The following is a 57169-nucleotide window of genomic DNA, read 5'->3' as shown; positions in this document are numbered from 1 at the left end:
GACAGCATTCGGTGTGACCGAACCAGTGGTCATCGGCCAGATCTATGGCGATATCGCCAACGGCACGGCGCGTATCCTGCAGCAGCCCAACACCACCCATCCGGGCAACCATCTGTCGCCCGAAGCCATTGGCGACGCCATCACCTGGTTCGACCAGACCCTCGAAGGGGCCCAGCCCATTCCGGCCGATAACCAGATCTGGTTCTGGAAGGAAATCGGCACGCTGATCGCTCTGGTCGGTTTCGTCGTCCTCATGGCCGGCACCTTTGACATGCTGCTCAAGACCCAGGCCTTCGCGCATCTGCGTAAGGAGCCTGCCGTCGCGGCCTATGACAAGCGCAATGGCAAGTGGTGGCTGCAGTTCGCTCTGGCGACGCTGATCCCTGTGCTGACCTACTATCCGTTCTTCTACTGGGCGACCCTGGTTTTCCCGGCCTCTGCGATTTTGCCACAAAGCTTCACCAGTCAGATCGTGCTGTGGGCAGTGCTGAACGGTATTATCGTCCTGGCGCTGGGCCTGGTGTTCAAGGGCAACAAGATCGAAGGCCGCGGCGATATCTGGGGCTCTGTCCTCATTGCTCTTGCCACTGTCGGCATCGGCTATCTGGTCGTCGCTGCCACCGACTTCCTCTTCAAGGTGGACTTCCGCTTCTGGGTGGTGGCGCTCAAGCCACTTGACCTTATCCGCACCAAGATCGCCTTGGTCTACCTGATCCCGTTCACCGCCTACTTCATCCTGGCGATGCGCGGTCTGCATACTGGCTTGTCGGTGCGTACCGACAGCCGCGTGGCGCAATATCTGTCCAACATCGCAGTGATGATTGTCGGCTTCATCCTGTTCCTTGGCTTCCAGTACCTAACGCTGCTGTTCACCGGCCACCTGTTCAGCATGAACGAGTCGCTCACCACGGTCATCGGCATGCAGTTCGTGCCGCTGCTGGCGATCGTGGCATTCCTGTCCACCTTCGCCTGGCGTCGGACTGGCAGTTACCTGCCGGGTGCGTTCATCAATGCGCTGTTCGTCACCTGGTATGTGGTGGGCAGCCAGGCGATCCAGTTCGCCATCCGTTGATCCAACCTGAAAGGGCCGGTCCTCGCGGCCGGCCCTTTGTCAATCCACCAGCTCCAGTGCATTCTGCGAGACACTGTAGCGGCTGAGGGTTTCAAGGAAGGTCATGCCCAAAAGGCTGGTGTCCATCGCCCCCGCCTCGGTCACGAACGCCGTGACATTGCGCCTGACAATCCCGCCCACTTCCAGCATTTCGAGCCGCGTGCGCGCCGCCATGCCGCGCCCATTGGCGGTGGACACGGGCACGGTATAGCGCAGGCCCGTCGTATCGATGCCCGCCGCTTGTGCGTCCTCTACCGTCAACACCACGGCGCTGGCGCCGGTGTCGAAGATCATCGGGGTCACGTGGCCGTTGATATTGGCATTGACCTCGAAATGTCCGCCCAGCCCGCGCCTGAACGTGGCGGTGCCAGTATTGCTGTCGACAATGGCCATGCCGGGCCGCAATTCGCCCGTCACCCGGCTGACCACGCCCAGAATGTCGTCGCGATAGGCATAGCCCACCATGACAGCGGCGAAGATGCCCACCCACAGCATCAGCCCGCCCACCAGTTCCGCCGCGCGATGACGTCGGGCGAACAGCCCACCGGCGAAAACAATGAGGATGATGACCAAAGGCACCAGCTGTGCCGTCTGGTTCTGCGTCAGCCCGATCATGCTGCCGGCATCGGCGCTGATCAGGAGAACGATGGCGGCGGCAACGACGAGGGCAAGCCCGATAAACAACATGCGACTTTGGTCCCTTTCGCCTTCGTCTCTATCGATTAAAGGCTTGCTGGCGACGATTTCAAGGCAATGGGGTAAAGATCAGCAGCAAGCTCAGCGCCGCCACCTCCCCAAGTCCGCCGGCTGCGCCGATCAGGTCGCCGGTCTGCCCGCCCACCAGCCTCCGGCACAACGCCGTCCAGCCCACTGCCACCAGCCCGATGGCGACGAGGGCCAGCGACAGCCCGACCAGACTCGTAAACGGAGCGCCGAGCACAAAGGCCAGCATCATTGCCAATGCCGCGCCAACGGCGAAGCGCGAACCCGGCAGCATGCCTGCTGCGGCCGACGCGCCATCGCTGCGCGCCGGGGGCAGGGCGACCGCCACCCACAATCCCCCTGAGCGGCCGGCAATATTGGCGGCGAGCCAAATTCCCGCCGCCGCCAATGGATTTGTCGCGGCGACACTCCCCAGTGCGGTAACCCGCAACAGCAGAAACAGGCAAAGGGCGGCGACACCGAAGGTGCCGTGTCGGCTATCCTTCAAGATTTCCAGTCGCCGCTCGCGCGTGGAACCGCCAAACAGCCCATCGGCTGCATCGGCCAGCGCGTCTTCCATCATGCCGCCACCCACGACCACCACAGCTCCAACCGCTAGCACCGCCGCGAAGTAACTTGGCAGTCCCGCCATGGTGCCACCGATCAGCAATAGCGCTGGAATGATCCCCATCACCAGGCTCGCCAGCGGCAGCGCCATGGCGATGCGGTCGAGATCGGGTGGCAGGTGCGGAGAATCGCCGGTCGGCAGGCGCGAAAAGAAGCGCAACGCCATGACGAAATCGTCTTTGAGCCCCATCGCCTGGGGCGACGAGCGCGGTTTGTCGGCTTCGGTCACCGCCGGATCGATCCCGTCGGGGGCGTCTTCGTGCACCTCTGGCGTCAATTGCAATTCGCTCCGTTATGAGCAACAAGTCCGGCGCCCCTCCTATCATATCGTGCTGGACCTGCCATGCCCGCCCTCAATCCCGCTTTTTCCGATATCGTCGAACTGCTGACCGCCGTGCCCGATGGCGACGATGCCGCCGTAGCGGCCGTACGGGCCCGCGAAATGCAGTTGACCAAGCCGGCCGGCTCGCTCGGCCGCATGGAAGAGCTGGTCGAGTTTCTGGCCCGCTGGCAGCACCGGTCGCGCCCCCGTCTCGACAACCCCATGGTCACCATTTTCGCCGGCAATCACGGCGTCACCGATCAGGGTGTCTCGGCCTTTCCGCGCGAAGTGACGGCTCAGATGGTCGCCAACTTCACCAATGGTGGCGCCGCCATTTCGCAGATATGCGGATTGCATGAAATCAATCTCAGAGTGTTCGAGCTGGCGCTGGAATTGCCCACCGGCGACATCACCCAGGAGGCTGCGCTCGACGACCAGATGTGCGCGGCCACCATCGCCTACGGTATGGAAGCGGTGGCGGGCAAACCTGATCTCATCGGCCTGGGCGAAATGGGGATCGGCAATACGACTATCGCTGCCGCCATCTATGCTGCGCTCTATGGTGGCAGCGGCGCCGACTGGGTCGGTCGTGGCACCGGCGTTGACGATGCCGGCCTCGCCCGCAAGGCCGATGCCGTTGATCGTGCCCTGGCGCGCCACGCCGGTGAACTCGACCATCCTCTCGCCATCCTTGCCCGCCTCGGCGGCCGTGAAATCGCTGCCATGCTCGGCGCTCTGATTGCCGCGCGTCACCAGAAGGTTCCGGTCATCGTCGATGGCTATGTGGCGACTGCGGCGGCCGCCATCGCCCATGCGGTCAATCCTGCATCGATCAACCACTGCCTTTTCGCCCATGTCTCGGCCGAAGGTGCCCATGCGCGTGTGCTCGAGAATATGGGCCAGACCGGCCTGCTCGATTTCGGCATGCGCCTGGGCGAAGGCAGCGGCGCGGCTCTCGCCATCGTCATGGCCAAGACCGCCCTTCACCTGCACAACAACATGGCGACCTTCGAAAGCGCCGCCGTCAGCGGCAAGGGCGACTGAGGTTTTTGGTGGCTCCCGGCACGCCGGCTGCCGCTCGCCTCACCGCGCCTTCGGCGCCAGTCCTTCGGGACCAGGAGCCAGCGCCAGCAGGTCAATCCCCATCTGCTGGCGGAAGCGCGCCACCGACGCGCTCGAAAGTTTGAACAAAGCCTCGATATCCTTGCGCGCCACTGCATCGTTGAGCGCGGCGTGCTCCAGAAGGAAGTTGAGGATATAACCCTCCGCCATTTCCTGCTTTTGCCGATCGTTCATGGTGCGGAAATTGGGGTCATCGGCGAGCGCCTGGCGCACCTGTGCCTGTACCGGGCCATTGTCGACCTTGGTGTCATAGGCCGCGTTGGCGGTAATCCAGTTGAGCACCCAATAGGCGGTCAGTGCGTCGGCAGCGTCACCGGTCTTGAGCCCGTCCGCCGCCACCAGCTCCTGCCAGATTTCACCGGGGCTGCGCTCGGCAAAGGCGGCCGCCAGCTGGTCGCGCGCCGGAATGCCGGCAGACCAGCGCACATTGTCGAGAAATTGCCGCTGCAGCCGGGCCGAAACCACCGCCGAAGGCCGATAGGTCGTCACAATGGCAGGCTGGTTGTCCCCGGGCGGTACGTTGAGGTTCTGCGCCGTGGCGCCCAGCGTCAGCATCAAAAGCGTCGCGACGGCGATGAGCATACGGTTCACGTGAGGTCTCCTGTGCCATGCCCTTTCCATGCCCTGATCCGGGCGAAATTGGGACGCATGTCTGGAATAGGCGACGACGGGATCAGCCGGCTTCCGAGTAGATCTCGAGCCGGTTGCGGCGCTGCACCACCGGAGCCACCGCATCCATGACCCGGGCGCGGGGGAAGGTGGCGATCACCTCGGTGCCGAAACGGAGCTTCGAGAACAGATCGAACCGGCCCTGATGCAGGTCCATGATCTTCTGGACGATCGGCAGGCCCAGGCCGGCACCCTGTTCGGCCGTCTTCTGCGCCAGCGAGCCCTGCCCGAACGAGGAGAGCACCGTCTCGATCTCGTTTTCGGGAATGCCGGGGCCATTGTCCTTGACCGAAATCAGCTGCCCGCCATCGGCGCTGCGCTGCACCACCAGGGTGACGCGGCCATTCTGCGGGGTGAACTTGATGGCGTTGGACAGAAGGTTGAGCAGTACCTGGCGGATCGCGCGTTCATCGCCCCACAGCTTGGGCAAGTTGTCGCCAATGCTGAACACCAGCTCGATCCCCTTGGACTTGGCGCGCAGCTCCATCATGCGGCGGCAGTCCTCGGCGATATCGGCCAGAGACACCACTTCCTCGTTGAGCTCATACTTGCCCGCTTCGATGCGGCTGAGGTCGAGCAGCTCGTTGATCAGGTTCAGCAAATGCTGGCCGCTGGAGTGAATGTCGCCGGCATATTCCTTGTATTGCGGCACCTGGTGCGGTCCCAGCAGTTCCGATTTCAGCACTTCGGAAAAGCCGATAATGGCGTTGAGCGGCGTGCGCAGCTCGTGGCTCATCGTCGCGAGGAATTGGCTCTTGGCGATATTGGCCTGTTCGGCATGGCGCCGGGCCTCGTCGGACATTTCGCGTGCTTCTTCCAGTTCGCCGATCAGCGTGTCCTTTTCCGCCTGATGCGAAATGGTCTCGAGCTCAGAGGCGTGCAACTGACGCGCGAGGAAAAGGAAGAACACCTCGCCACAGATCGCCACGGCGGCCAGAGTGTAATTCAGCGTACCGCCAAAGGCGATCAGCGTTCCTGCAACCGTCACCGTCACCGGCAGGGTGCTGGCAAGGGTCGCCGGGGGCAGGGTGTGTGCGGCCACCGCATTGGCGGCCACGCTGACCAGCACCATGGCGAACATCACAGGCGCGAGGTCTGCCGGATTGCCGACCAGGGTGAACAGGGCCAGCAAGGACAGGGCGATGCCGAATGCCGTCTCGGCCGCGACAAAGCTGGTTTTCCACTTTGTGGCGCTGAATTTGTTGGGGTCGCTGTGCTTGAACCTTCGTGCCGTGAGCACCACGACAAGCAGGCCGGCAATCACCATGCCTGCCCACAACGCCGAAAAAACCAGCGGCACCCAGAAGCTGGACAGCGTCGCCAGAATGCCGACAATCGCCGCCATTGGCAGCGTCGCGCCAAGGCGCGAGTCCGCATAATCATGCATCAGTTGGAAGTCGTAATCCGAGCGCGTACCGGAGCTCGAGGTCAGGCGCTGGCGCGCATCGAGCACGGTCTTGTGGGCTGTGCGCTTACCGTCACGCCCTTCAAATGCGCTGAAATCGGCGTCTCTGGCCAATTGCGACGGCATGGAACTCTTACTCGTTACTCAACACTGCGAACAAAAACGCGCTCGCTACACTATGGCTGGCACACTAGGAGCCTTGTGGTTAATACCCGGTGAAGGGATCCGGCCCCACGCATGCAACTTGCCACCACTTCGCGGTCAGTGCGGTTAACAAAGTCCTACGGGCGAAGTTATTTTTGCCCGCGCAATTTTATTGCTTATGATCGCCGAATGTGGCAGTTGGATAGCCGCAAATTTGGCAGTTTTACGCCGAATTGAAAATCATATTCCTGGGGGTCATGATGGCGCTGGACAAGATTGATCGGAAAATTCTGACGCTGCTTCAGAAGGATGCGACCATGCCGGTGGCCGAAATCGGCCGCAAGGTGGGCCTGTCCACCACCCCGTGCTGGCGCCGCATTCAGAAGATGGAAGAAGACGGTGTCATCCAGCGCCGCGTCGCCATTCTCGATCCGGCCAAGGTCAATGTGGGCGTCACCGTGTTCGTCTCAGTCAAGACCAACGAGCACAATGAAGGCTGGATGCGCAAGTTCTCCGGCGTCATCGACGAGTTTCCCGAAGTGGTCGAGTTCTACCGTATGAGCGGTGACGTCGACTATCTGATGCGCGTCGTCGTGCCCGACATCCAGGCCTATGATGCCTTCTACAAACGGCTGATCAGCAAGATCAACCTGACCGATGTGAGCTCCGCTTTCGCCATGGGCCAGATCAAATACACCACCGCCCTGCCACTCGACTTTGCCATCGTCGTCGACGACGAGAAATAAGTCTGCCGTGTCATCCTAAGACGCGATCCAGGCGGCGTTCTCGCGCCGCTGATAGACGATGGTTCAGCGCAACGCCGAGTGCCAAATGTCGAGTGCGCTGTCGATGAGGCCGGAGACGTCATTCGCCGCGGCTCTCTGATGAGCCGCGTCTTTTCGATACTGCCCGGGCGGCATGCCATAAGCCGAGCGGAAGGCCTTGCTGCAATGGCTTTCGCTGGCAAAGCCAAAGGCAAAGGCCAGCTGGGAAATCGAACGCGTCTCCGTGCTTCTGCGCAATGCACGTGCAAGTCGCTCCAGGCGTCGCCCGAGAATGTATCGAGCCACGCCTCCCGACGACTGGAACAGTTGATAGAGAACGGTACGCGACACACCTAAGCTGTGCGCGACATATGCTGCGTCCAACTGATCGTCGGCAAGGCGAGCGTCGATGAAAAGTTCGGCCCGCTCCCGACGCAGGCTGCCGGCCCCGGTATCACCGTGCTTTATCAGGTGGCCGCCATAATTGGCGAATGCACCCGCCGTGAGTTCGATCAGGGCCTGAGCCGCGCTGTCTGCTATGGCCGCCGGACTGTCCGCGCCTAGGCGCTTGAGCATGAGCATGAATTCGCCAAGCAAATGGGATGTGGAGGCGGGGAGGACGACGCCATGCATGGCAGGCGTTACCCGAAGTGTTGCCTCAATGAGATCTCGAGGCAGATTGATAGTGATCAGTTGAGCCAGGTTTGCCCAGTTCCGTTGCGGACGAGCCATGTCGAGGAGAATGATTTCCCCCGGCGATACGAGCCGCTCTTCTCCCGGTGGGCCACCGGTCCACTGGCCAGAGGTCACCATCTGGACGACGACATGGTCGAACCCGTCCTGTCGCGCGTGGCGTGCTTCCCTGACATGGGACACACCGCTGATCATGCGGTCGACAACGATCATGCGCGAAAGGCGGTGGGCGTGGGCCTCGGCGTGGAAGCCTTGCCCCGTGGCGGTCACGTTTGAGGCTACCGGATAGAGATCGTGGTAGCGGCCGAAACCGTCTTCGGCGTCCAGCGCTTTTGAGGAAAATCGAAAAGGCTGATCAACACTACCCAATGGAGCACTCGACGCTGTGTTTCACCGGCCTGTCCCTGCCATGACGGCAAGTCTTGCCGCGCTGGTGCACATAGACGGGTAGCTTTGCTCAACGTCGAAGTAAAGTGTCCTGCGGATCTTCCTTTGCCTCAAATAGCAGGTGGCCTGCGCCGATCAGCGCAAGCCACAAATGCCAAATAGGTCAGCGATTAGTCGTAACTGGCCTCGGCCCCGTCGAAATAGATCGTGTTCGCATCGCAAATGTCGATCGTAGTTACGTCACCATCGATGTTCGAGCCGTCCTCGGCTTCCCAAGTCACGTAAAACTCGATGTCGCAGGGGCCATCATAATTGAAGGCCATCTGAGCGGTCTCGCCACCCTTGAGTTTGAAGTTCATCCAGTTGGAGCTCCATTCACCGTTCTCCCCGGTATAGAAGCCGGTGATGATGTAGTCCGAGCTGTTCTGGATGTCGAAATTCATGCCGGCCGCATTGGCAGCGGTCGCCGATAGCATGGCAAGAGTGGCAGCAAGCGCGGCTGATTTGAAAGTCATCGTCACGTGACGGTCCTTGTATATGCTTGCCGAACATGACGCTGGCAAACGCTATGAGGTCTGAGTTTCTTGGTGAGCTAAGGGGTTATCGAGAGCGGCAGAGGCCGGTCGTCGTGGTCTCTTTGTCGCCATCGTCATAATTGATGCCAACCTTCTCGCCGGCAAGCGAAGCGATCGTGCCCGGATACCACTCACCGGCCTTTTTGAAATTGCACTCGACGCGGCTGCCGATCATCCAGTCATAAGGGCGCACGTCGCGCAGACTGACCGTCTCGCGCTCGCCGTCGTCATAACGGATTGTTACCTTGCCACCATTGATGGATTCGGCGATGCCAGCGAACCAGTAGCCGGACTTTTGGTAGTTCCCCAGAACCCAGTCGCCCACGGTTTGAGCATACGCACTGCTGCTGCCCAGCGCGATAATAGCGGCAAGCAGAATGAACGCATTCCTGATCAACTCTATGTCTCCCAATGTCGGGCACCGTGCTTGGTGCCCGTCGTGGGACTCTTATCCGCCACCGACCCCGTGCGCATTGTCGCGGTGTCCGGATGAATTGTACCAGCGTCCCGATTTTGGGCGGACCGGCCTAAGTCTCAGCCGCCCGTCACGCTCATATGGCGGGCGACGGCGGGTTCGCGGCCGGAACGGTCGACGACGAAGTCATGCCCCTTGGGCTTGATGCGCATGGCGTGGTCCAGCGCTGCGTCCAGGCCCGCCGCGCCACCCTCTCGCCAGGCGTCGCGCAGATTGACCTGGTCGTCCTGGCCCAGGCACAGAAACAATTGCCCCGTCGCCGTCAGCCGCACCCGATTGCAGCTTTCGCAGAAATTGTGGCTCATCGGGGTGATGAAGCCCAGCGTGCCGCCGGTTTCGGCCACATGCACATAGCGGGCAGGGCCGCCGGTGCGGGTATCGAGCCGGGTCAGCGTATAGCGCCGGGCCAACCGTTCATGCAGTTCGCGCAGCGGCAGATAGGAGTCCGCGCGGTCGATGTCCACCTCGCCCAGCGGCATGCCTTCGATCAGCGTCAGCCCCATGCCGCGTCCATGCGCCCAGGCCATCATCGGCTCGATCTCATCGTCATTGACGCCGCGCATCGCCACCATGTTGATCTTGATGGCGAGGCCCGCCGCCTGCGCGGCCTCTATGCCCGCCATGACATCTTCGATCCGTCCGCGTCTCGTGATGGCGCGAAACCTCTCGGCATCCAGCGTGTCCAGCGATACATTGAGCCGCCGCACCCCAGCCGCTTGCAGTTGCACGGCATATTTGGCGAGCTGGCTGCCATTGGTCGTCAGCGTCAGTTCCTCGAGCCCATTCCCGATCCGCCGCCCCAGCGCCGTGACCAGTTGCATGATGTCGCGTCGGACCAGCGGCTCCCCACCTGTCAGGCGGATCTTGGTGGTGCCGCGCGCGATGAAGGCGCCGGCCAGCGCTTCGATCTCCTCAAAGCTCAATACATCCCGCTTGGGCAGGAAGGTCATATCCTCGGCCATGCAGTAGACGCAGCGGAAATCGCAGCGGTCGGTCACTGAAATCCGAAGATAGGAGACGCGCCGGCCGAAGCCATCGATCAGGGGGCGCGCAACAGGGGAGGTCGTCGTCATGGCCACCACTTTACTGCCGCGGAGCGCAAGTGCAAAGCGCACAAAAAAAGGCCGCCTGTCGGCGGCCTCGTTGGTTCAGTCCGGATCGATCAGTGCTTGACGACAATCTGTGCGCCGACCTGGACGCGATCATAGAGATCCATCACGTCGTCATTGGTGAGGCGGATGCAGCCCGAGGAAACGGCCTGGCCGATGGACCAGGGCTCGGAGGTGCCGTGGACGCGATAAAGCGTCGAACCGATATAGAGCGCGCGGGCGCCGAGCGGATTTTCCGGGCCGCCGGGCATATAGGCCGGCAGGTCGGGAACGCGCTTGCGCATTGCCGGGGGCGGGGTCCAGCCGGGCCATTCGGCCTTGCGGGAAATGCGGTGTGTGCCGGACCAACGGAACCCGTCGCGGCCAACGCCGATGCCATACTTCATAGCCTTACCGCCTTCGAGTACCAGATAGAGGCGACGCTCGCTGGTTTCGATGACAATTGTGCCCGGCTTGTAGCTGGTCTGGTAATCGACGATCTGCTTCTTGATCGGGCTGCCACCACGATTGCGCTGCTGGGCGACAGCGCGCTCTTCGAATGTATTGGTATCGGGATTATACCAGCGCGCCGCAGCGGCCGGCAAAATGACACTGACCGACAAGAATATCGACATCACAAGCGCCATTGCGATTCTGAACTTGCTCATGCGTTCACAGGGCCTCTGCAGTGAGTGAGGTATGATTCGGATACCTCTAATGAATTCGGCTACTTACTTGCTTGCTGGTTAACCGCAAAGGGCCAAACGCCCCATTGCAGCCATAGATTGGTCATCATTGCCACATTGTGTTGCCGGCCGGTTACAGTGGTCGTTCACCAATGCGTGAACGCCGACTTTGGGATGGCTTGACATGGCGACGCTGCGCCTGCCAAACCCGCCGCGACTGTGGAGGAAAATGCCATGAGCGAGGCGCTGAAACGCGAGGCTGCCGCCCAGGCTTTGACCGAGGTGCGCTCGGGCATGCGGCTGGGGTTGGGGACCGGGTCGACGGCCAAGCATTTTGTCGAGCTGTTGGGCGAGAAAGTCGCCTCCGGTCTCGACGTCATCTGCGTGCCGACCTCCGAGGTGACGGCGGCGCAGGCGAAGAGCCTCGACATTCCGCTTTCCGATCTCGAAACTCTGGATCGGCTCGATCTCACTGTGGATGGTGCCGACGAGCTCGATGCAGCGCTTAATCTCATCAAAGGGGGCGGGGGCGCGCTCTTGCGCGAAAAGATCGTTGCCGCTGCGTCCGATGCGATGATCGTCATTGCCGACGGCACCAAGCTGGTCGAGACGCTCGGGCGTTTCCCGCTGCCGATCGAGGTCAATCGTTTCGGCTTGGGGGCAACCCGCCGCACCATCGCAGAAGTGCTGCTGGCCCATGGCGCCGAGGGGGGCCTCAAGCTCCGTGGCGAGGACAAGGGGACGCCTTTCGTGACCGACGGTGGACACCTCATTCTCGATGCTTTTTTTGGCCGCATTTCACGGCCAGAAGCGCTTTCGATGGATTTGCTGAACATTCCTGGTGTCGTCCAGCATGGATTGTTCCTCAATATGTGCAGCAAGGCTTATGTAGCGACGCCGGATGGCGTAAAACGTCTTCTCAAGAACAACTGACCAAGCGTGGATCGGGACAATATGGCTTTCTGGACAAACCCAAACCTGGTGCGCAACGCTCGGGCTCTCGTGGCGGCCGTGCTCACCATCGGCACTCTCGGCCTTTCCGTGCCGGCTATGGCTCAGGAAGTGGCGCCCGAGCACCTGGCTCTTGCCCGTAAATATATCGACCTGACGGATCGCGCCGCGGTGTTCGAGGTGACTGTCGTCGAGACCGGCATCGAGACCATGCAGCAGATCGTGCAGCAGAACCCCGAAATTCTGGACAAGACCAATGATGCCGTCGGCAAGGTCATCCAGGAATATAATGGTCGCAAGGGCGAACTGCTCGACCAGTTTGCGCGCGTCTATGCGGTGCGTTTCTCCATCGAAGAGCTGCAGCAGATTGTTGCCTTCTATGAATCGCCGGTCGGCATGAAGCTGTCCCAGGCCAATTCCGAGCTGAACACCGATCTGCAGCGCGTGCTGCAGGTCTATACCAACAATCTCAAGCGCGAGTTCTTCGCCAAGGTGCGCGCCGAGCTGCGTGCCCAGGGCATCGAGATCTGATCGCCTGCGCCCTGACGCATACCGGCCCCGCCTTGTGCGGGGTCTTTTTTTGTGCGAAGCGGCTTCCCACATTCATCGTTGATTGCCGATAAACTAATCCGGGGGCTTCCATGAGCTATGACTACGATCTTCTGGTGATCGGTGCCGGTTCAGGCGGTGTGCGCGCGGCGCGCATGGCCGCGACCTATGGCGCCAAGGTCGCCGTGATCGAGGAGTTCCGCGTCGGCGGCACCTGCGTCATCCGCGGTTGCGTGCCCAAGAAGCTCTATGTCTATGCTTCCCGCTTCAAGGACCAGTTCGACATTGCCTCCAGCTTCGGCTGGCAGGTCGATGCCAGCTTCGATTGGCCGGCCCTAGTCGCCGCCAAGGAGCGCGAAATCACGCGTCTCGAACATGCCTACACGTCCAATCTCGAAAAGCCCGGCGTCGAGATCATCCGCGACCGCGGCGTGGTCACTGGCACCAACAGCGTGCGCCTCGTCGCTGGCAATCGTGAACTGACCGCCGAGCGCATTCTCATCGCCACCGGCGCCCGTCCCTTCATTCCCGAAATTCCGGGCGCCGAACTGGCCATCACCTCCAACGAGGCCTTCGATCTGCCGGCGCTGCCGCGCTCGATCCTCATCGAAGGCGGCGGCTATGTGGCGGTGGAGTTCGCTACCATCTTTGCCGGGCTGGGCGTCGACACCACGCTCATCTACCGCGGCGACTGCGTCTTACGCGGGTTTGATGAGGACATGCGCCGCGGCCTCGAAGCCGGGCTCATCGACCGCGGCATTCGCCTCATCTACCAGACCAGCATCACTGCGCTTTCCGAAGCCGGCGACGATGTGCGCGCGACCTTCAGCGACGGCGTCTCCGCACCCTATGGTGCGGTCATGTTCGCCACCGGCCGTCGCCCCAATGTCGATGGGCTGGGGCTCGAAAGCGCCGGCGTAAAGGTCAACGATTTTGGCGTCATCGCCGTCGACAAGTTCTCCCAGACTTCGGTGCCCTCCATCTATGCGGTGGGCGATGTCACCGGCCGCGCCCAGCTGACCCCGGTCGCGATCCGTGAGGGCTGGTATTTCGCCGAAACCGTCTACAACAACAACCCGCTCTGGGTGGATCATTCCCTGATCCCCACCGCCGTTTTCGCTGAACCCGAAATCGGCACCGTCGGGCTCACCGAGCATGAAGCGGCCACGCATGGGGATATCGACGTCTATGTCGCGCGCTTCCGCCCGATGCAGAACACTCTCTCGACCCGTACCGAGCGCATGGTGCTCAAGCTGATCACCGAAAAGGATGGCGGCAAGGTACTTGGCGTCCACATCCTGGGCCCCAGCGCCGCGGAGATGATCCAGATTGTGGCCATCGCCGTCGGCATGTCCGCCACCAAGGCCGACTTCGACCGCACCATCGCGCTTCACCCCTCGGCGGCCGAGGAACTCGTGACCTTCAAGTCGCCCAGCTATATCTACCGTAATGGGCATAAGGTCTGATCCATGGGCCCTTGGCAGGCCTCCCGTAGATTGATAGACCGCCCACAAGCCCAGCAGTACCGGCGTAAGCGAGACCGACAATGACCAATTGGACCCCCAGTTCCTGGCGCGAGAAGCCGATCAAGCAGGTTCCGGCCTATCCGGATCCGGCGGCTCTTGTCGAAGCCGAACGCCAACTGGGCTCCTTCCCGCCGCTGGTCTTTGCCGGTGAAGCTCGCGAACTCAAGTCGCGCCTGGCCGCGGTGTCGCGTGGCGAGGCCTTCCTGCTGCAGGGCGGCGACTGCGCAGAGAGCTTTGCCGAACACGGCGCCGATCACATTCGCGACTTCTTCCGCGTCTTCCTGCAGATGGCGGTGGTGCTGACCCATGGCGCCTCCAAGCCGGTGGTCAAGGTCGGCCGCGTTGCCGGTCAGTTCGCCAAGCCGCGCTCCGCCGACACCGAAGTCATCGATGGCGTCGAGCTGCCCAGCTATCGCGGCGATATCATCAATGCCATCGACTTCAACGAAGCCTCCCGGGTGCCCGATCCGGATCGCATGCTGCAGGCCTATCGACAGTCGGCCGCCACGCTCAATCTGCTGCGCGCCTTCTCCATGGGCGGCTATGCCGAGCTGACCCGCATCCATGAATGGACCATGGGCTTCATGAAGGGCTCCAACTGGAGCACCCGCTTCGAGGAAGTTGCCCGTAAGATCGACGACGCCATCACCTTCATGGCGGCGCTTGGCCTCAACCCGGAAAACACGCCGGCGCTCAAGCAAACCAGTTTCTACACCAGCCATGAAGCGCTGCTTCTTGGCTATGAGGAAGCCCTGACCCGCCGCGACTCCATTTCCAACAATTGGTACGCCACCTCCGGCCATATGCTCTGGATCGGCGACCGCACCCGCAATCCCGATGAGGCGCATGTCGAATACTTTGCCGGCATTCACAACCCCATCGGCATCAAGTGCGGGCCCAGCCTCGTCAATGACGACCTTCTGCGCCTGCTCGATCGGCTGAACCCGACCGATGAAGCGGGCCGCATCACGCTGATTTCGCGTTTCGGAGCCGACAAGGTGCATGAACACCTGCCACGCCTGGTGGAAACCGTTCAGCGTGCCGGTCGTACCGTCGTCTGGTGCTGTGATCCGATGCATGGCAACACCATCAAGGCCTCGACGGGCTACAAGACCCGCCCCTTTGATCGCGTACTCTCGGAAGTCCGCAACTTCTTCGAAGTCCACCGCGAAATGGGCACCTATGCCGGTGGCGTGCATATCGAGATGACGGGCGACGACGTGACCGAGTGCGTTGGCGGCGTCTCTGCCGTCACCGAGACCACGCTGGCAGACCGCTACAACACCTATTGCGACCCGCGCCTCAATGCGAGCCAGGCGCTGGAACTGGCATTCCTGGTCGCCGAGGAAGTTCATGCCCAGAAGCCGCCTCGCCAGCAGCGTCTTGCGGGAGAATAATTCTCACCGCGCTGTGAACTGAATCCTGGGGCGGCGCGTTGATGTCTTCGGCGAGCGGCCTTTTTGCGATCGGGCATTGCCACTACGTCTCTACGGACCGCTAGAGTAGGCAATGCCCAAATCTTTGTTTCCCAATGCGTCCGCCGCCCAACGAGAGACGCTCGAACAAGATCCCGCGATAAGACTATTCAATACCCAGGATTGGGCTTCCAACCCGCTCGGCCCGATCCCCGAATGGCCCGATACCCTCAAGGGCGCGGTTCGCCTTATGGTGGCCGCCTCTACTCCTATGGCGATGATGGTCGGCCAGCAGGGCATCCTTCTCTACAACAATGGCTACGCCGACTTTGCCGGCCACAAGCACCCTCATATTTTTGGCATGCCGGCCCTCGAGGCCTGGCCGGAGATTGCCGACTTCAACCGGCTGAACATCGAGCGCGGCCTTCGGGGAGAGTCCTGGACGTTGAACGGCCAAGAATTGCTGCTCAACCGCCATGGCGAACTCGAATCCGTCTGGATGGACCTCCACTACAGCCCGATCATGGGCGATGATGGCCTGTCCATGGGCACCCTCTGCGTCGTGCATGAAACCACCGAGCGCGTACTGGCCGAACAGGCGCTGGCGCGCAGCGAAGAACGCATGGCGATGGCCATCAACGGCACCGATCTGGTCGGTACCTGGGACTGGGATGTGATCAACGACAAGGTCACCGCCGACGATCAGTTCGCCGCTTTGTTCGACCTCGATTCCCTGCGGGCCGGTCTCGGCGTGCCGATCCAGGAATTCCTGCGTGCCATTCACCCAGACGACGTCCAGCGTGTTGGCGAGGAGATAGCCCAGGCCCTGCGCGAAGGCTCGCCCTACAAGTCCGAATATCGCCTCTTGGGCAAAAATGGCGATGTCACCTGGGTGGTCGCCTCCGGCCGCCCCCGTACCGACGCCAATGGCCGGGTCAACCGTTTTCCAGGCGTCGCCATCGACGTTACGGCGCAGCATCGTGCCGTCGAAGCCCTGCGCGAAAGCGAACTGCAGTTCGGCACGCTGGCCGACACCATGCCGCAAATGGTGTGGTCAACCCGTCCCGACGGATTTCACGACTACTATAATGCGCGCTGGTACGAGTTCACCGGCATGAGGGAAGGCACGACAGACGGCGAAGGCTGGAACGGGATGTTTCATCCCGATGATCAGGAGCGTGCCTGGGCGGCCTGGCGCCACTCGCTCGCCACCGGCGAACCCTACCAAATCGAATACCGCCTGCGGCATCACAGCGGCGAATACCGCTGGACGCTCGGCCGGGCACTCCCCATCCGCGGCGAGGACGGGCAAATCCTTCGCTGGATCGGTACCTGTACCGACATCCATGAGTCACGGGTCGCCGCAGAAGAGCGGGAGCTCGTGGCCCAGGAGCTGAGCCACCGCATCAAGAACATCTTTGCCGTCCTCAATGGCATTATCGGTCTTTCCGCACGCAGCTACCCGGCTTCCAAGGATTTCGCCGACCAGCTCCGCCAGCGCATCTATGCGCTCGGTGAAGCCCACGACTTTGTCCGCCCGCATAGTGCTTTGTCGGCACCGACAGACGGGCAGGGCACGCTTGCCGCGCTCATCGCCCGGTTGATGCGCCCCTATAATGATGGTGCCGACCAGGCGCGCGTTGTCTTCCTCGGGGACGACATCCCCATCGATGACGCTGCCGCCACGCCCTTGGCGCTTCTGTTCCATGAATTGGCGACCAACGCCGCCAAATATGGCGGCCTGTCCGCGCCAGGTGGCAAAGTGGAGCTCACCGGTTCGCGTCTGCCCGACATGTACCGCCTGACCTGGCGGGAACTGGGGGGGCCAGAGACTTCCGAGCCTGTTCAATTGTCCGGCTTTGGTTCACGCCTCGTCAGCCTGTCGGTGGAGGGGCAGATGCGCGGGCATCTGGAACGCGAATGGAATGCCGGCGGTCTGGTAGTCGCGGTGCAAATTCCATACGAAGCGCTCAGCCGCTCAGACCGCCTCCGCCAGTGCATTCACGACTGATATCGGGCCGCACCAATGCAGAATTACGAAGCATCATTGCAGCGAAAGCTGCAACTGTGCCTCGGTTCACTCGGCAGAAAAGTATGGTAATTCAGGCGTAGCTGCCGTCGTTCCAGTCGAACAGCCGCATGCGCTGCGGTGGGTTCGCTTTCTTCCTCGTATGCTGGGCAACGGCGAAGTTCACCACATCATGCAGATCGCGATCCGTCGCCGGCTTTGGAAGCACGCCGAGCGTGCCCGGGACACCATCACCGAGCTGCGAGGGATTGGCGGTCATGAAAACCACCGTCACTCCATGCGTCTGCGCCAGGATGCGGCCAATGGTCATGCCCGTAGGGCCATCGCGCAAGTTGAGGTCGACCAGGGCCACGTCCACATTGCCTGCGAGCGCCAGAGCCGATTTCTGATCGGCAGCAATCCCCGCCGGAACGTGACCCATATCGGCGATCACGTCCTCGATTTCGGTTGCTACGATGATTTCGTCTTCGACGATAAGAATGCGGTAACTCATGGATACAAGGCTGGTTGGTTAAACTTTCAACTATCGACAGGAGTGCAACTCGCAATACTGCCCAGGGGTTGCGCAGATGTGATCACCGTTTCGCGCATAACCCGATGATGCGCTGTGCTCGTTACCAAACCACCAACATTCTGGCCACCCGCTTAGTGGAACATTAACCCTAACCGATCATAAACGGTGTGGAAGATGGCCGTTTTGCAGGCGGGGGACATGGAAATGATGCGCAGCGTTTCGACCACTTTGCTGGTACTCTTAACCACGACCGCACCCGCCTGGGCCGCCGATTATCTCACCCCGGGCCCCGATCTACGCCCGTCCTATCCCACGCAGTGGGAGATGGGCGAGGACAGTGGTCTGCATATCGAAGCCGGTGTCCGCTACTGGTACTCGTTTGGGGCGCAAAAACACCAGATCGGGCCGTACACACAGACCATGGATACCAAGACCCATGCCGGGGAAGTGTTCGTGCGCGTCGATGACCGGCCGACCCGTTCCTATCTCGAAGCCTCTGGCGCCTATGGCGTCGCCCATGAAGGCACCTACACCACCAATGGCGGGCCCGCCGTCAATCTGCCGGCCGCGCGCCTTGGCTATGGCGCTGCCGATTTTGGCTGGCTGCCTTTCGGCACTGACCAGGCCAGCTTCGGCTTCGTGACCGGCTATCACTACACTTATGATTCTCCCGACACCGGTCGCGCCAATTACACCACCGCGAAGAGTTCGAGCGACATCGCCTGGTCCAATGCCACCGGGCTCTGGAGTGTTGGTGCTGACAGCAAGACCAACGATTTTCACGTCCATGGCCTCAAGCTCGGTGTCGCCGGTCGTATCGATATGGGCATGTTCGACATCACCGGTGAAGCGGCTGCCACGCCCTATGCTTGGGTGAGCGGCACCGCTGGTTCCGCCCAAGTGGGCCCAAATGGCCCATTTGCTGGTGGGCCGTTCGGTGCCACCTCACTCCAGGCCTCGCCCGCTGCCATCAATGGCTTCGGATACGGCGCAAGCGGCAAACTCATGTTTGGCCTCAAGCCGACTGAGAACCTCGCCGTGCGTTTCGGCGGCCGCGCATCCTACCTCCAAGGTGCCTATGACGTGACCTGGGATCAGGCCACCATCACCCATCCGACCGCCAATCCAAGTGCACCGCCGGCCTTCTCTGCGCCTACACTGGCTAAGCAGGGTATCATCAGCAACAACAACCCGTTCTCCATGCTGCGCTATGGCCTGTTGGTCGAGGTGAGTGGACGGTTCTAGAGCAGGGGTGACCTGCTGGGCGCTTGCCCTTGCCGGGTTCACCCGGTAAGTCTCGCGCGTCTATGGATCGTGTCCATACCCCGTCCCAGCATTAGGCCATCATCGCCGTGACCGACCAGCTTCGTATTGCGCTCGCCCAGCTCAACCCCAAGGTCGGCGATCTGCCGGGAAATCTGGCCCTGGCGCGTCGGGCCCTGGCCGATGCCCAGGCGGCCAAGGCCGATATTCTCATGCTCTCCGAGCTGTTCCTCACCGGTTATTTCCCCGACGACCTGCTGTTCAAGAGCCAATTCGTCGCCGATGCCATGGAAACAGCGCGCAGCCTCATTGCCGATACCGCCGGCACCGATGTGGTGCTCATCCTGCCCACCATCTGGCAGGACAAGGGCAATCTCTACAATGCAGTTCTCGTCGGCGAAAACGGCGCGATCATCGCCACGCGCTACAAGCGCGAGCTGCCCAATACCGACGTCTTCTACGAAAAGCGCTATTTTGCCGCCGGTCCGTTGCCGCAGCCGGTCGATATCAAGGGCGTGCCCGTGGGCATACCGATCTGCGAAGATATCTGGCACCGCCCGGTCTGCGAGCATCTCGCCATGCGCGGTGCCGAGATCATGCTCTGCCCCAATGGCTCTCCCTACTGGACCGACAAGCAGCATGTCCGCAAGGACCTGGTGCGCGCCCGCGTCGGCGAAGACGACGTACCGCTCATCTATCTCAACCAGGTCGGCGGCCAGGACGAACTCGTCTTCGACGGCGCCTCTTTTGCCATGGAGCCCGGCGGCAAGCTGGTCGTGCAGGGCAAGTCCTTCGAGACCGATTTCATCGTCTCCGACTGGTCCCGCGGCGAGAACGGCTGGACCTGCACCAATGGCCGCGTCGAGGACCTGACCTCCGTCGAGGAAGCGCCCTGGCGCGCCGCCGTTCTCGGCCTGCGCGACTATGTCCAGAAAAACGGCTTCCGCGATGTGGTGCTGGGCCTTTCCGGCGGTATCGACAGCGCTGTCGTCGCTGCCATGGCGGTGGATGCCTTCGGCCCCGAAAAAGTCCACTGCATCATGCTGCCCTACCGCTACACCTCCGAGGATAGCCTCCGCGACGCCAAGGATTGTGCCACGCGCTTGGGTGTCCGTTATGACGTCGTCGCCATTGGCGATCCGGTGGACGCCGCCCTGCGTGAACTGCAGCCGATCTTTGGCAATCGCCCGCTCGATACCGCCGAGGAAAATATCCAGTCGCGCATGCGCGGCACCATTCTCATGGCTGTCTCCAACAAGCTCGGCTCCATGCTGCTGACCACCGGCAACAAGAGCGAGATGGGTGTCGGCTACGCCACCATCTATGGCGACATGAATGGCGGCTATAATCCGCTCAAGGACATGTTCAAGATGGAAGTCTATGCGCTGGCCGACTGGCGCAACAAGCATCTGCCCGGCGACTGCCTCGGCCCATCGGGCGAAGTCATTCCGCAGTCGATCATCGACAAGGCCCCCAGCGCCGAACTGCGTCCCGACCAGACCGATCAGGACAGCCTGCCGCCCTATCCGGTGCTCGATGACATCCTGCGGTCCATCGTCGAGGACGAAATGTCCCTCGGTGAGGTGGTGGCGCGCGGCCATGATCCGGCCCTGGTCAAACGCATCGAGCGCCTGCTCAACATCGCAGAATACAAGCGCCGCCAGTCCGCGCCTGGCCCGAAACTGACCCCGCGCGCCTTCGGCCTCGGCCGCAAATATCCCATTACCAATGGCTATAAGGATTTCACTGTCGGATGAGTGTCATCGTACGCTGGGCGCCCTCGCCAACCGGCCGCATTCATCTGGGCAATGCCCGGCCTGCGCTGCTCAACTGGTTCTTCGCCCGTCGTCACGGCGGCAAATATGTGCTGCGCATGGACGATACCGACCTGGCGCGCTCCACCCGCGACTTTGCCGATGGCATCGAAGAGGACCTTGCTTGGCTTGGCGTCACCCCGGACTTCCTGGTCCGCCAGTCTGAGCGCACCGCCCTTTATGACGCTGCCCGCGACCGCCTGATCGCCGCTGGACGCCTCTATCCCTGCTACGAAACCGAGGAAGAGCTCGATCGCAAGCGGGCCCGCGCCCGCCTTCTCGGCAAGCCGCCGATCTATGACCGCGCCGCCCTGGCACTCACCGACGAAGATCGCGCGCGCCTTGAGGCCGAGGGGCGCAAGCCACATTGGCGCTTTAGGCTCGATGGCCGTCCGGTACAGTTCGCCGACCTCATCAAGGGCGCGCAGACCGTCAATACCGGCTCCATGTCCGACCCGGTGCTGATCCGCGCCGACGGTTCGTATCTCTATACGCTCCCCTCCGTCGTCGACGATATCGACCTGGGCATTACCCACGTCATCCGCGGCGAGGATCACGTCTCCAATACCGGCACGCAGATCGAGATCTTTGAGGCGCTGGGCGGAACGGTGCCGACCTTTGCCCACCATAACCTGCTGACTGACGCGCAGGGGCAGGGTTTCTCCAAGCGCCTTGGCTCTCAGTCCATCGCCGACTTCCGCGCCGAGGGCTATGAGCCGCTGGCCATCGCCATCATGGCGACGCTCACCGGCACGAGCCTTCCCATCGAGCCCTATGACGGTCTCGATGCCATTGCCGCAGTGCTCGATTTCTCGATGATTTCCCATGGCGCGGCGCGCTTCGACCCCGCCGAGCTCGACGGCCTCAACGCGCGTCTCCTCCATACCATGCCCTATGCCGCCGCCGCGCCGCGCCTTTCGGCCCTGGGGCTTGAAGGCGAAGCCATGTGGCTGCTGCTGCGCGAAAACCTGGCACGGTTTGCCGATATTGCCGAATGGGCAAAACTGCTCACCGGCCCGATCGAGCCGGTCGTGGCGCCCGAGGATGCTGAGTTTATTGCTCTCGCCAAGGCGCTGCTGCCACCCGAGCCCTGGGACGACACCACCTGGGGCCAATGGACCAATGCGCTCAAAACAGCCACCGGGCGCAAGGGCAAGACCTTGTTCCTGCCGCTGCGCATGGCCCTGACGGGCCGCCATGATGGCCCTGAGCTTAAGTCCCTGCTCGTCCTGCTTGGGCGTAAGGCGTGTCTGGACCGACTACCCTGACCGCCTTGTCGCCGAAATGCACGATGCGCATGCTTGGCTCCACCGGCGCCTGAGCGCTGGTCGGCAGGGCGGCGACTTCGCCCGGTCCGGCCGGGCGGCGACGCGGGAAGGGCACCTCGATCATGGCCACGGTTTCCACCGGCGCGGCCGCAACCGCGGCCTGCACCGGCACCACGCCGCGCGGATCGCGCAGGGGCAGGGGGAAACTGACGCCATTGACCTCGATGATCGAGCGATTGCTGCCATCGGGCGCGGCCGCCAGCGTCACGGCGCCGCTGCTGGTCGGTTTCGCCCGGCAGCTCGCCTCGCGGTCAAAATTGTTGCGATAGGCAAAGGCCGTCGGCAGCGACGTATAGGGCGACCCCGACATATTGCGCATCTGCTCCGGCTCCTGGCCGGGATTGTCGTAATAGTAGAGATCGACCGCCGTGTTCGGACACATGGCCTGGCAGGTCTGTGCGTCCTGGCCGATGAAATCGGAAATGGTCGAATAGCTGATCGGCCAGAAATAGCCGTCCGTCAGCCGCACGCACACTGTGCGGATAGTGTTGTAGCCCTGATAGCCCCAATAGTCGCCGCCATCAATGAAATCGCCATTGGTGAAATCACCCTCGGTGGTGCTGCCGAAGATGCGGTCGAAAATGCCCTGGCGTTCCTGGTTGAAGTTGGCGCTGGAGCCTTGGGTTGCGCAGCCGAAACGGGCCATTTCCTGCAGGATCGCCTCGCGCTGCTGGGCGATGGCACCGGCAGTCTCAACCGATTTGGAGACATTGGCGAACTGGTCGCGCAGGCGCAGCACTTCGCGCGCGATCTGCTGGCACTGGCGCGTCAGCGTCCGCCCGGCCTTGGCATCGTCGTTGCAACCCTCGCGGATATAGCGGCTTTCCGCGTTCTGCACGTCGCGTTGCAACTGCCGCGCCGCCTGGGAATTGCCGTCGAACTGGCGGAAATCCGAATTGCGGTCGAACTGCTGCAGGGCGTTGACGAGACGATTGCACTGGCTCGACTGCGCATGGGCCATTTCCACGTCCAGCGCGAAAAAAATCATCGCCAGAAGCCCGAACACTATGGCGCGCACGCCGTTTCTGCTGATCGTCACCATGTCGTCCCGTTTGCGGCCGTCAACGTATTGCGGCCTGCCGCCCTTAAGACATCGCTAGGGCCATTGGCAACATTATAGCGTTGAGTCGGAGGCGCGATAGCGCGCCAGGGCAACACAACAGCGAGAGAACCGCCGCATGAAACTGGCAACCCTGCGCTCTTCCCGCCCCGATGGGCAATTGGTCGTGGTTTCGTCGGCGACCGATCGCTGCGTTTCGGCCGGCCGCATCGCACCCACACTTCAAGCCGCCCTCGACGACTGGGACATGGCCGCTCCGGCGCTCGAACAGCTCGGTGCTCAGCTCGACGCCGGCGCCATCGCCGGTCAGCCCTTCGATCCTGCCGCCGCCCTGGCCCCGCTGCCGCGCGCCTTTCAGTGGATCGATGGCTCCGGCTATATGAGCCATCTTGAGCGCGTCCGTTCGCTCAAGGGCAGCAAGGATGCGGAGCTGCAATCTGTACGCCCGCTGCTCTATCAGGGCGGCTCCGATTCGCTCTCCGCGCCCACCGCGCCCATTCTGGTCACCGCTGACGATCTGGCGCTCGATTTCGAGGCCGAGGTCGCCGTTATCACCGGGCCGGTGCCCATGGGTGCAACACGCGAACAAGCCAGCGCCGCCATTCGCCTCATCACCATTTGCAACGACGTCTCGCTGCGCAAGCTGGTGGCCGATGACCTGCAGAACGGCTTCGGCTTCTTCCACTCCAAGCCGTCCACATCCTTTGCGCCTATTGTCATCAGCCCTGGCAGCCTCGGCAGCGCCTGGCGCGACAATCGCCTGCACCTGCCGGTGCGTATCGAGGTCAATGGCACGCTTTACGGTCAACCTAATGCCGGTATCGGCGTGCATTTCGACTTCGCCGACCTGATCGTCGAAGCCAGCCGCACAAGGGCGCTTGGCGCCGGCACTATTGTCGGCGGCGGCACGGTGTCCAATGCCCATGATGAAACCCTGCCGATCAAGCGCGACAATATCGGCTTTGCCTGCATCGCCGAGGCGCGCACGGCCGAGAAGGCCAAATATGGCCGCGCCCGCACTCCCTTCCTCAAGTCCGGTGATCGGGTGAAAATCGGTGCCATTGGTGCCGGAGGCGAGGCGGTTTTCGGCTTCATCGATCAGCCGGTCACAGTGCTGCCGCGATGACGGATAACATTCCCGTGTTTGCGTTGGGTGCTGTGTCCCGGCATGCAATGGTGCCTGTATGGGAAAGTGTTTTCCCTATCCTGCCGAGAGGCAGCGACCGCGCCACGCGCTGAGTGGCCAGACAAATTCTCTTTCGCCTCCAAAGCGAATAGGGCGGCCTTCGGGTCGCCCTTTTTTGTTTTCACTTGCTTTCTTGTCCTCGCCCGGTCAATCTCCGGCACCATGAAGACCAAGTGCACCATTACCTGCTGCATTATTAGCTGCTAACCCAAGCGTTGGCGGAGTGGTCTTCTACATCCCGATAGTCAAAAACGGATAGAGGCTCCCCCGCCAGGGCACATTTATGTCTGGCCACAGGAAGCCTTTATGACCACGGCAAAGCCGCAGATCAGCCTCTACAATACGCTCACCCGCTCCAAGGCGCCCTTCGTGCCCATGGATGCGACCAATGTGCGCCTCTATGCCTGCGGCCCCACGGTTTACGACTTCGCCCATATCGGCAATGGCCGCGCTGCCATCGTCTTCGACCTGCTGTTCCGCGTCCTGCGCCACGTCTATGGACCCGAGCACGTTACCTATGTGCGCAACATCACCGACGTGGATGACAAGATCAACGCCCGCGCCCTGCGCGACCATCCCGACCTGCCGCTGAACGAGGCCATCCGCAAGGTTACTGAAACTACGGCTGCCCAATATCAGAAGGACGTCGCCGCGCTCGGCTGCCTCGAGCCCAGCGTGCAGCCGCGCGCCACCGAAAACATCGATGAAATGCAGGCCATGATCGGGGCGCTGATCGCGCGCGGCCACGCCTATGCGGCCGGTGGCGAAGTGCTGTTCCGCACCCGTTCCATGCCCGATTATGGCCAGCTCTCGGGGCGCAACCTCGAAGACAATCTGGCCGGCGCCCGCATCGCCGTCGATGCCCACAAGGAAGACCCGGCCGACTTCGTACTCTGGAAGCTGTCCTCGCCCGAGGAACCCGGCTGGGACAGCCCCTGGGGCCGCGGCCGCCCCGGCTGGCATATCGAGTGCTCTGCCATGTCCGAGCGCTATCTCGGCAAGACCTTCGACATTCACGGCGGCGGGCTCGACCTCATCTTCCCGCACCACGAAAACGAAATCGCCCAGTCCCGTTGCGCTCATGGCTCCCACGCCATGGCCAATGTCTGGATGCACAACGGCTTCCTGATGGTGGAAGGCCAGAAGATGTCCAAATCCCTGGGCAACTTCTTCACCATCCACCAGCTGCTCGAAACCGAAGACTTCGGCGGTCGCAAATGGCCCGGCGAAGTCCTGCGCCTGGCCATGCTGATGACCAGCTACCGCGAGCCGATTGATTTCACGGTGAGGAGGCTGGAAGAGGCATTGACGCTGCTCGAACGCTGGGAACGTGCCGCGGGCGATGCCGCGCCAGCAGCCCAGCTTTCGAGTGATCTCGTCGAGCGCTTGGTCGACGATCTCGACACGCCCGCCGTGATCAACCGCATCCACACCCTGATCCTGGAAGAAGGCCGCGCCGCAGATGGTCTCGCCTTGGCCGCCCTCATGGGCATCACGGTAAAGCGTGATGTTGCTGTGGACGACACCGTCGCCACCCAGATCGCCGCCCGCCTCGCCGCCCTCAACGCCAAGGACTTCGCCGAAGCCGACCGCATCCGCAACGATCTTGCCGAGCAGGGCATCGCCTTGATGGACTACAAGGACGAAGCCGGTCAGCGCCAGACCAAGTGGGAGGTGAAGCGGTAGATGTCTGCGCAAGCGGATAAAACCCCTCACCCGTCTCGGCCCTTGGCTGATCCACCCTCTCCCACAAGGGGAGAGGGGAACACCGCGCATAGACCGGCCACCGCGCGCCCTTCTCCCCTCGTGGGAGAAGGTGCCCAAAGGGCGGATGAGGGGGACCTTGCCAGCCAGTCCACCAGGCTTCGGAATTTCGCCCGTTCCATGCGCCGCAAGCCTACGGAGGCGGAGCAGGCGCTTTGGCTTCTTCTGCGTGATCGTCGTTTCTTGGGCTTCAAGTTCCGACGTCAGGTGCCTATCGGCCCATATGTCGCTGACTTCGTCTGCTATGCATCCAAGCTGGTCATTGAGGCCGATGGGTTGCAACACGCCGAGAGTGCCCGCGATTTGATACGAGATGCTGAGCTGTCTCGCCGTGGCTTTCGGCTGCTTCGCTTGTGGAACCACGACATTCTGGCCCGCCCGCAAGGGGTTGCGGAGCTTATCTGGTCTGAGCTGCAGGGCGGCAAGCCATGACAAACCGGCCTTCCAGAACCGCCGTCTGCCATGTCTGTGAACTGTCAGCAGTCCTCCTGACACCCCCTGTCACGGTTTCGCGATCAACCGATGCCTCCACACCAAAGGAGACATTGCAATGATCGACCATACCGGTATCCTCGTCGCCGACTGGGCCAAGTCCAAGGCCTTTTATGACGCCGCGTTCGCCCCACTCGGCTATACTCTGCTGGCCGAAGTGCCGGTCGAATATACCGGCGGCGTCAAGGTTGGCGGCTATGGCAAGGGCAAGCCTGATTTCTGGCTGACCGAAAGCCAGGATGTCGGTCCCGGCCGCCACTATGCCTTCGTTGCCAAGTCCACGGCCGAAGTCGACGCTTTCTATGCCGCGGCCATGGCTTCCGGCGGCAAGGACAATGGTGGGCCCGGTCCGCGTCCGCATTACCACGAGCACTATTACGGTGCTTTCGTGATCGATCCCGATGGCAACAATGTCGAGGCGGTATTTCATGGTGGATAGAGAAGCCCATACCGGAGGCTGCCAATGCGGCGCCGTGCGATTCAGGGTGACCCGTTTGGGTCGCCCGTCCATCTGCCATTGCCGCATGTGCCAAAAGGCCTTTGGCGGCTTTTTTGGCCCCCTTGTCACCGCCCATAACGCGGTCTGGACCCGCGGCGAGCCCAAATGGTTCCAGTCCTCCAATGCCGCCCGCCGCGCCTTTTGCGGCGATTGCGGCACTCCACTTGCCTATGAGACGCGCTTCGGGCTGGAACTGGCCATCGGTGCCTTCGACGAACCCACCGTCGCCGCCCCGGAAATCCAGGTGAATCTTCACGATCGCCAGCCCTTCTTTGCCGGCCTCAGCACGCTGCCCGAACGCCATGACGTCAGCGACGAGTGGCGCGATTTCATGGCCGGCATCCATTCCAACCAGCATCCCGATCACGACACGGCCGACTGGCCGCCGCGCGGAGAAGACGATGAGTGAAGCCTGGTCCGGCGGCTGCCAGTGTGGCGCGGTGCGCTATGTGTTCAGCCAGAAGCCGCAAGGCGCCCACATCTGCCATTGCCGCATGTGCCAGAAAGCCTTCGGCGCTTTCTATGCCCCGCTGGTCGGCGGCCCAATGCAAACCTTCACGGTGACGCGCGGCGAAATCGCCCTGTTCCGTTCGTCCGATCAGGTCGAGCGCGGTTTTTGCCGCGATTGCGGTACGCCCCTGAGCTTTGCCTATATTGATGGCGACTGGATGAGCGTCTCCATCGGCTCGCTCGACCATCCAGAAGCCTTCCCGCCTAAGGACCAGCACGGTACCGAAAGCCGCCTGAACTGGGCCAATGGCCTTGGCGCGCTTCCCGATGTCGCGCCGACCGAGGAACGGCATCCCGAAACCGCAGCCTTCATCAAGTCCACCAACCACCAGCATCCCGACCACGACACATCTGTCTGGCCACCCAAGTAAGCATCCGAGTTAGGCCCCCGCCCATGTCCCGTGAACGCCTTTATCTCTTCGACACCACTCTGCGCGATGGTGCCCAGACCGCCGGCATCGAGTTCTCGCTCGAGGACAAGATCGCCATTATCGGCCTGCTCGAGGATCTTGGCGTCGACTATATCGAAGGCGGCTATCCCGGTGCCAATCCGGTCGACACCAGCTTTTTCGAGCGTCGCCGCACGAAAAAGGCTGTGTTCACCGCCTTCGGTATGACCAAGCGGGCAGGGCGCTCTGCTGCCAATGATCCGGGCGTCATGGGCCTCACCCAATCGGCCGCCGACGCCACCTGCTTCGTGGCTAAGGCCTGGGATTATCAGGTCGAGCTGGCGCTGGGCTCGACCACAGACGAGCACCTCGAAGGCATTGCCGACACGGTGCGCACCGCGATTGCCGCCGGCAAGGAAGCGCTGATCGACCTCGAACACTTTTTCGATGGCTACAAGGCCAACCCGTCCTATGCTCTGGCGTGCGTACAAACCGCTCTTGACGCCGGTGCCCGCTGGGTGGTGCTCTGCGACACCAATGGCGGCACCATGCCGTCTGAAATCCGCGAAATCGTCGGCGCGGTGCTGAAGATCGCCCCCGGCGATCGTCTCGGCATCCATCCGCATGACGATACCGGCCAGGCCGTTGCCAATGCGCTGGCTGCCGTGGAGGCCGGCGTGCGCCAGGTGCAGGGGACGCTCAATGGCCTCGGCGAACGCTGCGGCAACACCAATCTGGTGACGCTGATCCCGACCCTGGTACTAAAACCCTACTATGCTGAGCGATTCGAAACCGGCATCACGCCCGCGCAGCTGGAGCGTCTGACCCACATTTCCCGTGCCTTCGATGACCGGCTCAATCGTGCGCCCGCTCGACAGGCGCCCTATGTCGGCGCCTCCGCCTTCGCCACCAAGGCCGGCATCCATGCGTCGGCTTTGCTCAAGGATTTTTCCACCTATGAGCATGTGCCGCCCGAAAGCGTCGGCAATGAACGTTCGATCATGGTCAGTCAGCAGGCCGGCAAATCCAATCTGCTCACAGCCCTGGCGCGGCACCACATCACCCTAGAAAAAGACGATCCGCGCCTCGAAAAGCTCCTCGCGACCGTCAAGGAGCGCGAGGCGCGCGGCTATTCCTATGACGGCGCCGACGCGTCCTTTGCGGTGCTGGCGCGGCGGGTGCTCGGCACCTTGCCGAACTTTTTCGATGTCGAGAACTACCGCGCAATGGTCGAGCGGCGCCACAATGCCCAGGGCGAGGAAATCACCGTCACCGAGGCCGTGGTCAAGATCCGCGTGGCCGGCGAACTTCTGATGTCGGTTGCCGAAGGCAATGGTCCGGTCAATGCGCTGGACCTGGCATTGCGCAAGGATCTGGGCATCTATTCGCGCCGCATCGAGGACCTTGAACTGGTCGATTTCAAGGTGCGTATCCTGGACGGCGGCACGGGCGCGGTCACCCGTGTACTGGTCGAAAGCCGCGATGGCAGCGGTGAACGCTGGGTCACCATCGGCGTCTCCCCCAATATCATTGATGCCTCGTTTGAAGCTCTGTATGAATCAATCACCTACAAGCTGTTGAAGACTGACGCGGCACAGGATTCGGCGGACTAGCGCAGTAGAAAAATCCATCGGTCCATACGACCGTCTGTTCATCGCCGGGAGGGTAAACTGGCCGACACTGCTCCGAAACGTCCTCTAGCTCTGACTATCGGAGCGGCAGCTGCAACTCTGTTGGTTGTCCTCGGTGTCCTCACCGGTCCGTCCGTCGTTACCTGCTTCAACAGCCCCGACGGCATGGGTCAGTGCCTGCGTGGCAAGATGGTCGATGCCGGCCTCTTCCCGCCGCCGCCCGCCACCGAGATCGCCGAAACCGAAGCGCCGGCCGAACCCGCCGTCGAGACCCCGGCCGCTGCGCCAGCCGAAGGCGAAGTCACCGAGGCCCCAGCGCTCGACGTCACCGAGCCGACCCAGACCGCAATGGCGCCTGCCGATGTCGTCGCCGCCACCTTTGGCCTGTTGCGGGCCGAGCCCGATGGCTCCGTCGTCATCGCCGGCAGCGGCACGCCCGGCAGCGAGGTTGAAGTCTATCTCAATGGCTCGCTTCTCGGCCGCGCCACCGTCGAAACCTCGGGCGATTGGGTGCTCGTGCCCGATGCACCGCTGCCTCCCGGCGGCGTCGAGATCACGCTCGGCGAAAAGGGCAAGACCGGCCAGTCTCCTGATTCCTTCGTTGTCGTCATTCACGACGACAAGACCACCCAGCCGCTTGTGGTTGCCAGCGCACCCGGCCAGGCCAGTGAAATTCTCCAGGGCCTGATCCGCACGCCCGAGCAACCCATCCAGACCGCCACGGCTCCCGCCACCACGCCGGCAGCGCCTACGACAGCAGCGCCTGCCACAGAAGCCGTGGCTGTGCCGCCTGCTGCGCCGCAGCCGACGCCTCCTGCCTCAGAGCCGGCCGCCCCGGCAGCAACTGAAACTCCTGCTGCTGACACGCCTGCTGCTCCCATGCAGACCGCTTCCAGCGAACCCGCTGCCACGACGCCCGAAGCGCCAGCTTCAGCCGTGGCAGCTGGCGATACAGCGGAGCCCGCGCCTGCTGCCGCATTGCCGGACACCACTGCGCCTGCCATTCCTGCAGAGCAGCCCGCGTCCACGCCGGAGTCCGCGGTTCCGACTGCACCGGCACCGACCCAAACGGCTGCTACCACCCCGCAACCGGCAGGGGACACGGCTGCCGCTGCCGCTGCACCCGAACCGGCCGCGCAAACAGCTGTGGTGAGCCCGCAGCCAGCGACCGATCCTGCACCAGCGTCGCCCACCTTGGCCGACACCGTTACCACCATCGACGCCATCGAAATCGAAGGTGCGCGCACCTTCTTCGCCGGCGGCGGTCCCAATGGCGGCATCATCCGGCTCTATGTCGATGATGTGCATATTGCCGATGCCGTCGTCGACAATGGCCGCTGGCTGGTCGAAGCCGGCTCGGTGCTCGACAAGCCGAGCCAGCGCATCCGCGCCGATCTGCTGCAACCGGGCTCAGCCACCGTGCTGTCGCGCGCCGAAGTCGATTTTGTCGTGCAACTGCCCGAAACCGAGCAATCGTCCATTGCCGTCGCCGACGCCCCTGTGGCGCCTGCTGCGCCCGCGTCCCAACCCGCAGCCACTGCGGCCGCTGCCGCGCCGGCTGAAGCGCCAGCCAGCGGCGAAGCCACTGCCGCGCCGGCCCAATCGGCATCGGCCGTGCCGACGCAGATCGCGCCGTCAGCGCCCGTTGCCCCGGCCTCCAGCCAGCAGGAGCCAGCGGTGCCTCCGCCAGAAGTTCCGGCGACGGCACCGTCTGTACAGCAGGCCCCTGCCGCCGCGCCCGCGGCAGCTACGCCGGCGGCACAGCCCGCGCTAGCAGCGCCGCAGCCTGAAACGGCTCCGGCCGCACCGCCGGCCGAGCCTGCCAGTGCTCCGCCCGCTCCGTCGTCGCCTGCCACCGCATCCGAGCCTGCGCCTGCAACGGCAGCGCCGGTCCCTGCGGCCCAGCCGCAACCGGCTGTGCCCACTCTGGTGGCGGTGTCGGTCGGCGATCCCGACGCCCAGCGCTTCGCCGCCGGCAAGGCGATCATTCGCCGGGGCGACAATCTCTGGACCATTGCCCGCCGCGTCTATGGCGAGGGCATCAAGTACACCACGATCTACGAGGCCAATACCGGCCAGATCCGCGATCCGCATCGCATCTATCCGGGCCAGGTGTTCGATCTGCCCACCGGCCAGTAACCCAGCAAAAAAACGGCGCCGCGAGGCGCCGTTTCTCCATTGGGATTGACCTTGCGGCCAATCCTCCCCATCTTCTATCGTAATTATGCGATCAACTGGCCCCCTAGAGATGCGCGACGACGACATTGCCACCATCATGCGAGCCTTGGGCCACCCGGTCCGGCTCAATATTCTGCGCATCCTGGCGACCCAGCAACAGGGGCAGTGCTGCTGCGCCGACGTGACCGAATCCCTGCCGCTGGCACAATCGACTGTCTCTCAGCACATCAAGGTGCTGCTCGATGCTGGCCTGATCGAGCGCAAGCCGCACGGCACGCGCAATCGCTATTGTATCCGCCATGACCGGCTGTCCGAACTGGGCGCCGCCTTTGGCGGCCTGCTCCAGGGTCTGACGCCGCTCGCGGTCCCCCAGGAAGCGGAACTGGCCTGATGTCTCAGAACAATGCTGAAAAGAAGCCGTCCGTCAGCGCGGACGAGGGCTCGGTATTCGCTACCGTTCGCAATCTCTGGGCCTATATGTGGCCGGCCGACCGGGCCGATCTGAAGCTCCGCGTCATCCTCGCCATTGCGGCGCTGCTGGCCAGCAAGGTGGCCACCACGCTCGTGCCCTTCGCCTATAAGGGCATCATCGATAGCCTCGACGGTTCCGGCGCCAATGGCGCCCTGATCCTGGGTCTGGCTGTGCCGATCGCGCTTGTCATCGCCTATGCGCTGGGCAACGTCATCGATGCCGGCTTCCAGCAATTGCGCGACGTGCTCTTCGCCAGTGTTGGTCAGCATGCGGTGCGCAAGCTGGCGCTCGAAACCTTCCACCACATGCATCGCCTCTCGCTGCGCTTCCATCTGCAGCGGCGTACCGGTGGCCTTTCCCGTGTTATCGAGCGCGGCACCAAGGGCATCGAGACGGTCGTCCGTTTCGCCATGCTCAATATCGCCCCCACCATCGTCGAATTCGTCGTCGTGGCCATCATTTTCGTCTGGCTGTTCGGCGTCAGCTATCTCGGCGTGCTGGTGGTGATGATTTGGGCCTATCTCTATTTCACCATCAAGGCCTCGAACTGGCGCATCGCCATCCGTCGGGACATGAACAATTCCGACACCGATGCCAATGGCAAGGCCATCGACAGCCTGCTCAATTTCGAGACCGTGAAATACTTCGCCAACGAGAAGATGGAGGCGGAGCGCTACGACGCATCCATGGCCGGCTATGAGCGCTCGGCCATCCGCATCTGGACCTCGCTCGGCTTCCTCAATTTCGGCCAGGCCGTCATCTTCTACGGCGGCTTCCTGATCATCTCGATCATGGCCATCGTCGGGGTCATGAACAAGACGCTCACCCTGGGCGACTTCGTGCTTCTCAACACCTTCCTGATGCAGATCTACCGGCCACTCAACTTCATCGGCTTCGTCTATCGCGAACTTCGGCAGGGCCTCACCGATATCGAGGAGATGTTCAAGCTGCTCGATCAGGACCCGGAAATCGTCGACAAGCCCGATGCCAGGCCGCTGGCCGTCTCTGGCCCGGTCATTCGTTTCGAGGACGTCACCTTCCACTATGACCCCGATCGCCCCATCCTCAAGAGCGTCAGCTTCGAGGTCCCGGCCGGCAAAACCGTAGCCATTGTCGGCCCGACCGGGGCCGGCAAGTCCACCATTTCGCGCCTGCTGTTCCGCTTCTATGACGTCACAGGTGGCCGCATCACCATTGACGGTCAGGACCTTCGCGACGTGACGCAGGAGAGCCTGCGCTCGGCCATCGGCATGGTCCCGCAGGACACCGTGCTGTTCAATGACACCATCGGCTACAATATCCAGTACGGCCGCCCCGGCGCCTCCATGGATGAGGTGCGCGAGGCAGCACGCATGGCCCAGGTCGGCGATTTCATCGATGCGCTGCCCAAGGGCTACGATACGCCCGTCGGCGAGCGTGGCCTGAAACTTTCTGGTGGCGAGAAACAGCGCGTGGCGATCGCCCGCACCATCCTCAAGTCGCCCTCCATCCTCATTCTCGACGAGGCCACCTCGGCGCTCGACACCAAGACCGAGCGCGATATCCAACAGGCTCTCGACGAGGTCTCGCGCAATCGCACTACTGTGGTCATCGCCCACCGGCTGTCCACCGTCGTCAATGCCGACGAAATCCTGGTTCTGCGCGAGGGCCTGGTGGCCGAACGCGGCAATCACTATGAGCTTCTGGCGCAGGACGGCCTCTACGCCCAGATGTGGAACCGCCAGCGCGAGGCCACCGAGGCCGAGGAACTCCTGGCCCGCACCCAGAACGACCCCGACGGCTTCGTCCGCCGCGGCACGCCGGCAGCGGAGTGATGTCACTTCACGAACCGCTTATGTGGCCAATCAGCTCGTAAGCGGTTCGGTGTTTTGACGCAGCCACTCTTCCAGCACGTCCTTGCGAAACGTACCGGCTTCGAGATGACGATAAATGAACGTTTCGATCTCGACGTTGTCGGCAGCGATGTCCGTGCCATTGAGCTGCAGGAATAGTTCGAGGCAGGCATAGGCAACGCGTTTATTGCCGTCGACAAAGCCGTGGTTCATGGCCAAGCTTTCCCACAGTGCGGCTGCTTCCTCGATCAGATCGGTATAATAGCCAGTCTGAGGTCTTAGCAATGCTGCCTCGATCAAGCCCAGATCACGTACGCCCCTGGCGCCGCCAAACGCGGTGATCAGTATCTCATGGATGCGCAGAGCTTCGTCCAGAGTTAGATAACTGAACGCCATCGCAGCTTACTTCGCCAATGCCTCATATAGCGACTTGCGGCGCTCCACGCTGCGCTTCATGAGGTCTTCTATGACAGGCCGTACCTTGGGCTGCGTTTGCGACGCTTCCCAAGCAGCAAACTGTTCGCCCGACAGGATCACGGCCACGTCTCGTCCATTTTTCTGGACACGTACGGGTTCCGCTTGGGCCATCTCCAGCAACTGGCCGAACTTGTTTTTCGCTTCCGTTGCAGACATAGAGGCCATATAAAAATCCTTAGCTGAATTAGCTATTTCATAAGTTAGCTATTTTAGCTGAAAATGCAAGAGGCCCACATTGCTGCGGGCCTCTCTCAGGTCAGTGTCGGTTTAGGCTCAGCTACTCCGCCGCGTCCCGTCGGCTGACAACCGTCACGCCATTGGCTTCCTTTTCCACCAGGCCTGCCTCCTTGGAGACGATGTAGCGCCTGGCGCCGTCGGCCTCCTCGGGGACTTCGACGGCCATGCCATCGAAACCAGCAGGGGTAGCCATGGCGGGCTTGCGGCGGAAGGGGTTCGAGATGACGCCGCCCAGGGCCACAAACAGCCCGCCCAGCCATTTCATCTGTTTCCACAACACTGTGGGTGCGGTGATCATCACCGGCACCATGATCAGCGTCAGCGCCGTCGAGAAGAACAGGCCCGATACCAGCGCCGCCGACAGATGGATGAACCACGACCCTGCAAGACCGCCAATGACGATCTCGCGGCGGATGAAGTCGAACTCCACATTCGCCCACATCGGGATCACGCCCAGCGCCGTGAGGAAGGCGGTGAGCAGCACCGGCCGCACGCGCTGGCTCACGGTCAAGAGCATAGCCTTGACCGCCTCCACCTGTTGATGGCGGTGATAGTCGTTATAGGTGTCGATCAACACGATGCCGTTCTTCACCACGATACCCGCCAACGCCACGATGCCGAGACCGGTCATGATGGCCGAGAAGGTCATCCCGGTGATCAGCATGCCCAAAAGCACGCCGGCCACCGACATGATCACCGTCGAGAGCGTCACCATCACCTGGTAGAAGCTGTTGTACTCGAGCAGCAGGATGAAGAAGATCAACGCCATAGCCATGCCGAAGGCCTGGACAATGAATGCGTTGGCATCGCCCATCTGCTCCTCGGCGCCGCCGAAGGTCACCTTCACGCGTTCTGGGAAGCCCTGCTCGCCGATCCAGGTCTGCAGTTCCTTCACCTTGTCGGCGGCATAGACGCCCTCGGGCAGGTTCACGAGGCCCGCAGCCACGTTCATCGTATAGACCTGGTTGCGACGCTGGATGGTCGCCACCTTCGGTACGGCCTTGCGCTCGATGAAGTTGCTGACCGGGATCAGCCCCTGTGCCGTGGCGATACGCATGGAGTCGAGCGCGTCGAAGGTCCGCTCGTCCTTGGGCAGCCGCACCCGGATATCCAGCTCGTCGCCGGTTTCCGCGTCACGATAGGTGCCCAGTTTCACGCCGGAGGTGATCAGCTGCACATAGGGCGCCAGTTCGCGCACGCCGATGCCATATTTGCCGGCCTCAACACGGTCGATGGTGATCTGCCAGTCGATGCCGGGGGAGGGGCGACCGTCTTCGAGGTCGACCACTTCCGGCCAGCTGGCGAGATGGTTGCGGATCGCGGTGACCGCCGGAACCAGGTCGTCATAGCTGGTGCTTTCGACCCGCATATTGATGTCCTTGCCAGCAGGCGGACCGTTCTCCGCCGCCAGCACCTGGATGTCGAGACCGGCAAAGCCGGCCACGCGCTGGCGGATTTCGGCGAAGATCGTCTCGGCCGGCACGCGATGGTTCCAGTTGGTCAGCTGCAGCTGGAAATTGCCGATCGTGTCGGGCGGTGTGGTGCCGAACGCGCCGGTCGAGCCGAACTGCATGATCACGTCCTGCACGCCCGGAACCTGGATCAGCTGATCTTCGATCTCCACCAGCATGTCGCGGATTTCTTCGGGCGAGTAGTTGCCACGCCCGACCACGGCCACCGTCGCGAATTCCGGTTCGGACGCCGGGAAGGCTTCGGTGCCGGTCGGATTGGCGGCATAGGTGGCAAAGATGACCGCGATAATGCCGAAACCCACCGCCAGCGTAGGCAACGGCCAATGCAGCAGCTTGTCCATGACGCGAACATAGAGCCCGGTCAGGCCGCCGACTTTTTTGACGTCGAACTTGTCGGGATACATGACGATATCGGCCTTGGCCTTCGCCTTCTCGTCCACATGGGTCGAGGCGATCACCGAGCCGATCACCGGCATGAAGATCAGGGCCGAGATGAAGGAGGCGATCATGACGATGATCACGATCATCGGCAGATAGCTCATGAACTTGCCGATGATACCCGGCCAGAACAGCAGCGGCACGAAGGCGCCCAGCGTCGTGGCCGTCGCGCCCACCACGGGCACGAACATCTTGCGCATGGCCATGATGAAGGCTTCCTTCTTCGGAACGCCTTCCATCAGCTTTCGCTCGGCATATTCGACCACCACGACGGGGTCGTCCACAAGGACGCCTACCGCGATCACCAGTCCGAACATCACCATCATGTTGATGGTCATGCCCAGCATATCGGCGACGAGGAAGGCCATCATGAACGACAGCGGAATGGAAAGGCCGATCATCAGGGCAGGGCGCACGCCGAGCGTCGCCACGCAGGTGATCAGCACCAGCGCCACGGCCGTCAGCACCGCCGCTTCCAGCGAACGGAACAGGCTGGTCGTGGTTTCGGCCTGGTCGAGGAAGAACGAGTAGGTCACCCCGCTCGGCCAGTCCTTGGCCACTTCCTCGGTGGTCGCGCGGACCTTGTCCGACACGTCGATGATGTTGGTGCCGAGCTTCTTGGAAATGCCCAGGATCAGGGCAGGAGAGCCATTGACCTGGGTATATTCGGTCGCGTCGGCCAGCGTGCGCGTGATGGTCGCCACATCGCCGAAGGTGACGATGGTATTGCCATCGGTTTTCAGCGGCAGCGCATAGACGTCCTCGGCCGTGGTGATAAGCCCCGGCACCTCGATGTTGAACGAGCCCTGTCCGGTGTTGATCGTGCCGCCGGGCACGACCATGTTGTTGCGGGCCAGCGCGTCGAACAGCTGTCCGGCGGTCAGGCCATAGGTTTCGAGGCGCAGCAGGTCGACACGGACTTCCAGCTGCTCCTTGCGCGAGCCGGAGAGCTTGGCTTCGCGCACTTCGCCGATGCCTTCGAGTGCGTCCTGCAGCTGCTTGGCGCGGCGCACCATTTCCTTCTCCGGCGCCGAACCATATATGGCCACCGAAATGATCGGCTGGCCCACCAGGTCGATTTCGTTGACGCTGGGATCGGTGGCGTCGTCCGGCAGTTTGGCCTTGACCGCGTCCATCTTGGCGCGGGTGTCGGCCAGCGCCTTGTCCTTGTCGGTATTGATGTCGAATTCGAGGAACACCGAGGCATGCCCGGTGGTCGAGGTGGAGCTGATATTCTGCAGCCCCGGCAGGTTAGCCAGCTCTTCTTCCGCCGGCTTGGCCAGGAGGTTTTCTGCGTCGCGGGGCGACACGCCGGTCTGGCTGATCGAGACGTAGAGATAAGGCACGTCGATGGCCGGGAAACTCTCCTTGGGCATCGACACATAGGCTGCGGTGCCAGCGGTCAGCAGCAGCACCATGACCGTCAGGACGACTCGCGGCATCCTGAGTATTTTTTCGATGAAATCGAGCATGTCTGCGTCCCTCAGCCGGCCGTGGTTTCGGTCTTCTCAGCCGTCGGGCTGGCATCGACATGCTGCCCGGCAGTGACGTTTTCCTGACCCACCGTGATCACATCGGCGGAGATCGGCAGCCCGGTCACCCAGACGCCGTCACGCGTGTCACTGACGATCTGGATCGGGTAGAAGGCGACAACGCCGTTTTCGACGGTGCGCACGCCCAATACGCCTTCATCGTCCAGCGTCAGGACAGATTGCGGCAGCAGCTGGCCTGGCGCGGTGCCGATCTTGACCACGGCCTGCGCGGTGACGCCGTCGCGGATCGAGTAATCGGCATTGGGCAGCTCGATTTCGGCCGGGAAAGCACGCGTGGCGTTGTCGGCGACCGAAGAAATATAGGTCACCTTGCCCTCGACGGTCTGGCCGGTCACCGTGGTGACAGACGCCGCCAGGCCCAGCTTGGCGAGACCGATATGGGCCTCGGGGACCATGCCGGTGAACACGATGGGGTTGAGCTGCACGATGGTGGCGCAGGGCTGGCCGGCCGCGAGCATGGCGCCGGCATCGGCCAGCGGGCTTTGCACGAGACCCGCCACCTTGGCGACGATTTCGGTACGATCCAGCTCGGCCTTGGCATTGTCGAGCCCGGCCTGGGCCTGGGAAACTCCGGCCTTGGCCTGGGCCAGGGCGACCTCGACCGACTGCGCGGTATTGGCAGCGGCAAGGCCGCGCGAGCGCAGGTCGGTGTTGGTATCGTAATTGAGCTGTGCCTGGGCCAGCGCCGCCTGTGCAGTGGCGAGGCCGGCCTCGGCCTGCGCCACGGCGGCGGCGCGCGTGCCCTGGTCAAGCGTGCACAGCTTGTCGCCGACATTGACCTGCTGGCCGCGCGTCACATGAACGACGTCGATAGTGCCGGCGGTCTCGGCAACGGCGGTGACGGTAGCCTTGGCCTGGGTCCGGCCGCGCAGCGGCACTTCGATCGCCATGGGCTTGGCGACAAAGGTCTGCACCCGCACGCTCTGCAACGGTGCCGCGGCGCCGGTCGTGGCTTCATTGCGCTGGGCAATGGTCAGCGTGGGGTCGACCTCGGGCTTGTGATGTTCGGCCAGCACACCGGCATCGCCGAGCGCGGTGGCAAGCGGGCCGTGCTCTTCGCCTTCGAGCACCGAAACGATCGGCTTTTCTCCCTTGCCCGGGCCCTGTCCGCCCTGAACCAGAGTGCCGGTCGCCAGCCATCCGCCCGCCAGCAGCAGGATCATGAAGGCAAGGCCATAAGAAAACAGTGCGCGCATTATTGGTCTTGCCCCTTATTCCGCGGCGTTCTTGGCAGGTTCGGCCTGCGCCAGATCGATTAGTTTGTGCATATGGGTACGCATATAGGCCATGGCAACGTCCCCGATGGCTCGGCCGAAATCGATGATCCACTCATCGGCGGCCGTGCACTCCATGTCCTCGGTAGTGGTCTCGAGTTTGGACCAGCGGTCCTCCTGGCGTTTCAGGAACTCGTTGCAGCGCTGCTCCACCAGTTCGCGCGGCAGGATATGTGCGAAGCGGGCGAACAGCAGGAACGGGCTGCGGAACACGTCCTCGGCCAGCGGCCCGGACAGCTGCTCGGCAAAGGCCTGGCGGCCCGCCTCGGTAATGGTATAGACGCGTCGCGCTGGCTTGCCGTCCTGCGGCACCAGCTGGCTGGTCACCGAGCCCTCTTCCTCGAGCTTGGCCAAGGCCGGGTAGATCGACCCGTAGCTTGCCTCCACGAAATAGGCGAACTCCTCGTCCGTGCACATGCGGCGGATATCGTAACCGCTGGCATCCCCGTTATAGAGGATGGACAGGCAGAGGGTTTTGACGTTCATGCACCCGTTCCAGGCATATTATGGGCCGATATATGCTTGCCCTATATATTCTGGTCCGGAATATAGCAACCGGGTGCGTGGCGGCGAGTGCGCAGGTCAGTTAAGCATTGATTGCATGGGCGCCGTCTAGTCCAGCAATCTGCGCATTTCTGCCGCAGCCTGTTGCGCCAGGTCCAGGCTGGCGGCCGCGACGAAATAGGGGTTGAGGAATTTGAGAGATCCCTTCCCATAAGCCATCGGCGCACCATCCAGCGTCACCACGGCTCCACCCGCCGCTTCAAGCACAGCCTGGCCCGCAGCGGTATCCCATTCGCAAGTCGGCGTAAACCGGGGGTAAAGCTGCGCCTCGCCCCGCGCCAATAGGCAGAACTTCAGCGACGAGCCTACCGACAGATCCGCCTCGACATCCAGCGTCCGGCACAACTGTTCCAGCGCGGCATGGCCATGTGAGCGGCTGGCGACGATTTTCGGCCTTGGCCGCGCGGCGACGCCGATAGGCCGACGCTCGGTGACCACGCCATCCACAATCTTGCCTGACCAGGCGCCACCCTCATCGCCCACGAAAATCTCGCCCGTAGTCGGCGCCAGCACCACGCCCATAACGGGCCGACCATTCTGCACCAGCCCGATATTGACGGTGAATTCGCCATTGCGCTTGATGAATTCCTTGGTCCCGTCCAGCGGATCAACCACGAAATACAGGTCGCCCAGTGTCGGCACGATCCCCGCCGCCACACTCTCTTCACCCAGCATCGGAATGCCGGTCGCCTCAAGATGGCGGATGATGACATCTTCGGCCGCCCGGTCCGCCTCGGTCACCGGCGAACCATCGTCCTTGCTGATCACCTGGATCGGCCTGTGATATATCGTGCAGATGGTCTCGGCCGCTTCGATCGCCGCCGCAATGGCGATGTCGGTAAGCGATGGGGCAGGGGTGGCCATGGCGCTCACGTCGCCGCCCCAATAGAAACGTCGAGCCCAAGATCGAGCGGTTTGGCGCCCATGGTGATCTGGCTGGTGGAAATATAGTCGACCCCGGTCTCCGCGATGGAGCGCACGCGATCGAGCTTGACGCCACCGGAGGCCTCGAGCTTGGCGCGACCCGCAGTGATGGCCACAGCCTGCACCAAAAGCGCATTGTCCATATTGTCGAGCATGATCACGCGTGCGCCTGCCGCCAACGCCTCTTCCAACTCAGCCAGCGTCGTCACTTCGATCTCGATGGCCACAAGATGCCCGGCAAAGGCCTCAGCGGCCCTGTAGGCAGCAGTGACGCTACCGGCGACGGCGATATGGTTGTCCTTGATCAGGATAGCGTCGTTGAGGGCATAGCGGTGGTTCGACCCGCCGCCACAGCGCACCGCATATTTTTCGAACGCGCGCAGCCCCGGTGTGGTCTTGCGCGTGTCGCAAATGCGCGCGCTGGTGCCTTGGATGGCATCGGCATAGGTCCGGGTCAGGGTCGAAATGCCGCTGAGATGATTGAGGAAATTGAGCGCCACCCGCTCGCCCGACATCACCAGCCGTGCCGGCCCCGTGACCTCTGCCACCACGCCGCCCACCGCAACGCGGTCGCCATCCTTGAGCCGCGGCGCGAAACTCACCCCGTCTCCCACCAGCCGAAAAGCCGCCGCCGCGAGGTCGAGACCCGCGATCACCCCAGCCTCGCGGGCGGAAATCTTGGCTGTTGCCCAGGCCTCTGGCGCCAATGTCGCCTGGCTCGTCAGGTCACCGGCCAGCCCCAGATCTTCCTCCAGCGCCGCCGCCACGGCACGCTCGACCAGAAGGCGGGGCAATTGAGCGGGAAAAGCGGTCATGGGCGGGGCACCGGCAGGGAAAAGCTGAGGCTGATTTACGCGCCGATATCGCCCGAGGCAACCACGCCCGGGAGTTCGCTTTTGCCCCAATTGCCGCTAGCGCAGCAAACTCTGCCCCCCATCGATCCAGACCGGGCTGCCGGTAACGTGCCGCGCCCCATCCGAAACGAGGAAGGTGATGACATCGGCCACGTCGCGGGCCTGGCCGCTTTCGCCATCGGTCAGCGGGATGTCGCCATCGGGGAAATCCACGGCAATGCCTGATTTTTCGCTGTTGCGATGCTCGGTATTGTCATCGATATCGCTTTCAATTGCGCCGGGGCAGACGGCATTGATGCGGATATTGCGCTTGCCCAGCTCCAGCGACAGCTGCTGCACCATGGCCAGTTGTCCCGCTTTCGTTGCCGAATAGGCGGTCGCGCCCGGCGAGGTGAACGTGCGCGTGCCGTTGATCGAGGAGACTACGACGATCGCCCCGCCACCGGCCCGTTCCAACGCCGACACCGCGTGATGGATGGTAAGGTAGGTGCCCTTGAGGTTGACCGTCATGGTCTGGTCCCACTCTTTGGGCGTCAACTCGTCGATCGGCGCCCACACCCCGTTGATCCCGGCATTGGCCACCACGATATCGAGCCGGCCATGCTCGGCCTCGATCCGTTCGATGAGCTTGCGCATGCCAGCATCGTCGGTGATATCGGCCGTCGCCGCCACGGCCTTTCCGCCCTGTTGAACGATCTCGGCCGCGGTGGCTTCGACTTCTTCGGCCGTGCGGCTCATCGCCACCACTGTGGCGCCCGCTTCCGCCAGCGCCAGGGCCGTCGCCTTGCCGATGCCCGATCCGGCGCCGGTTACCAGCGCCACCTTGTTCGTCAGTCCTGCCATTATCGGTTCTCCATGCTGCCCAGGGGCAACGCGAAGAACCGGCAAAGGTTGTCGGCGAGGAGCGCTTAGTAGCCCGGTCCGCCGTGATCTGTGGTGATGATCGAGCGCGTCAGGCTGCCATTGGCGGGATAGAGCGGGATCAGGCAGGCCTGCAGGGCATGATAGATGTCCGGCTTGCCCACGAAGAGCCGCGAGGTCGGCGTTAGGTCTTCCTTGAGTTCGCTGATCCAGCCGCCGCGCACATGGTCGATCACGTGATTCTCGGCAAAATCCCAGAGCTTGCGATACCAGTGCTGGAAATATTCGTCGTGGTCATAGGCGCCGATATAGGCAGCGGCCCCGATCGCCTCGGCCACGGGCCACCAGAGCTTTTCCCGCATAATCGGCTGGTTGTTCCAGTCGAGCGTATAGAAGAAGCCGCCATGCACCTTGTCCCAGCACAGGTCGACGGCGTTGCGGAACAGGCCGCGTGCGGCCTCGGTCATCCAGCCATGCTCCTTGTGCCCGAGCACAAAAAGCTGGAACAGGAGGCGCGACCATTCCAGCGCATGGCCCGGCGTCGTGCCCGATGGGCGGAACATTTCCGAGCCCACAAAGTCCTTGTCGAGGCTCCAGTCCTCGTGAAAATGCTCGGCGACGCGATGCTCGAGCTTGACCGCGTTGCGGCGGATGATCAGGTCGGCAATCTTGGTTGCCTTCTTGATATACTCCTCCTTGCCGGTGGCTTCGAACGCGGCCATCAGCGCCTCGGTCAGATGCATGTTGGAGTTCTGGCCGCGATAGGTGCTCACCTGGCTCCAGTCATTGCCGAATTCCTCGCGCACTGCGCCGATCTTCTTGTCCCAGAAGCGGGTGTCGATCACCTCGGTTACGTCAGCGATCAACTGGTCGGCCAGTGGATGGCCCACCAGCTTGGCGCTGGCGCCGGCCAGCAGCACGAAGGCATGGCCATAGGCCTGCTTGCTGGCATCGACATAATTGCCGTCATCCAGCGACCACACATAGCCGCCATGGCGCTGGTCGCGGTGCTTTTCCCACAGATAGCGCATGCCATGATCGACGATCTCGTCCGATCCGGGCCGCCCCAGCAGGCTGCCGATGACGGCGCAATGGATCATGCGGGTGGTGACATGGATCTGCCGCACCGCATTGTCCGGATTCAGCGGCTCGCCATCGTCGCTGAGTTCGTAGAACCCGCCCTTGGGGTTGATCGAGGCCGCCTCGAAGAAATCGAACAGCCGATTGGCCTGCTCCATCAGATACTGCCGATGAAACGGCCGGATCTGCCAGGCGCCGGCATTGGTCTTGGGCAGGGAAAATTTGGCGTCGCTCATCGGGGCTCCCATCCGGCCATGCGGCCCGGCACTAATCTCCCGAGCCTTCTACCCAAACCCCGGCAACGTTGCAATTTTCGCGTTGGCCGCGATGCTTGTGTCGAGGCCGTTATCCCCGCGCGTACCAGGCCTCCACCCGCTTGACCTCTTCAGACGAGCCGAGAATGACCGGAATGCGCTGATGAATGCCGGTGGGCACCACCTCCAGCAGGCTCTCCCGCCCGGTGGTCGCGCGTCCACCCGCGCCCTCGATCAGCCAGGCCATCGGATTGGCTTCATAGAGCAGCCGCAGCCTGCCGCCCTTGGCGCGGGTCTCGCTGTCGAGCGGATAGAGGAAAATGCCGCCACGCATCAGGATGCGATGAACATCGGCCACCATCGATCCCACCCAGCGCATATTGTAACGCTTGCCGGCGGGCCCCGTTTCTCCCGCGACGTTCTCGCGCACATAGCCAGTGGTCGCCGCGTCCCAGAACCGGTCGCGCGCCGTGTTGATGGCATATTCGGCTGTGCTGTCCGGCACGCTGGCCTTGGCTTGGGTGAGAACCCATTGGTCCGCATCATCGAGTGTGAACACCGCCACATCGCCCGAAATGCGCAGCACCAGATTGATCGCCGGGCCATAGGCGATATAGCCCGCCGCCAGTTGCGCCCGTCCCGGCTGCAGCAAGCCGCCAGCCACGCCGAGCACCGAAAAAATCGTGCCCACGGTGACGTTTACGTCGAGGTTCGAAGACCCGTCCAGCGGGTCGGTGGCGACGATGAACCGGCCTTGATTCGCCATCTCAACCGCTTCATCCATCTCTTCCGAGATCAGAATCCCCACGGCAGGATTTTGCCCTAACTGATTCAAAACAATGTCGTTTGAGATGACGTCGAGCGCCTTTTGCGCCTCGCCCTGCACATTGACCGCGCCGACCACCCCGATCTGACCCTTGATTGCCGCCTGACGCAGCACCGAGGCGATTTCCACACCCGATGCGGCCATGGAAACAATGACGCTGCCGAGATCGGCGTCGTCGGTTTGGGCGCGCAGCCAGTCAAGCAGAGTGGTCATGAGGAGCATCCTTTCGATGCCCCACTGTCCCCAACCGCACCTATCAGACAAGGCAGACTTTCGGTTAGCATGGCGCGCCGGGCGTCTGGCCGCTGGCGCGGTGCGATCGGGCGCAGGCCTTAAAAGGCGCCGAAATGGACGGTGATGGCCAAGGTCAGAACCATGGCAGCGACCAGGGCCGCATAAGACACAAGCTGAGAAACCTTCGGCATGCATGCCCCCGGAATGATGTCGATACAAACACTACCAGATCAATCGAGTTTAACAAGGGGTAAACATTCTTGCCCTTGGTGGCCGAGGAAACGCTTTGCTCGCCAAAATGGCTGCACCGAAAACTCATGCCCATTTTATCAATCGCGCCTCCCTGAAAAAGCATGCGCTCCCCAAAGCGGCAGTGTCTCGACAAGCGACTTGTCCCCAACCGCATGGCGCAAGTCAGGCCTTCCGTGGTGATGCCGACGGGGGGGAGGAAGTCGGCAGAACACCCGCCACCGCAAAGGGCGACGTAAACCGATGCAGCACGACGATCGTCTGTAGAGCACGCACCCGTCTGGATTGCCTATGGCCGTCATTCGCCACCAGCCTTACATCGACGGCCGCCGCGGTCTGGGCGGCACCTCGAAAAGGGCAAGATCACTCGCTCGAGGTTCGGCTAAGGCGTCGTTTCGCTCGCGCTGACGAACTCAATCAAGGCATTGGAAAATTTGGTCCGTAAGGATTCCGCAAGGAAGCTTGCGTTGATGGCGTTGAGGTTTGCCGCGACAAACTCGCGCGTCGTCCACCCAAAAACCGCGTCGAGCCTTTGATACTCTTGCCGAAGCGTCAAATCCGTCGGACCGCGAGCGTCAGTATTGATGGAGAGTGGGATGCCGGACTTGCGCAGCCGGTCGACTGGGTGGTCAGCGTAGGTCCGGAAGACGTCGATCTGGATATTGCACGAGGGGCAGACCTCAAGGTGCACGCCATGCTCGAGGAGAAGGTCGATGACGGCGGGATCCTCTATACTGCGCACACCGTGGCCGATGCGCCGAACACCCAGCTTGGCGACCACTTCTGCCACGCTCTCGGCGCCCGCAGCTTCACCTGCATGGGCCGTGACATTGACGCCTCTGTCGGCGGCGCGGCGGAACACCGGGATATGTTCGGCCAGTCCATAACCGGCCTCGTCACCGGCAAGGTCGATGCCGCCCACGCCCCGTGCCGCGTATTTTTCCGCGAGAGCCAGAATGTCAAAGCCCTGCGCAGTGTCATCGGGGCGAAGGGTGCAAAGGATGAGCCGGGCTTCGATGGGGTAGAGGGTCTTGCCCTCGTCGAGGGCCGCGAGGACGATTTCGACAACTTCATCGCTGCGAAGGCCCTCACGCTGATGAAGGTGCGGAGCGAAACGAATTTCGGCGTAAATGACGTTGTCTTCGGCCAGCTGACGCATGAGGTCCATGGTGGCGACACGCAGGGCGTACCCGGTCTGCAAAAAGGCCAGCGGCGCGGCGAGATAGCGGAAATAGTCGACGAGGTTGGCGCATTTTTTAGGGGCAAGAAATTCGGAGCGGTACCGCTCCCGCGTCATCCCGGGCACGAGAGCGGCAACGGCTTCAAAGCTCATCGAGCAATCGAGGTGGAGATGGAGCTCGACCTTGGGCAGATCAGCGACGGATGTGGTCTTGGCCTCGCTCATCGCACGCGCTCGCCGGTCGTCGCGTCAAACAGAAATGCACGCCTGGAGTCGAAGCTGGTCTCGAGAACAGTGCCACGGCCGACATCGCGAGCGTCGCGCATTTCGATCGTCAGAGGATAGGCACTGCCCGAGCCGACATAGGCGTAGGATGCCCCGCCAAGGTGCTCGACGAGATCAACCTTGAGGCTAAGCCGTACATCCTGGTTCGGCGCAAAATGCTCCGGGCGAATGCCGAGCAGCAGTTTTTGGGCGGGCTGTGGCGCCGCAGCGAGCGTCAGAGGCACGGGGACATTGCCATGATCGGGGAGGCGGATCGTGCCATCGACGTCCGGCGCCGCGCGCAGGAAATTCATGCGCGGCGAACCGATGAAACCGGCGACGAACAGGTTTGCCGGATCGTCATAGAGCGATAGCGGCGTTCCTGCCTGCTCCACCCGCCCGGCGCGCAGCACCACGATCTTGTCGGCAAGGGTCATGGCCTCGACCTGATCGTGGGTCACGTAGATCATGGTCGCGCCCAGCTCGGCATGCAGTCGAGCGATTTCGAGCCGCATCTGCACCCGCAATTCGGCGTCGAGATTGGACAGCGGCTCGTCGAAAAGAAAGACGTCCGGCTGACGCACGATGGCTCTGCCGATCGCGACGCGCTGGCGCTGCCCGCCGGAGAGTTGCTTGGGTTTACGGTCGAGCAAATCGGTCAGATGCAGAGCGGCGGCGGCATCGGCCACCTTCCGGTCCACCTCCAGCCGCGGCACACCGTTCATCCTGAGCCCGAAGCCGATATTGTCGCGCACGCTCATATGCGGATAAAGCGCGTAGGACTGGAACACCATGGCGACGCCACGCTCGGAGGGATCCACATCGGTAACATCGCGACTGCCAATGGCGATCTTGCCATCGGTGACGCTTTCGAGCCCGGCAATCATCCGCAACAGCGTCGATTTTCCGCAGCCCGAAGGGCCGACAAACACCACGAATTCGCCATCGGCGATATCGAGGTCGACCCCGTGGATGATCTGGGTTTGCCCGAAGGCCTTCTGCACGTTTGAAAGGGCAAGACCTGCCATGCTTGGCTCCTTCAGCCCTTGATCCCGGCGCCCGCCAGGCCCTGCACGTAGTAGCGCTGCAGGGGCATCAGCAAGGCGATTGGAATGAGGGCGGTAATCACCGAAACCGCAAACAATTGGTTCCAGATGGTCTGATATTGTTGCTGAAAGGCGGCCATGCCGACCTGGATGACTTTGAACTGCTGGCTGGGCATGGCCAGTAGCGGCCACAGAAAGGCCTCCCACTGGAAGATGAACAGCAGTAGCGCCGCACTGATGCAAGTAGGCAGCGACAACGGCACATAGATGCGCATGAGAATGTTGAGCCAGCTGACACCGTCGAGGCGTGCCGCCTCGGCATAGTCCTTCGGCACCTGGCTGAAGAACTGGTAGAACAGGAACACGGCCAGCCCATTGGCGACGCTGGGCACGATCAGCGCCGCGATATTGTCGAGCCACCCCAATTGCTGGGTCACCGTATAAAGCGGCAGGGCAATGGCCTCGAACGGCAGCATGAAGCTGATGATCACAGCCGAGAGGATCACCTTCTTTCCCTTGAACTCGAACATGGCGAAGGCAAAGCCTGCCGCCCCGTTGACGAGGAGGCCGGCGACCATGGTCACTAGCGCCACCAGCATGGTGTTGGCGATGATCTGCCCGAAGCCGCGCTCGAACACCCCAGTATAGGCTTCGAAAGTCAGTGGGCTCGGCAGCAGCGCCTGCGGTGTGAACGGAAAGATATCGGCAAACACGGCGCTATTGGGCCGCAGCGATGAGACCACGGCCCACCAGAGCGGCAGCACGAAGATGAAGGCGATGACCAGATAGGCCAGGTGCTTGAGCCCCAGGCCCAGCGCCCTTTTAGGCGCTATGTCGCGCGCGCTCATGAGCGGGCCTCCCGGTTCGACAGCAGCCGGAACTGCAGCCCCACGATGACAAGGAGAATGGCGACCACCACCACGATGATGGCCATGGCCCGCCCCATGTCTCCGAAGATGAAGCCGGACTTGTAGGCCTCGTACATCAGCACATTCGTGCTGTCGGCGGGCCCGCCTTGGGTCAGCATGAAGATCGGCGCGAACAGCAGGAAATTGATGGTCACGTCGGCCACCAGCACGAAGAGCAGCGTCGGGCGCAGCAGTGGAATGGTGATGAAAATCAGCCTCTGCCAGGATTTGACCCCGTCAATGCGCGCCGCGTCGTAGATTTCGGGTGCAATGGTCTGCAGCCCCCCGATGATGAAGATCATCCAGTAGGAAATGCCCTTCCAGGTGGCGATGGCAATGATCGAATAGAGCGCCAGGCTTTCCGAAGTGAGCCAGGGCTGCGCCGGTGCGCCGGCAATGCCGATCAGCCCGTTCACCAGCCCGTCCTGGCTGAGCATGATGCGCCAGATGATCACGGCGGTGGGCAGCGACACCCCGATGGGGATAAGAAACAGCACGCGATAAAGCGTGACCCCCTTGAAATTCTGCACATAGAGCAGCGCCAGCCCCAGGGCGAGGGCGATCTGGATGGGGTTGATCAGCAGGTTGAACCAGAAGGTCACCTGCATGGATTTCCAGAACGTCCGGTCGGTCAGCAGCGAGACATAATTGTCCAGCCCGACAAAAACCTGCTGGCCGCGCACCATGTTGAACAGGCTGTCGCTGGCGGCCAGGGCCACCGGATAAAGTCGGAAAACGACAAGCCCGATCAGCGCTGGCGCCAGCAGGGCCGCAATGAGCAGAACTGGACTGCGCGATCGGGACATTGTCGTTTCCTCCAGGGGCGCCCGCGGGAGGTCGGGCGCCCGCTGATTGCTACTGCGCCACGCGCGAGGCGGCGGCCTCGAACTTTTGTACGGCGCTGGACAGCGCATCGGCAACCGGCACGCCATTGGCGATATCGACAAACGCGGTGCGGAACGCGTCCTGCAGCTGCCCATAGGCCGCCGTCACCGGACGAGCCACGGCGGTGTTCAGCGAGTCATAGACGCCCAGGCGGAAGACGTTCTGCGGGAAGGCGTCGTAATCGGGCGAGGTGCTGATGGTGTCGAGCAGCGGCGTATAGGTGGGCAGCTGCTGCAGGCTGTCGAACCAGGCCTTGGTACCGGCATCGCTGGTGGTCAGATAGCTGGCAAAATCCATGGCTTCGACCTGGTTGGCCGAGGCGGCATTGACGCCGACATACCAGGAACCGGTGGGGGTGACCACCGAGCCGCCCTCGAAATAGGGATAGGGGGCGACGCCGAAGTCGATATCGGTGGCGCCCAGGATTGGCAGGTTCCAGGTGCCGCCGGCGAACATGGCCAGCTGGCCATTGCCGAACAGCGAGGCGGCCTCGCCATAGCCCAGGCTCTTCGGGCTCACCGCCCATTCATTGTAGAGATTGCTCCAGAAGGTCGCGCCCTTGGTCCATGCCTCGCTATCGAGATAGCCCTTGGCGGTGTAGCCGTCCGGCCCGATCACTGGGCTGCCCAGCGACTCGCCGAACGGCTGCAGCTGGTAGAGCTCACCGAACTGCTCGACGGTAAAGCCATAGGTGGTGGTCCGGCCACCCTCGGACACCGTCAGCTTGCGCGCGGCATCGGCCACCTGTTCCCAGGTCCAGCGCTCGCTGGAGGCCAGCGTGTCGACCTCGGCCTGGGTGGCGCTCTCGCCCTTGGTCAGCCCGGCGGGCGGGGTAATGCCGGCGGCCTCGAACAGGGCCTTGTTGAAATACAGCACCTGCGCCGAATTGTTGATCGGCAGCGCATATTGGGTGCTTTCATACTGGCCGGCGGCCAGCGCACCGGGCACTAGCTTGCTGGTGTCAATCCCGGCATCGATGGGCGCAAGGAACCCGCGCGAGGCGTAGCTGGCCAGCAGCGGTGCATCGACATAGACTAGGTCGATCCCGGCATCGGCCGAGCGCAGGCGCAGTTCGGCGACCTGGAAGAACTGGGCGAACGGATAAGCCTGCAGGTTGATGGTGACCCCGGGATGATCGGCCTTGTAGGCATCGACCACGGCCTGCATCGCGGTGGTGTCGCCACCTTCGATGACGATCATGTTGAGCGTCTTGTCCTGGGCCAGCGCGGTGCCGGCGAGCAGGCTGGCCGCAAGGCCGGCAGCGATGGCGAACTGGATAATCTTCATCTGGGGCACCCTTTATCGTGTTGAGGTCATGCGGCCGGCAGCCCAGCTCAGAGCCTGGGTCACCAGCGCGGCAAAGCGTTGCGCATCGGCCTTCACGGCCACGGCGAGATTCTTGATGCGCGTATCATGCGCCGCATCCTGCGGCCGCATGTCGATCAGCGTCTGCCCATAGCCGCCATCGGCGCCGACCAGCACTTCGCCCGGGCGCTCCACAAGCTCGAAGATGGTGGGGTCGATCAGCCAGGCAATGGCGCAGGGATCGTGCATGGGCGCGCCGGGTTTGTCGGCGCCGGCAAAATTGTAATAGGTGCCGCAGTAGAAATCCATGATGTCGGCCACCGGATTGCTGCCGGCCCGCGCCGCGCGGATCGCCGCCACGTCTTGGCGCCGCATCAGCGTTTGGTGCGTGGCATTGAGCCCGAACATCACCAGCTTGACGCCGGAGCGGAACACCATCCGCGCCGCCTCGGCATCGGCCCAGATATTGAATTCGGCCGCCGCGGTGACATTGCCCTCGGTGGCCGAACCACCCATGAACACCACTTGCTTGATCGTCTGGGCCAGGCTCGGTCGCAGCGCCAGGGCCAGCGCCAGATTGGTCATTGGCCCGATCACCACCAGGGTGATTTCCCCCGGTGCCGCCTCGACCCGTTCGATAATGGCCTCGACAGCATGCTGCCTCTGGGCCGCACTGCTGGCGGGCGGCAGATCTTCGCCGGCGCTATCGAGCCCGCTGGGCCCGTGGAATTCGGCCGGAAAGGCGTAGCGGTGCAGCAGCGGCGCTTCGGCGCCAGCATAAACCGGCACATTGAGCCCGAACGCATCGACGATGCGCAGCGCATTATTGGTCGTATGGCTCAAAGGCGCATTGCCGCACACGGTGGTAATGGCTTCGAGCTGGATCGAAGGATGCCATGCGGCCAGCAGGATGGCCGCCATGTCGTCATGGCCGGGATCGCAATCGATGATGATACGGTGGGTGACACTCACAGCGGCAGACTCTTCCATGACCTAGTTTTGCTGAGGTAATTCCGCAGTGACCAGAAACCCTGACCTCCGCTGTAACTCCCTCCAAAAGTTCGGTTGACGCTAGGGCAGATGACAGAAGTGCAACAGCAGACTATTTTACCTTTCGATTGACTTTTCCTGAGGCAAACCATGCTGCACCTGCTCAATGCCATGCGCGCATTCGAGGTCGCTGCGCGTCTCGGCAGCATTCGACGCGCTGCCGAGGAGTTGCACGTCTCCGATGGAGCGGTGAGCCGCCATATCAAAAATCTTGAAGATGAGCTGGGCGTGCCCTTGTTTGAGCGCGGTAATCGTTCGCTGCGTCTCACCCCGGCGGCCGCCACCTTCGCCGCCACGCTCACCGAGGCGCTGGCCTCGATCAATCGCGGCACCGAGCACCTCAAGGCGCTGCATGATCAATCCACCATCATGCTGACGGCGCCGGATACGTTCCTGCTGCGCTGGTTGGTGCCGCGCCTGCAAAGCCTTGAGAAAGCGCTGGGCGGAGTGTCGGTGCGGATCACCACCTGGACGCGCGAGATCAACCCGGCCGATCGCTCCATCGATCTTTACGTGGGTGTCGGCAAGCTGCTCGATATTCCTGGCATGGTGGTCGCGCCGGTGGCGCCGGAAACCTTCGGGCCCGTGCTCAGCCCAATGATCGCCCCAGGCCGGCGCATCGACTCCGAGGCGATGTGGACCCTGCCGCGCCTCGATATTCGCTGGCCACCGGACATGTGGACCAATTGGGCCCGGGAGGCGGGCGTGGTGCTGCCGCCGCGCGATTGTGTCTGGTATGACAGCCTCTCTTTCAGCGTGCAGGCGGCAGAAGCAGGGCAGGGGGTAGCAATCGGTCCGGGGCCTGCTGTCTGGGACGCACTCGAGCAAAATCGCCTTGTTGCCCCACTCGGCATGGCCAAACGGTCGGGCTACTGGTTCCTGGCCTGGCGGGAAGATCGCTCCAATAGGATGATGCAAACTGTTCGGCGGTGGTTCGAGACGGAGATGGCGCGGGGTCTTAAATTTGAGGATCGCTCTGCCGCGTAGTCCCGCAGAGTGGATGGCGCTGCGCAAGGCAATCGCGGCCAACCATTGTCGTCCGGGAACGTGTTCCTTCCCAGCCGTTTTCGTTTCGGTAGCAGGCTCCTTCAATCCGCGTAAAATACCGTCTCAGTCGGCTTTGTGCAGCATGATCCTGAGGTCCCCGGTCAGCGAACATTTAAGACCTGTGTTGTTTCGCCCGAATGAGCAAAGCGATCCGGGAAAGCGTCTTTGACGCCGCTCCGTCCCTTTGGCGTCTGCTGGTATGATCTCACCTGTTGGCCAAGGCACGGCGCCGGCAGGTACCAGTAAGCGAATAGCCGCTTGACAGTCGTTATAACGTCATAACACTCTAGTGGCGCTGCGGGTTGGAGAAGCCGCGGCTTAAGGATGGGAGAATGGTCGTGAACTTACGCAACGGTTGGCGCTTCGCTTTTGCAGCGACGCTCATGATGTCGAGTGCAGCGGTTTCTCAGGCTGCCGAGATTTCTTTTTTGACTCACTGGGGGCCCGACACAGTGGCGCTGCTCGACGCAGCCATCGAAAAATATGAGGCAGCCAACCCCGGCGATACCGTTACAGTGCGGGCGGTGCCGTTCGGTGACCTGCTGACCACGCTACGCACCTCTGGCGGCGGCGCGGGCGGGGCGACCATCGCGGGCATTTACGATGCCTGGCTCCCGGACCTGGCGCGCGACAAGCTGGTAAGCCCGGCAGGCGACGATATTGCCGCCGACACCAAGGCAAACTGGCCGGCCGGCGTGGTCAGCGCGGCCTCGGTGGGCGGTTCACTCTACGGCATTCCCAACGAGATCGACGTCTATGCGCTCAACTATAACAAGCGCCTGTTCGATGAAGCCGGTATCACGGCACCGCCGGCGACCTGGGAAGAGTTCCTGGCCGCAGCCGAGAAGCTCACGGACAAGTCCAAGGGCCAGCAGGGATTTGGCCTGATCAACTCCTGGGCCGCAGGCGTGTTACACCCCTTCGCCTCCCTGCTTGTTTCCAACGGCGGCGATCTTATCGTGGATGGCAAGCCGGTACTCGACAGCGAAGCGGCCAAACAGACATTCGACCTCTATGAGAAGCTCATAACCTCGGGCTACTCCGATCCGGCCATGGCCACGGCCGACGCCAATACCACCGGCCCATTCCTCGACAACTTCGTTTCCGGCAAGACCGGCATGATCATCATGGCCAACTGGTGGGAATCCGCTCTCAAGGCCGGCATGGGCGATGCCTTTGCCGATATCGCCACCGCGCCCATTCCGGTTGGTCCCTCGGGTGACACCGCCCGTTCGATCTCCTATTCCTGGATGACCGTTGTGAACGCGCAGGCCAGCGCTGAGGAGCAGGAAACCGCCTGGAAATTCCTTTCCTGGCTGAATGGCCCGGATTCCGGCGAGAACGGCGCCTCGGCCATGGGCGACATCCTGATGTCCATGGGCATCCTGCCTTCACGCACCTCGGACGTGACCGCTTTTGGTGACCGGTTGGCCAGCGATCCTTTCCTTTCCGGCTATACCGAGACCTTGGCTGATGCCAAGCCGTTCCCGGTGGTTTTGGGCGGTCAGGAATTTTCGGAGGCGCTGCAGCAGACCCTCGAGGCCATGCAATTCGGACAGCTGACCGCTGCTGAAGCCCAGGCCAATGCACAATCCGACGCTACTGAAATCCTGGCGCGCAACGCGCAGTAGTTCGCACTCTCCAGAGACGGGTGGGGCCCTGACTCCACCCAGTCTCCCTCACGATAGAGCCCCCCAATGATTGGCCGCTACCGTCGCTCGACCATAGGCATGCTTGCACCTGCCACCGGGCTTATCGCGCTATTCGTGTTCGTGCCCATGGTGCTGACCATTGGGCTGTCCTTCACGCAATGGTCGACACAAACCGGTTTTGACACGGCGCGCTTTGTCGGCATTGCCAACTTTGCCGATCTGCTGGGTCCCACCTCGATCGGTCGCGACTTTCGCGCCGCCTTCATCAATACGGGCATCTATACCGGTCTTTCGGTGGCGCTGATCCTGCCGCTTTCGGTGCTGCTTGGGCTTCTGGTGCATCAGACCTTTGCGCCTGGCGGCATCCTGCTGCGAACGGTATTGTTCTCGACCTATATGGTGCCCATGATCGCCGTGGCGCTCGTTTGGTCCAAGCTTTATTCGCCAACAGAGGGGCCGATCAACCAGATGCTGGGCTGGGTCGGCATTCCGCCGCAGACCTGGCTCTCCGCGCCCAATACCGCGTTGGTTTCGATCGTCATCCTCAATGTTTGGCAGCAGGTGGGTTACTTCACAGTTCTGGCGGTAGCCGGACTGACTCAGATCCCGCCCTCGTTATATGAAGCCGCAAAGGTTGATGGTGCCTCCGCCTGGGTGCAGTTCTGGCGGATAACCCTGCCGCTCCTGCGCAACACCTTGCTGTTCTCGGCCGTCATCGCCGTCATCAATGCAGTTCAGGTCTTTGAGCCGGTGGCGCTGATTACTCAGGGCGGGCCGGTCAATTCCACGAATGTGCTGACCTATCATATCCGCCGCGTTGGCATCGAGCGCGCCCAGGGTGGGTTGGGCTCTGCCATGGCGGTAACGCTCATGCTCTCACTGATCGTGGTCATCGTGCTGTTGTTCGCATTGTTGCGAGATCGGGGAGAACAACGATGATCGGTGGCGCGCAGTTCTATCGACGCCATGCACGGACCTGGCAGGAGGGTGCCCTTACCCTTGTTATCATCGCCATTGCGGTGATCGCGGCCTTCCCGCTTGCCTGGATGGTGCTATCGAGCCTGAAGACCCCCCAGGAGAGCATGCAGGTGCCTCCGGTCTGGTGGCCCGGTTCGCCCAATCTCGATGCCTATTCCCAAGTTGCCGATGTGGTCGGACTGGGTCGCTCGTTCCTCAATTCCTTCTTCATCGCTCTGGTGACCACCACCGCAATCGTGATCACCAGTCTCATGGCGGGCTACGCCTTTGCCAAATACCGCTTCAAGGGTCGCGATTGGCTCTTCGCAGCGCTCATCGGCACCATGTTCTTGCCGCCCATCGTGACACTGATCCCGCTCTACCGCATCACCGGCTATCTCGGTCTCAATGCCAGCCTGTTCGGCGTTGTCGTTCCCAATCTCGCCAACGCCTTCGGCATCTTTCTAATGCGTCAATACATCAAGGGCGTTCCGGACGACCTGATCGACGCGGCTCGGGTGGATGGGGCGTCCGAGCTCACCATTCTCTTCAAAATCGTGGCGCCTACCGTGTTGCCGGCTATTGCGGCGCTGACGCTCTTTGCCTTCGTCTATCACTGGAACAGCTATCTCTGGCCGTTGACGGTTTTACAGGGCAACACCGACCAGTATCCGATCGTCATCTCGCTGAGCCGGCTTCTCAGCTACAATCGAGGCGCTATGAATACCGGCCTCGTCATGGCGGGGGCGACGCTGGCGGTGCTGCCGCCGGTCGTGCTCTTTGTGTTCCTGCAGCGCTTTTTCGTCGACTCCATAGTTGCCACGGGAGTGAAGGGATGAGCGCCATCCTTGCCATAGACCTTGGTGGCACCCGCTGTCGCATCGGCTTTGCCCAAAGTGCCGATCCCGCAGCAGTCAAGCTGGTTGACGATGTGCCGGCGCCTCCGAGCCGAGAGGACTTCGTGGGCCTCGTGGCGCAGCGCCTCAAAGCGCATGAGGCGAGCCGGCTGGGCCTCGGCATTCCCGGTCTGGCACAGGGCAGCATATGCCGGTGGGTTCCCAACCTCTCCTATCTCGACGGGCTCGACCTGGAGGTGGCGTTCCCGGATGTGACGGTCGGCCTGGGCAATGATGCACAGCTCAGCCTGCTTGCTGAGATGCACACCGGAGCAGGACGTGACATGAAAGATGCCGTGCTTTTGGCTATTGGCACGGGTATCGGGTCCGCCGTGCTGGCCTCGGGCACGATCATCTCTGGCCAGGGCGGCGGCGCCTGTTCTTTCGGCTGGGCTACGGCGGCGCTGGACGACGCTGGTGAGAATACGAGCGGTTGGCTCGAACGGCAGGCGGCGGGGCGCACTCTTGACCGGGCTGCTGCTCGGCTCGGGCTCACTGACGGCAAGGCAC

53 protein-coding genes (2 of these 53 cut by a window edge) are annotated in these 57169 nt (G+C 62.4%); 26 read left to right on the top strand and 27 right to left on the bottom strand.

All coding sequences use genetic code 11. The annotated features are described in order from the left end of the window. A protein-coding gene (locus tag DEVEQU_RS11710) for an alpha/beta hydrolase family protein (protein WP_126150764.1) crosses the window boundary here: on the top strand, positions 1-1072 show its 3' portion. 632 nt of this gene lie to the left of the window's left edge; only the last 1072 of its 1704 coding nucleotides appear in the window; its start codon lies off the left edge, out of view; the stop codon is at positions 1070-1072. 39 nt (positions 1073-1111) lie between these two features. On the opposite strand, the gene DEVEQU_RS11705 is transcribed toward DEVEQU_RS11710, so the two are convergent. Continuing rightward, on the bottom strand, positions 1112-1798 hold the full coding sequence (locus DEVEQU_RS11705) for a retropepsin-like aspartic protease family protein (protein WP_126150763.1): 687 nt from the start codon (positions 1796-1798) through the stop codon (positions 1112-1114). Positions 1799-1856: 58 nt separating this feature from the next. After that, positions 1857-2717 (bottom strand): adenosylcobinamide-GDP ribazoletransferase, encoded by an 861-nt coding sequence (locus tag DEVEQU_RS11700; RefSeq protein WP_126150762.1) that lies wholly within the window; start codon positions 2715-2717, stop codon positions 1857-1859. 66 nt (positions 2718-2783) lie between these two features. On the opposite strand from DEVEQU_RS11700, the gene cobT reads away from it, so the two are divergent. Next, the gene (cobT, locus tag DEVEQU_RS11695; protein WP_126150761.1) at positions 2784-3806 is read left to right on the top strand and encodes a nicotinate-nucleotide--dimethylbenzimidazole phosphoribosyltransferase; all 1023 of its coding nucleotides are present in this window, start codon (positions 2784-2786) and stop codon (positions 3804-3806) included. A 39-nt stretch (positions 3807-3845) separates the two neighbouring features. Here the strand turns inward: cobT and DEVEQU_RS11690 are convergent, their stop codons facing one another. Then, positions 3846-4466, bottom strand: coding sequence for a DUF6683 family protein (locus DEVEQU_RS11690; protein WP_329601466.1), 621 nt, complete (start codon positions 4464-4466; stop codon positions 3846-3848). Positions 4467-4557: 91 nt separating this feature from the next. Further along, positions 4558-6084: a sensor histidine kinase gene (locus DEVEQU_RS11685; RefSeq protein ID WP_126150759.1), complete on the bottom strand. Its 1527-nt coding sequence runs from the start codon at positions 6082-6084 to the stop codon at positions 4558-4560. A 284-nt stretch (positions 6085-6368) separates the two neighbouring features. Here DEVEQU_RS11685 and DEVEQU_RS11680 point away from each other — a divergent pair, with 284 nt between their 5' ends. Then, positions 6369-6848, top strand: coding sequence for an Lrp/AsnC family transcriptional regulator (locus DEVEQU_RS11680; RefSeq protein WP_126150802.1), 480 nt, complete (start codon positions 6369-6371; stop codon positions 6846-6848). A gap of 63 nt (positions 6849-6911) precedes the next feature. Here the strand turns inward: DEVEQU_RS11680 and DEVEQU_RS11675 are convergent, their stop codons facing one another. The 5 genes from DEVEQU_RS11675 to DEVEQU_RS11655 form a co-directional block, all read right to left on the bottom strand. Further along, complete coding sequence (locus DEVEQU_RS11675; protein WP_126150758.1) at positions 6912-7928, bottom strand: helix-turn-helix domain-containing protein; 1017 nt, start codon at positions 7926-7928, stop codon at positions 6912-6914. A gap of 188 nt (positions 7929-8116) precedes the next feature. After that, positions 8117-8461, bottom strand: a complete 345-nt coding sequence (locus DEVEQU_RS11670; protein ID WP_126150757.1) for a hypothetical protein — start codon at positions 8459-8461, stop codon at positions 8117-8119. An 85-nt stretch (positions 8462-8546) separates the two neighbouring features. Continuing rightward, a complete protein-coding gene (locus DEVEQU_RS11665; RefSeq protein ID WP_223214196.1) occupies positions 8547-8918 on the bottom strand; it encodes a tudor domain-containing protein in 372 nt (123 codons plus the stop codon). A 137-nt stretch (positions 8919-9055) separates the two neighbouring features. After that, positions 9056-10069, bottom strand: coding sequence for a GTP 3',8-cyclase MoaA (gene moaA / locus DEVEQU_RS11660; RefSeq protein WP_126150756.1), 1014 nt, complete (start codon positions 10067-10069; stop codon positions 9056-9058). Positions 10070-10158: 89 nt separating this feature from the next. After that, positions 10159-10719, bottom strand: a complete 561-nt coding sequence (locus DEVEQU_RS11655; RefSeq protein ID WP_223214195.1) for a L,D-transpeptidase — start codon at positions 10717-10719, stop codon at positions 10159-10161. A 285-nt stretch (positions 10720-11004) separates the two neighbouring features. Here DEVEQU_RS11655 and rpiA point away from each other — a divergent pair, with 285 nt between their 5' ends. From rpiA to DEVEQU_RS11630, 5 genes are all read left to right on the top strand, one after another. Next, entirely contained in the window at positions 11005-11703 is a 699-nt protein-coding gene (rpiA, locus tag DEVEQU_RS11650) for a ribose-5-phosphate isomerase RpiA (RefSeq protein WP_126150754.1), read from the top strand. A gap of 21 nt (positions 11704-11724) precedes the next feature. Beyond that, positions 11725-12252, top strand: a complete 528-nt coding sequence (locus DEVEQU_RS11645) for a DUF2059 domain-containing protein (protein ID WP_126150753.1) — start codon at positions 11725-11727, stop codon at positions 12250-12252. Between the two features lie 110 nt (positions 12253-12362). Further along, positions 12363-13736 carry a glutathione-disulfide reductase gene (gene gor, locus DEVEQU_RS11640; protein WP_126150752.1) on the top strand — a complete coding sequence of 458 codons (1374 nt, stop codon included), beginning with the start codon at positions 12363-12365 and terminating at the stop codon, positions 13734-13736. Positions 13737-13816: 80 nt separating this feature from the next. Continuing rightward, positions 13817-15193: a class II 3-deoxy-7-phosphoheptulonate synthase gene (locus tag DEVEQU_RS11635; RefSeq protein WP_126150751.1), complete on the top strand. Its 1377-nt coding sequence runs from the start codon at positions 13817-13819 to the stop codon at positions 15191-15193. 112 nt (positions 15194-15305) lie between these two features. Beyond that, the gene (locus tag DEVEQU_RS11630) at positions 15306-17222 is read left to right on the top strand and encodes a PAS domain-containing protein (RefSeq protein ID WP_206437836.1); all 1917 of its coding nucleotides are present in this window, start codon (positions 15306-15308) and stop codon (positions 17220-17222) included. 91 nt (positions 17223-17313) lie between these two features. On the opposite strand, the gene DEVEQU_RS11625 is transcribed toward DEVEQU_RS11630, so the two are convergent. Further along, positions 17314-17733 (bottom strand): response regulator, encoded by a 420-nt coding sequence (locus DEVEQU_RS11625; protein ID WP_126150750.1) that lies wholly within the window; start codon positions 17731-17733, stop codon positions 17314-17316. 225 nt (positions 17734-17958) lie between these two features. Here DEVEQU_RS11625 and DEVEQU_RS11620 point away from each other — a divergent pair, with 225 nt between their 5' ends. The 3 genes from DEVEQU_RS11620 (at position 17959) to gltX (ending at position 22099) form a co-directional block, all read left to right on the top strand. Then, positions 17959-18999 (top strand): hypothetical protein, encoded by a 1041-nt coding sequence (locus DEVEQU_RS11620; protein WP_126150749.1) that lies wholly within the window; start codon positions 17959-17961, stop codon positions 18997-18999. Between the two features lie 101 nt (positions 19000-19100). After that, complete coding sequence (locus DEVEQU_RS11615; protein ID WP_386849542.1) at positions 19101-20774, top strand: NAD+ synthase; 1674 nt, start codon at positions 19101-19103, stop codon at positions 20772-20774. Continuing rightward, a complete protein-coding gene (gltX, locus tag DEVEQU_RS11610) occupies positions 20771-22099 on the top strand; it encodes a glutamate--tRNA ligase (RefSeq protein ID WP_126150747.1) in 1329 nt (442 codons plus the stop codon). Before DEVEQU_RS11615 ends, gltX begins: the two co-directional genes overlap by 4 nt. Here gltX and DEVEQU_RS11605 read toward each other — a convergent pair. After that, positions 22044-23198, bottom strand: coding sequence for a DUF2865 domain-containing protein (locus DEVEQU_RS11605; RefSeq protein WP_164550361.1), 1155 nt, complete (start codon positions 23196-23198; stop codon positions 22044-22046). The two genes, gltX and DEVEQU_RS11605, sit on opposite strands and share 56 nt — an antisense overlap. A gap of 139 nt (positions 23199-23337) precedes the next feature. Between DEVEQU_RS11605 and DEVEQU_RS11600 the strand changes: the two genes are divergently transcribed. The 10 genes from DEVEQU_RS11600 (at position 23338) to DEVEQU_RS11555 (ending at position 34154) form a co-directional block, all read left to right on the top strand. Next, the gene (locus DEVEQU_RS11600; RefSeq protein ID WP_126150745.1) at positions 23338-24345 is read left to right on the top strand and encodes a fumarylacetoacetate hydrolase family protein; all 1008 of its coding nucleotides are present in this window, start codon (positions 23338-23340) and stop codon (positions 24343-24345) included. Positions 24346-24711: 366 nt separating this feature from the next. Then, positions 24712-26091, top strand: coding sequence for a cysteine--tRNA ligase (gene cysS / locus DEVEQU_RS11595; protein WP_126150744.1), 1380 nt, complete (start codon positions 24712-24714; stop codon positions 26089-26091). 120 nt (positions 26092-26211) lie between these two features. Beyond that, positions 26212-26601 (top strand): endonuclease domain-containing protein, encoded by a 390-nt coding sequence (locus tag DEVEQU_RS11590; RefSeq protein ID WP_223214198.1) that lies wholly within the window; start codon positions 26212-26214, stop codon positions 26599-26601. Positions 26602-26719: 118 nt separating this feature from the next. Next, complete coding sequence (locus DEVEQU_RS11585; protein WP_126150742.1) at positions 26720-27100, top strand: VOC family protein; 381 nt, start codon at positions 26720-26722, stop codon at positions 27098-27100. Next, positions 27090-27569, top strand: a complete 480-nt coding sequence (locus tag DEVEQU_RS11580) for a GFA family protein (RefSeq protein ID WP_126150741.1) — start codon at positions 27090-27092, stop codon at positions 27567-27569. The genes DEVEQU_RS11585 and DEVEQU_RS11580 overlap by 11 nt, the downstream gene beginning before the upstream one ends. Continuing rightward, entirely contained in the window at positions 27562-28041 is a 480-nt protein-coding gene (locus DEVEQU_RS11575) for a GFA family protein (RefSeq protein WP_126150740.1), read from the top strand. The genes DEVEQU_RS11580 and DEVEQU_RS11575 overlap by 8 nt, the downstream gene beginning before the upstream one ends. Before the next feature lie 23 nt (positions 28042-28064). Next, positions 28065-29672: a citramalate synthase gene (gene cimA, locus DEVEQU_RS11570; RefSeq protein WP_126150739.1), complete on the top strand. Its 1608-nt coding sequence runs from the start codon at positions 28065-28067 to the stop codon at positions 29670-29672. Between the two features lie 120 nt (positions 29673-29792). Beyond that, positions 29793-31829, top strand: coding sequence for a LysM peptidoglycan-binding domain-containing protein (locus DEVEQU_RS11565; RefSeq protein WP_126150738.1), 2037 nt, complete (start codon positions 29793-29795; stop codon positions 31827-31829). Between the two features lie 109 nt (positions 31830-31938). After that, on the top strand, positions 31939-32259 hold the full coding sequence (locus DEVEQU_RS11560; protein WP_164550360.1) for an ArsR/SmtB family transcription factor: 321 nt from the start codon (positions 31939-31941) through the stop codon (positions 32257-32259). Continuing rightward, entirely contained in the window at positions 32259-34154 is a 1896-nt protein-coding gene (locus tag DEVEQU_RS11555) for an ABCB family ABC transporter ATP-binding protein/permease (RefSeq protein ID WP_126150736.1), read from the top strand. The genes DEVEQU_RS11560 and DEVEQU_RS11555 overlap by 1 nt, the downstream gene beginning before the upstream one ends. A gap of 30 nt (positions 34155-34184) precedes the next feature. Here the strand turns inward: DEVEQU_RS11555 and DEVEQU_RS11550 are convergent, their stop codons facing one another. The 16 genes from DEVEQU_RS11550 to DEVEQU_RS11475 form a co-directional block, all read right to left on the bottom strand. After that, a complete protein-coding gene (locus DEVEQU_RS11550; protein WP_126150735.1) occupies positions 34185-34568 on the bottom strand; it encodes a type II toxin-antitoxin system death-on-curing family toxin in 384 nt (127 codons plus the stop codon). Positions 34569-34574: 6 nt separating this feature from the next. Next, entirely contained in the window at positions 34575-34814 is a 240-nt protein-coding gene (locus tag DEVEQU_RS11545) for a type II toxin-antitoxin system prevent-host-death family antitoxin (RefSeq protein WP_126150734.1), read from the bottom strand. 112 nt (positions 34815-34926) lie between these two features. Continuing rightward, on the bottom strand, positions 34927-38268 hold the full coding sequence (locus DEVEQU_RS11540) for an efflux RND transporter permease subunit (RefSeq protein ID WP_126150733.1): 3342 nt from the start codon (positions 38266-38268) through the stop codon (positions 34927-34929). An 11-nt stretch (positions 38269-38279) separates the two neighbouring features. Then, on the bottom strand, positions 38280-39545 hold the full coding sequence (locus DEVEQU_RS11535; protein ID WP_126150732.1) for an efflux RND transporter periplasmic adaptor subunit: 1266 nt from the start codon (positions 39543-39545) through the stop codon (positions 38280-38282). 15 nt (positions 39546-39560) lie between these two features. After that, on the bottom strand, positions 39561-40109 hold the full coding sequence (locus DEVEQU_RS11530; RefSeq protein WP_126150731.1) for a PadR family transcriptional regulator: 549 nt from the start codon (positions 40107-40109) through the stop codon (positions 39561-39563). Between the two features lie 126 nt (positions 40110-40235). Beyond that, positions 40236-41051: a 3'(2'),5'-bisphosphate nucleotidase CysQ gene (gene cysQ, locus DEVEQU_RS11525; protein WP_126150730.1), complete on the bottom strand. Its 816-nt coding sequence runs from the start codon at positions 41049-41051 to the stop codon at positions 40236-40238. Between the two features lie 5 nt (positions 41052-41056). After that, the gene (gene nadC / locus DEVEQU_RS11520; RefSeq protein WP_126150729.1) at positions 41057-41926 is read right to left on the bottom strand and encodes a carboxylating nicotinate-nucleotide diphosphorylase; all 870 of its coding nucleotides are present in this window, start codon (positions 41924-41926) and stop codon (positions 41057-41059) included. A 96-nt stretch (positions 41927-42022) separates the two neighbouring features. Further along, the gene (locus tag DEVEQU_RS11515) at positions 42023-42808 is read right to left on the bottom strand and encodes an SDR family oxidoreductase (protein WP_126150728.1); all 786 of its coding nucleotides are present in this window, start codon (positions 42806-42808) and stop codon (positions 42023-42025) included. A gap of 65 nt (positions 42809-42873) precedes the next feature. Then, positions 42874-44142 carry an AGE family epimerase/isomerase gene (locus DEVEQU_RS11510; protein WP_126150727.1) on the bottom strand — a complete coding sequence of 423 codons (1269 nt, stop codon included), beginning with the start codon at positions 44140-44142 and terminating at the stop codon, positions 42874-42876. A 109-nt stretch (positions 44143-44251) separates the two neighbouring features. After that, positions 44252-45199 carry a class 1 fructose-bisphosphatase gene (locus tag DEVEQU_RS11505; protein ID WP_126150726.1) on the bottom strand — a complete coding sequence of 316 codons (948 nt, stop codon included), beginning with the start codon at positions 45197-45199 and terminating at the stop codon, positions 44252-44254. Between the two features lie 652 nt (positions 45200-45851). Then, a complete protein-coding gene (gene add / locus DEVEQU_RS11500) occupies positions 45852-46874 on the bottom strand; it encodes an adenosine deaminase (protein WP_126150725.1) in 1023 nt (340 codons plus the stop codon). Further along, positions 46871-47941 (bottom strand): ABC transporter ATP-binding protein, encoded by a 1071-nt coding sequence (locus DEVEQU_RS11495; RefSeq protein WP_126150724.1) that lies wholly within the window; start codon positions 47939-47941, stop codon positions 46871-46873. The genes add and DEVEQU_RS11495 overlap by 4 nt, the downstream gene beginning before the upstream one ends. A gap of 11 nt (positions 47942-47952) precedes the next feature. Beyond that, on the bottom strand, positions 47953-48807 hold the full coding sequence (locus tag DEVEQU_RS11490; protein ID WP_126150723.1) for a carbohydrate ABC transporter permease: 855 nt from the start codon (positions 48805-48807) through the stop codon (positions 47953-47955). Then, complete coding sequence (locus DEVEQU_RS11485; protein WP_164550359.1) at positions 48804-49673, bottom strand: carbohydrate ABC transporter permease; 870 nt, start codon at positions 49671-49673, stop codon at positions 48804-48806. The genes DEVEQU_RS11490 and DEVEQU_RS11485 overlap by 4 nt, the downstream gene beginning before the upstream one ends. A 49-nt stretch (positions 49674-49722) precedes the next feature. After that, positions 49723-51039 (bottom strand): ABC transporter substrate-binding protein, encoded by a 1317-nt coding sequence (locus tag DEVEQU_RS11480; protein ID WP_126150721.1) that lies wholly within the window; start codon positions 51037-51039, stop codon positions 49723-49725. A 12-nt stretch (positions 51040-51051) separates the two neighbouring features. Beyond that, on the bottom strand, positions 51052-52047 hold the full coding sequence (locus DEVEQU_RS11475) for a nucleoside hydrolase (RefSeq protein ID WP_126150720.1): 996 nt from the start codon (positions 52045-52047) through the stop codon (positions 51052-51054). A gap of 150 nt (positions 52048-52197) precedes the next feature. Here DEVEQU_RS11475 and DEVEQU_RS11470 point away from each other — a divergent pair, with 150 nt between their 5' ends. The 5 genes from DEVEQU_RS11470 to DEVEQU_RS11450 all read left to right on the top strand — a co-directional run. Beyond that, positions 52198-53094 carry a LysR family transcriptional regulator gene (locus tag DEVEQU_RS11470; RefSeq protein ID WP_126150719.1) on the top strand — a complete coding sequence of 299 codons (897 nt, stop codon included), beginning with the start codon at positions 52198-52200 and terminating at the stop codon, positions 53092-53094. A 398-nt stretch (positions 53095-53492) separates the two neighbouring features. Beyond that, positions 53493-54785 (top strand): extracellular solute-binding protein, encoded by a 1293-nt coding sequence (locus DEVEQU_RS11465; protein WP_223214194.1) that lies wholly within the window; start codon positions 53493-53495, stop codon positions 54783-54785. Positions 54786-54851: 66 nt separating this feature from the next. Then, positions 54852-55745: a carbohydrate ABC transporter permease gene (locus DEVEQU_RS11460; RefSeq protein WP_126150717.1), complete on the top strand. Its 894-nt coding sequence runs from the start codon at positions 54852-54854 to the stop codon at positions 55743-55745. Then, a complete protein-coding gene (locus tag DEVEQU_RS11455; RefSeq protein WP_126150716.1) occupies positions 55742-56602 on the top strand; it encodes a carbohydrate ABC transporter permease in 861 nt (286 codons plus the stop codon). The genes DEVEQU_RS11460 and DEVEQU_RS11455 overlap by 4 nt, the downstream gene beginning before the upstream one ends. Beyond that, positions 56599-57169 carry the 5' portion of an ROK family protein gene (locus DEVEQU_RS11450; protein ID WP_126150715.1) on the top strand. The gene runs 305 nt beyond the window's last position, so only the first 571 of its 876 coding nucleotides appear in the window; it begins with the start codon at positions 56599-56601; its stop codon lies beyond the right edge, outside the window. Before DEVEQU_RS11455 ends, DEVEQU_RS11450 begins: the two co-directional genes overlap by 4 nt.

It is taken from the genome of Devosia equisanguinis (assembly GCF_900631955.1).
Classification (GTDB): domain Bacteria; phylum Pseudomonadota; class Alphaproteobacteria; order Rhizobiales; family Devosiaceae; genus Devosia; species Devosia equisanguinis.
This window is presented reverse-complemented; position numbering and strand designations above follow the sequence as displayed.

Coding starts and splice junctions, on each gene's coding strand:
- DEVEQU_RS11705 (WP_126150763.1), bottom strand. CDS start 1,798: ATGTTGTTTATCGGGCTTGCCCTCGTCGTTGCCGCCGCCATCGTTCTC.
- cobT (WP_126150761.1), top strand. CDS start 2,784: ATGCCCGCCCTCAATCCCGCTTTTTCCGATATCGTCGAACTGCTGACC.
- DEVEQU_RS11690 (WP_329601466.1), bottom strand. CDS start 4,466: ATGCTCATCGCCGTCGCGACGCTTTTGATGCTGACGCTGGGCGCCACG.
- DEVEQU_RS11685 (WP_126150759.1), bottom strand. CDS start 6,084: ATGCCGTCGCAATTGGCCAGAGACGCCGATTTCAGCGCATTTGAAGGG.
- DEVEQU_RS11670 (WP_126150757.1), bottom strand. CDS start 8,461: ATGACTTTCAAATCAGCCGCGCTTGCTGCCACTCTTGCCATGCTATCG.
- moaA (WP_126150756.1), bottom strand. CDS start 10,069: ATGACGACGACCTCCCCTGTTGCGCGCCCCCTGATCGATGGCTTCGGC.
- DEVEQU_RS11655 (WP_223214195.1), bottom strand. CDS start 10,719: ATGTCGATATTCTTGTCGGTCAGTGTCATTTTGCCGGCCGCTGCGGCG.
- rpiA (WP_126150754.1), top strand. CDS start 11,005: ATGAGCGAGGCGCTGAAACGCGAGGCTGCCGCCCAGGCTTTGACCGAG.
- DEVEQU_RS11645 (WP_126150753.1), top strand. CDS start 11,725: ATGGCTTTCTGGACAAACCCAAACCTGGTGCGCAACGCTCGGGCTCTC.
- gor (WP_126150752.1), top strand. CDS start 12,363: ATGAGCTATGACTACGATCTTCTGGTGATCGGTGCCGGTTCAGGCGGT.
- DEVEQU_RS11635 (WP_126150751.1), top strand. CDS start 13,817: ATGACCAATTGGACCCCCAGTTCCTGGCGCGAGAAGCCGATCAAGCAG.
- DEVEQU_RS11630 (WP_206437836.1), top strand. CDS start 15,306: ATGCCCAAATCTTTGTTTCCCAATGCGTCCGCCGCCCAACGAGAGACG.
- DEVEQU_RS11625 (WP_126150750.1), bottom strand. CDS start 17,733: ATGAGTTACCGCATTCTTATCGTCGAAGACGAAATCATCGTAGCAACC.
- DEVEQU_RS11620 (WP_126150749.1), top strand. CDS start 17,959: ATGATGCGCAGCGTTTCGACCACTTTGCTGGTACTCTTAACCACGACC.
- gltX (WP_126150747.1), top strand. CDS start 20,771: ATGAGTGTCATCGTACGCTGGGCGCCCTCGCCAACCGGCCGCATTCAT.
- DEVEQU_RS11600 (WP_126150745.1), top strand. CDS start 23,338: ATGAAACTGGCAACCCTGCGCTCTTCCCGCCCCGATGGGCAATTGGTC.
- cysS (WP_126150744.1), top strand. CDS start 24,712: ATGACCACGGCAAAGCCGCAGATCAGCCTCTACAATACGCTCACCCGC.
- DEVEQU_RS11585 (WP_126150742.1), top strand. CDS start 26,720: ATGATCGACCATACCGGTATCCTCGTCGCCGACTGGGCCAAGTCCAAG.
- DEVEQU_RS11580 (WP_126150741.1), top strand. CDS start 27,090: ATGGTGGATAGAGAAGCCCATACCGGAGGCTGCCAATGCGGCGCCGTG.
- DEVEQU_RS11575 (WP_126150740.1), top strand. CDS start 27,562: ATGAGTGAAGCCTGGTCCGGCGGCTGCCAGTGTGGCGCGGTGCGCTAT.
- cimA (WP_126150739.1), top strand. CDS start 28,065: ATGTCCCGTGAACGCCTTTATCTCTTCGACACCACTCTGCGCGATGGT.
- DEVEQU_RS11560 (WP_164550360.1), top strand. CDS start 31,939: ATGCGCGACGACGACATTGCCACCATCATGCGAGCCTTGGGCCACCCG.
- DEVEQU_RS11555 (WP_126150736.1), top strand. CDS start 32,259: ATGTCTCAGAACAATGCTGAAAAGAAGCCGTCCGTCAGCGCGGACGAG.
- DEVEQU_RS11550 (WP_126150735.1), bottom strand. CDS start 34,568: ATGGCGTTCAGTTATCTAACTCTGGACGAAGCTCTGCGCATCCATGAG.
- DEVEQU_RS11545 (WP_126150734.1), bottom strand. CDS start 34,814: ATGGCCTCTATGTCTGCAACGGAAGCGAAAAACAAGTTCGGCCAGTTG.
- DEVEQU_RS11540 (WP_126150733.1), bottom strand. CDS start 38,268: ATGCTCGATTTCATCGAAAAAATACTCAGGATGCCGCGAGTCGTCCTG.
- DEVEQU_RS11535 (WP_126150732.1), bottom strand. CDS start 39,545: ATGCGCGCACTGTTTTCTTATGGCCTTGCCTTCATGATCCTGCTGCTG.
- DEVEQU_RS11530 (WP_126150731.1), bottom strand. CDS start 40,109: ATGAACGTCAAAACCCTCTGCCTGTCCATCCTCTATAACGGGGATGCC.
- cysQ (WP_126150730.1), bottom strand. CDS start 41,051: ATGGCCACCCCTGCCCCATCGCTTACCGACATCGCCATTGCGGCGGCG.
- nadC (WP_126150729.1), bottom strand. CDS start 41,926: ATGACCGCTTTTCCCGCTCAATTGCCCCGCCTTCTGGTCGAGCGTGCC.
- DEVEQU_RS11515 (WP_126150728.1), bottom strand. CDS start 42,808: ATGGCAGGACTGACGAACAAGGTGGCGCTGGTAACCGGCGCCGGATCG.
- DEVEQU_RS11510 (WP_126150727.1), bottom strand. CDS start 44,142: ATGAGCGACGCCAAATTTTCCCTGCCCAAGACCAATGCCGGCGCCTGG.
- DEVEQU_RS11505 (WP_126150726.1), bottom strand. CDS start 45,199: ATGACCACTCTGCTTGACTGGCTGCGCGCCCAAACCGACGACGCCGAT.
- add (WP_126150725.1), bottom strand. CDS start 46,874: ATGAGCGAGGCCAAGACCACATCCGTCGCTGATCTGCCCAAGGTCGAG.
- DEVEQU_RS11495 (WP_126150724.1), bottom strand. CDS start 47,941: ATGGCAGGTCTTGCCCTTTCAAACGTGCAGAAGGCCTTCGGGCAAACC.
- DEVEQU_RS11490 (WP_126150723.1), bottom strand. CDS start 48,807: ATGAGCGCGCGCGACATAGCGCCTAAAAGGGCGCTGGGCCTGGGGCTC.
- DEVEQU_RS11485 (WP_164550359.1), bottom strand. CDS start 49,673: ATGTCCCGATCGCGCAGTCCAGTTCTGCTCATTGCGGCCCTGCTGGCG.
- DEVEQU_RS11480 (WP_126150721.1), bottom strand. CDS start 51,039: ATGAAGATTATCCAGTTCGCCATCGCTGCCGGCCTTGCGGCCAGCCTG.
- DEVEQU_RS11475 (WP_126150720.1), bottom strand. CDS start 52,047: ATGGAAGAGTCTGCCGCTGTGAGTGTCACCCACCGTATCATCATCGAT.
- DEVEQU_RS11470 (WP_126150719.1), top strand. CDS start 52,198: ATGCTGCACCTGCTCAATGCCATGCGCGCATTCGAGGTCGCTGCGCGT.
- DEVEQU_RS11460 (WP_126150717.1), top strand. CDS start 54,852: ATGATTGGCCGCTACCGTCGCTCGACCATAGGCATGCTTGCACCTGCC.
- DEVEQU_RS11455 (WP_126150716.1), top strand. CDS start 55,742: ATGATCGGTGGCGCGCAGTTCTATCGACGCCATGCACGGACCTGGCAG.